Origin of the sequence: Streptomyces sp. NPDC058872 (assembly GCF_042743065.1) — a bacterium.
GTDB lineage: Bacteria > Actinomycetota > Actinomycetes > Streptomycetales > Streptomycetaceae > Streptomyces.
In genome coordinates this window covers 1-47,554 of sequence record NZ_JBHYMK010000062.1, presented here as the reverse complement: position 1 = coordinate 47,554, position 47,554 = coordinate 1, and the positions used below count along the sequence as shown (strand labels likewise).

The 47,554-nt window shown below is 73.6% G+C and carries 38 protein-coding genes; 21 read left to right on the top strand and 17 right to left on the bottom strand.

Features of this window, described 5'->3' with window-relative positions; genetic code table 11:
• Positions 1-56: 56 nt before the first annotated feature.
• The 4 genes from ACFW22_RS29845 to ACFW22_RS29830 form a co-directional block, all read right to left on the bottom strand.
• A complete protein-coding gene (locus tag ACFW22_RS29845; protein WP_015032218.1) occupies positions 57-431 on the bottom strand; it encodes an RNA polymerase-binding protein RbpA in 375 nt (124 codons plus the stop codon).
• Positions 432-686: 255 nt separating this feature from the next.
• Entirely contained in the window at positions 687-2,054 is a 1,368-nt protein-coding gene (locus ACFW22_RS29840; RefSeq protein WP_386410442.1) for an MFS transporter, read from the bottom strand.
• A 69-nt stretch (positions 2,055-2,123) separates the two neighbouring features.
• Complete coding sequence (locus ACFW22_RS29835; protein WP_386410439.1) at positions 2,124-2,888, bottom strand: glycerophosphodiester phosphodiesterase; 765 nt, start codon at positions 2,886-2,888, stop codon at positions 2,124-2,126.
• Entirely contained in the window at positions 2,885-3,553 is a 669-nt protein-coding gene (locus tag ACFW22_RS29830; protein WP_386410436.1) for a YitT family protein, read from the bottom strand. Before ACFW22_RS29830 ends, ACFW22_RS29835 begins: the two co-directional genes overlap by 4 nt.
• A 103-nt stretch (positions 3,554-3,656) precedes the next feature.
• On the opposite strand from ACFW22_RS29830, the gene ACFW22_RS29825 reads away from it, so the two are divergent.
• Positions 3,657-5,156 carry a PLP-dependent aminotransferase family protein gene (locus ACFW22_RS29825; RefSeq protein ID WP_386410434.1) on the top strand — a complete coding sequence of 500 codons (1,500 nt, stop codon included), beginning with the start codon at positions 3,657-3,659 and terminating at the stop codon, positions 5,154-5,156.
• Between the two features lie 119 nt (positions 5,157-5,275).
• On the opposite strand, the gene ACFW22_RS29820 is transcribed toward ACFW22_RS29825, so the two are convergent.
• The gene (locus ACFW22_RS29820) at positions 5,276-6,898 is read right to left on the bottom strand and encodes a hypothetical protein (RefSeq protein WP_386410432.1); all 1,623 of its coding nucleotides are present in this window, start codon (positions 6,896-6,898) and stop codon (positions 5,276-5,278) included.
• Positions 6,899-6,935: 37 nt separating this feature from the next.
• The gene (locus tag ACFW22_RS29815; RefSeq protein ID WP_030493667.1) at positions 6,936-7,130 is read right to left on the bottom strand and encodes a hypothetical protein; all 195 of its coding nucleotides are present in this window, start codon (positions 7,128-7,130) and stop codon (positions 6,936-6,938) included.
• A 307-nt stretch (positions 7,131-7,437) separates the two neighbouring features.
• On the opposite strand from ACFW22_RS29815, the gene ACFW22_RS29810 reads away from it, so the two are divergent.
• From ACFW22_RS29810 to ACFW22_RS29785, 6 genes are all read left to right on the top strand, one after another.
• Entirely contained in the window at positions 7,438-7,830 is a 393-nt protein-coding gene (locus ACFW22_RS29810; protein ID WP_386410430.1) for an ankyrin repeat domain-containing protein, read from the top strand.
• A 256-nt stretch (positions 7,831-8,086) separates the two neighbouring features.
• Complete coding sequence (locus tag ACFW22_RS29805; protein WP_386410428.1) at positions 8,087-9,502, top strand: HEAT repeat domain-containing protein; 1,416 nt, start codon at positions 8,087-8,089, stop codon at positions 9,500-9,502.
• Between the two features lie 239 nt (positions 9,503-9,741).
• Entirely contained in the window at positions 9,742-10,875 is a 1,134-nt protein-coding gene (locus ACFW22_RS29800) for a glycosyltransferase family 4 protein (protein WP_386410425.1), read from the top strand.
• Positions 10,872-12,083, top strand: coding sequence for a glycosyltransferase (locus ACFW22_RS29795; protein WP_386410422.1), 1,212 nt, complete (start codon positions 10,872-10,874; stop codon positions 12,081-12,083). Before ACFW22_RS29800 ends, ACFW22_RS29795 begins: the two co-directional genes overlap by 4 nt.
• 200 nt (positions 12,084-12,283) lie before the next feature.
• A complete protein-coding gene (locus tag ACFW22_RS29790) occupies positions 12,284-13,105 on the top strand; it encodes an SGNH/GDSL hydrolase family protein (RefSeq protein WP_386410419.1) in 822 nt (273 codons plus the stop codon).
• Positions 13,102-16,695: a hydantoinase B/oxoprolinase family protein gene (locus ACFW22_RS29785; RefSeq protein WP_386410416.1), complete on the top strand. Its 3,594-nt coding sequence runs from the start codon at positions 13,102-13,104 to the stop codon at positions 16,693-16,695. Before ACFW22_RS29790 ends, ACFW22_RS29785 begins: the two co-directional genes overlap by 4 nt.
• 4 nt (positions 16,696-16,699) lie before the next feature.
• Here ACFW22_RS29785 and ACFW22_RS29780 read toward each other — a convergent pair whose 3' ends face one another.
• Genes ACFW22_RS29780 through ACFW22_RS29770 form a run of 3 tightly spaced genes read right to left on the bottom strand, consistent with a single transcriptional unit; the run spans position 16,700 to position 19,004 of the window.
• Positions 16,700-17,563 (bottom strand): biotin-dependent carboxyltransferase family protein, encoded by an 864-nt coding sequence (locus tag ACFW22_RS29780; protein WP_386410413.1) that lies wholly within the window; start codon positions 17,561-17,563, stop codon positions 16,700-16,702.
• Complete coding sequence (locus ACFW22_RS29775; RefSeq protein WP_386410410.1) at positions 17,560-18,243, bottom strand: allophanate hydrolase subunit 1; 684 nt, start codon at positions 18,241-18,243, stop codon at positions 17,560-17,562. Before ACFW22_RS29775 ends, ACFW22_RS29780 begins: the two co-directional genes overlap by 4 nt.
• Complete coding sequence (locus ACFW22_RS29770; RefSeq protein ID WP_386410407.1) at positions 18,240-19,004, bottom strand: LamB/YcsF family protein; 765 nt, start codon at positions 19,002-19,004, stop codon at positions 18,240-18,242. The genes ACFW22_RS29775 and ACFW22_RS29770 overlap by 4 nt, the downstream gene beginning before the upstream one ends.
• Positions 19,005-19,323: 319 nt before the next feature.
• Between ACFW22_RS29770 and ACFW22_RS29765 the strand changes: the two genes are divergently transcribed.
• The 5 genes from ACFW22_RS29765 (at position 19,324) to ACFW22_RS29745 (ending at position 28,086) form a co-directional block, all read left to right on the top strand.
• Positions 19,324-20,034: a GntR family transcriptional regulator gene (locus ACFW22_RS29765; RefSeq protein WP_386410404.1), complete on the top strand. Its 711-nt coding sequence runs from the start codon at positions 19,324-19,326 to the stop codon at positions 20,032-20,034.
• A gap of 84 nt (positions 20,035-20,118) precedes the next feature.
• The gene (locus ACFW22_RS29760; RefSeq protein ID WP_384884008.1) at positions 20,119-21,663 is read left to right on the top strand and encodes a hypothetical protein; all 1,545 of its coding nucleotides are present in this window, start codon (positions 20,119-20,121) and stop codon (positions 21,661-21,663) included.
• Positions 21,664-21,920: 257 nt separating this feature from the next.
• Positions 21,921-22,454, top strand: a complete 534-nt coding sequence (locus ACFW22_RS29755) for a hypothetical protein (protein ID WP_386410400.1) — start codon at positions 21,921-21,923, stop codon at positions 22,452-22,454.
• Positions 22,451-23,353 (top strand): hypothetical protein, encoded by a 903-nt coding sequence (locus ACFW22_RS29750; protein ID WP_386410397.1) that lies wholly within the window; start codon positions 22,451-22,453, stop codon positions 23,351-23,353. Before ACFW22_RS29755 ends, ACFW22_RS29750 begins: the two co-directional genes overlap by 4 nt.
• 62 nt (positions 23,354-23,415) lie before the next feature.
• Entirely contained in the window at positions 23,416-28,086 is a 4,671-nt protein-coding gene (locus ACFW22_RS29745; RefSeq protein ID WP_386410394.1) for a hypothetical protein, read from the top strand.
• 116 nt (positions 28,087-28,202) lie between these two features.
• On the opposite strand, the gene ACFW22_RS29740 is transcribed toward ACFW22_RS29745, so the two are convergent.
• A complete protein-coding gene (locus tag ACFW22_RS29740; RefSeq protein WP_386410391.1) occupies positions 28,203-28,571 on the bottom strand; it encodes a hypothetical protein in 369 nt (122 codons plus the stop codon).
• 428 nt (positions 28,572-28,999) lie between these two features.
• Between ACFW22_RS29740 and ACFW22_RS29735 the strand changes: the two genes are divergently transcribed.
• The 4 genes from ACFW22_RS29735 to ACFW22_RS29720 are packed head-to-tail and all read left to right on the top strand — an operon-like array spanning position 29,000 to position 33,215.
• On the top strand, positions 29,000-31,750 hold the full coding sequence (locus ACFW22_RS29735; RefSeq protein ID WP_386410388.1) for a nitrate- and nitrite sensing domain-containing protein: 2,751 nt from the start codon (positions 29,000-29,002) through the stop codon (positions 31,748-31,750).
• Positions 31,747-32,190, top strand: a complete 444-nt coding sequence (locus ACFW22_RS29730; protein ID WP_386410385.1) for a roadblock/LC7 domain-containing protein — start codon at positions 31,747-31,749, stop codon at positions 32,188-32,190. The genes ACFW22_RS29735 and ACFW22_RS29730 overlap by 4 nt, the downstream gene beginning before the upstream one ends.
• Positions 32,191-32,206: 16 nt before the next feature.
• Entirely contained in the window at positions 32,207-32,632 is a 426-nt protein-coding gene (locus ACFW22_RS29725) for a DUF742 domain-containing protein (RefSeq protein WP_386410382.1), read from the top strand.
• Positions 32,613-33,215 (top strand): ATP/GTP-binding protein, encoded by a 603-nt coding sequence (locus ACFW22_RS29720; protein ID WP_386410379.1) that lies wholly within the window; start codon positions 32,613-32,615, stop codon positions 33,213-33,215. The genes ACFW22_RS29725 and ACFW22_RS29720 overlap by 20 nt, the downstream gene beginning before the upstream one ends.
• 42 nt (positions 33,216-33,257) lie before the next feature.
• Here ACFW22_RS29720 and ACFW22_RS29715 read toward each other — a convergent pair whose 3' ends face one another.
• The 3 genes from ACFW22_RS29715 to ACFW22_RS29705 all read right to left on the bottom strand — a co-directional run bounded on the left by ACFW22_RS29715 (position 33,258) and on the right by ACFW22_RS29705 (position 35,856).
• Positions 33,258-34,415, bottom strand: coding sequence for a lipid-transfer protein (locus tag ACFW22_RS29715; protein ID WP_386410445.1), 1,158 nt, complete (start codon positions 34,413-34,415; stop codon positions 33,258-33,260).
• 26 nt (positions 34,416-34,441) lie between these two features.
• A complete protein-coding gene (locus ACFW22_RS29710; RefSeq protein ID WP_386410376.1) occupies positions 34,442-34,915 on the bottom strand; it encodes a Zn-ribbon domain-containing OB-fold protein in 474 nt (157 codons plus the stop codon).
• 131 nt (positions 34,916-35,046) lie between these two features.
• Complete coding sequence (locus ACFW22_RS29705) at positions 35,047-35,856, bottom strand: M15 family metallopeptidase (RefSeq protein WP_386410373.1); 810 nt, start codon at positions 35,854-35,856, stop codon at positions 35,047-35,049.
• On the opposite strand from ACFW22_RS29705, the gene ACFW22_RS29700 reads away from it, so the two are divergent.
• Positions 35,855-36,430 carry an NUDIX domain-containing protein gene (locus tag ACFW22_RS29700; protein ID WP_386410370.1) on the top strand — a complete coding sequence of 192 codons (576 nt, stop codon included), beginning with the start codon at positions 35,855-35,857 and terminating at the stop codon, positions 36,428-36,430. The genes ACFW22_RS29705 and ACFW22_RS29700 overlap by 2 nt on opposite strands.
• A gap of 23 nt (positions 36,431-36,453) precedes the next feature.
• On the opposite strand, the gene ACFW22_RS29695 is transcribed toward ACFW22_RS29700, so the two are convergent.
• Positions 36,454-38,853, bottom strand: coding sequence for a glycoside hydrolase family 31 protein (locus tag ACFW22_RS29695; protein ID WP_386410367.1), 2,400 nt, complete (start codon positions 38,851-38,853; stop codon positions 36,454-36,456).
• Positions 38,854-39,068: 215 nt separating this feature from the next.
• On the opposite strand from ACFW22_RS29695, the gene ACFW22_RS29690 reads away from it, so the two are divergent.
• Positions 39,069-41,042 carry an acetoacetate--CoA ligase gene (locus ACFW22_RS29690; RefSeq protein ID WP_386410364.1) on the top strand — a complete coding sequence of 658 codons (1,974 nt, stop codon included), beginning with the start codon at positions 39,069-39,071 and terminating at the stop codon, positions 41,040-41,042.
• Positions 41,043-41,219: 177 nt separating this feature from the next.
• Here ACFW22_RS29690 and ACFW22_RS29685 read toward each other — a convergent pair whose 3' ends face one another.
• Positions 41,220-42,539, bottom strand: coding sequence for an aminotransferase class I/II-fold pyridoxal phosphate-dependent enzyme (locus ACFW22_RS29685; protein ID WP_386410361.1), 1,320 nt, complete (start codon positions 42,537-42,539; stop codon positions 41,220-41,222).
• 45 nt (positions 42,540-42,584) lie between these two features.
• Here ACFW22_RS29685 and ACFW22_RS29680 point away from each other — a divergent pair, with 45 nt between their 5' ends.
• Both ACFW22_RS29680 and ACFW22_RS29675 read left to right on the top strand, forming a co-directional pair.
• Entirely contained in the window at positions 42,585-43,865 is a 1,281-nt protein-coding gene (locus ACFW22_RS29680; RefSeq protein WP_386410358.1) for an MFS transporter, read from the top strand.
• A gap of 23 nt (positions 43,866-43,888) precedes the next feature.
• On the top strand, positions 43,889-44,776 hold the full coding sequence (locus ACFW22_RS29675; protein WP_386410355.1) for a hypothetical protein: 888 nt from the start codon (positions 43,889-43,891) through the stop codon (positions 44,774-44,776).
• Between the two features lie 77 nt (positions 44,777-44,853).
• Here ACFW22_RS29675 and ptsP read toward each other — a convergent pair whose 3' ends face one another.
• Together ptsP and ACFW22_RS29665 are read right to left on the bottom strand one after the other, a co-directional pair.
• Entirely contained in the window at positions 44,854-46,524 is a 1,671-nt protein-coding gene (ptsP, locus tag ACFW22_RS29670; protein WP_386410352.1) for a phosphoenolpyruvate--protein phosphotransferase, read from the bottom strand.
• Between the two features lie 80 nt (positions 46,525-46,604).
• Positions 46,605-47,054, bottom strand: coding sequence for a PTS glucose transporter subunit IIA (locus ACFW22_RS29665; protein ID WP_384887070.1), 450 nt, complete (start codon positions 47,052-47,054; stop codon positions 46,605-46,607).
• Between the two features lie 307 nt (positions 47,055-47,361).
• On the opposite strand from ACFW22_RS29665, the gene ACFW22_RS29660 reads away from it, so the two are divergent.
• On the top strand, positions 47,362-47,554 hold a 193-nt coding region (locus ACFW22_RS29660; protein ID WP_386410349.1), incomplete at its 3' end, for a hypothetical protein.

The window sequence follows — 47,554 nt, the reverse complement described above, 5'->3', positions numbered from 1 at the left end:
GGGCCCAGCACACGACGTGTGCTGGGCCCCGCGGCGTTGGTGCTCCCGATCGTCCGCTAGGCGGACTTGCGGCTGTCGCGCGGATGCACGGCGATGTTCATGGCGCCGGAGCGCAAGACGGCCAGCCGCTCGGCGAGGACCTCCTCCAACTCCTCGCGGGTGCGCCGCTCCATGAGCATGTCCCAGTGCGTGCGTGCGGGCTTGCCCTTCTTCTCCTCGGGGCCGTCCCCGTCCACCAGGAGTGCCTGGATTCCGCAGACCTTGCACTCCCACTCCGGCGGAATCTCCGCCTCAACCGAGAAGGGCATCTCAAAGCGATGTCCCTTCTCGCATGCGTACTCCACCGCCTGGCGCGGGGCCAGATCGATGCCGCGGTCGGTCTCGTAGCTCGTCACCACGAGGCGCGTGCCGCGAAGAGCTCGCTCACTCATGAATCGTGCCTCCCGGGCTTGTCGCCCACAGGACAGATGTCGCTGTCGTCGTTATCCGGTCAACGTCCGGTCGGCGGTGAAGATTCCCGTGCCGGGTCATGCGTCGCCCGTCGTGCCGCCCCTTGTTGTACCCACCAGTGACCGTTTTGTCACATCTGGCAGCAGATGTGACCAGGTGTCTTCACTAAAGCAGCACGCAGTAACGGTCCGCCCGGCAGGCCAAACGCGTACACTACCGCCCTTTCACCGTCGCGTCTAAATGCGTTCCGGCACCGGGTTCCCCGCGGCCTCCACCGCGCGCCGCACCGGGACCCGGGCGAGCAGGGCGAAACCGACGGCGAAGAAGATCACCAGCGAGATGATGGCATCCCGATAGCTTCCGGTCAGTTGGTACGCGAGCCCGAACACTAGCGGACCCAGCCAGCTGAGTCCGCGATCGCTCATCTCGTACGCCGAGAAGTACTCCGCTTCCTTGCCGCGCGGCACCAGGTGGGAGAAGAGCGAGCGCGACAGCGCCTGGCTGCCGCCCAGCACCAGGCCGATCGCGGCCGCCAGGCAGAAGAAGAACACCGGCGAGCGGGCCGGCAGGAAGTAGCCCGCCCCCAGGATCACCGTCCAGACCGCCAGGGATCCCAGAATCGTCCGCTTGGCCCCGTACTCCCGGGCGAGTCGCCCCATCCCGAGGGCGCCCGCCACCGCGAGCACCTGGACGAGCAGCACCGCCGTGATCAGTGTGGTCTGGTCCAGCTCCAGCTCCTCCGATCCGTACAGGGAGGCCTGTGAGATCACCGTCTGCACCCCGTCGTTGTAGACCAGGTACGCGAGCAGGAAGGAGAGCGTCAGCGGGTGCCGGCGCATGTCCTTCAGAGTGGCCGACAGTTGGCGCCAGCCGCTGCCGACCGCGCCCTCGCCGGTCCTTCCCCCTTCCGGCTGCACCCGCCGGTCGCGCAGCCGCCGCAGCGGCACGAGGGCGAAGGCGCCCCACCACACGCCGGCCGAGGCCAGGCAGATCCGGATCGCCTCTCCCTCCGTGAGGCCGAAGGAGGCGTGCCCCGAGTAGAGGACCAGGTTCAGGACGAGGACCAACGCACCGGAGGTGTAGCCGAAGGCCCAGCCGCGCGAGGAGACCGCATCCCGTTCGTCGGGCTCTGCGATCTGCGGCAGATAGGCGTTGTAGAGCACCATGGAGACCGACAGCGAGGCGTTCGCCACGATCAGCAGGAAGGCGCCCAGCAGATAGCGCTCGCCCGCCAGGAAGAACATCCCCGTCGTGGCTGCCGCCCCCAGGTACGCCGCCGCCGCGAGCAGCGGCTTCTTCCGACCCGTGCGGTCGGCCACCGCGCCCACCAGGGGCATCACCAGGACCGCCACCACGATCGAGGCGGACACGGTGTAGGCGAAGAGCGAGCCCGCCCGGACCGGTATGCCCAGCGGGTGCACGAAGCCCTCGGGATCCGCCGCGGCCCGCGCCACCGAGGTCAGGTACGGCCCCAGGAACACGGTCACGACGCTCGTCGAGTACACCGAGCACGCGAAGTCGTAGAAGTACCAGCCGCGCTGCTCGCGCCGCCGCTCGGCAGGACCGGCGGCGCACTCCTCCGGCTCGGTGGTGTCAGCGGTCACGGCCGCTCCCTCTCGTTCGTCCCGTGGTCCTGGTCTCCGCCCGAGCCCCCGTCACGGGGAGGTGCGGGCTCAGACCCACCCGCCGCGCCCGGCCAGCACCGAGCGCAGCGTCTCCAGATGATCGGTCATGATGCCATCGACCCCCAGGTCGAGGAGAGAGCTCATCCGGGCCGGATCGTTCACCGTCCACACGTGGACCTGGAGCCCGCGTGCGTGCGCCTCCCGCACGAACCGCCGGTCGACCACCGGGACCCCGCCCTGGCGCTCCGGGACCTGCGCCGCCACCGCCCCGGCCCGCACGGCCGCCGGGATGCCCCACGAGCGCAGCCGCAACCCCACCACCCCCCTGACCCCGTACGAGGTGGCGAGGCGGGGGCCGGCCAGGCGCTGGGCCCGCGCCACCCGTGACTCGGTGAAGGACCCGATGCAGACCCGGTCCCAGGCGTCCGTCCTGCGGATCAGGTCCACCAGCGGCACCAGGGCCGACTCCGCCTTGAGGTCCACGTTCCAGCGGGCCTCGGGAAACTCCTCCAGGAGGTCGGCGAAGAGCGGCAGCGGCTCCGTGCCGGCCACCCGGGCTTCCCGCACCGCGGCCCACGGCAGGTCCCCGATCCGGCCCGAGGCGTCCGTCACCCGGTCGAGCGTCGGGTCGTGGAAGGCGACCAGTGCCCCGTCGGACGTCGTGTGCACGTCGGTCTCGAAGTAGCGGTAGCCCGCGGCGGCGGCCCGGCGGAAGGCGGCTGCGGTGTTCTCCAGGCCGTTGGCCGTGCCGCCGCGGTGGGCGAAGGCGAGGGGGCCGGGATGGTCGAGGTAGGGGTGGAGTACACGAGTCACGGGCGCAGTATGGCGCCTTCCGGTGACGGCGCGGCGACCGAGGTGCTGCCGGAGCCCGGCTCCGGGACGGCGAACCGGCGCAGGAAGAACTGGGCGAGCGGCCCGATCGCGAGCGCGTAGAACACCGTGCCGACGCCGACCGAGCCGCCGAGCAGGAAACCGGTGGCGACCACCGCCACCTCGATCGCCGTCCGCACCAGCCGCACCGACCGTCCGGTGAGCCGGTGCAGGCCGGTCATCAGGCCGTCCCGGGGGCCGGGGCCGAACCGCGCCGCGATGTACAGGCCGGTCGCGACTCCGTTGAGGACGACGCCCAGCACCAGCAGCGGCACCTGCTCGACCAGGCCGTCGACGCCCGGCACCAGGGCCAGGGTGCCGTCCATCGCCAGGCCGACCACGAACACGTTGGAGACGGTGCCGAGCCCGGGACGCTGCCGGATCGGGATCCACAGCAGCAGCACCACCGCGCCGACGACGATCGAGACCACGCCGATGGTCAGACCGGTCTTCTCGGCCAGGCCCTGGTGGAGCACGCCCCAGGGCTCCAGGCCCAGCCCGCTGCGCACGAGCAGCGCCGAACTGATGCCGTACAGCGTCAGACCGGCGTAGAGCTGGACGAGCCGACGGGAGAGGTGCCGGCCCCGGAGGCCGGAGGTGGTGGACAAGGTGCTTCCCCCTGAGGTGGTGACAGTGGACTGACTCATGACACTCTGTGGCTGTGGTTCTGGTGTCAACCATGGCCAATCCGAGGAAGGTGGACTGATTTTCATGGCTCAGTGGACTTCGGCGGTGGGCCCGGCTCAGCTCGCCCGGCAGCTCCAGGCCCAGCAGCCCCGGCCCGCCGGCCCGGGGGCCCGCAAACCGCCCGCCTACCGAGCCCTGGCCGACGGCATCCGACTCCTCGTCCTGGAAGGTCGGGTTCCGGTCGCCGCCCGCCTGCCGGCGGAGCGGGAACTCGCCCAGGCCCTCACCGTCAGCCGCACCACGGTCGCCGCCGCCTACGAGGCCCTGCGCACCGAGGGCTTCCTGGAGTCACGGCGCGGCGCCGGCAGCTGGACCGCCGTGCCGGCGGGGAACCCGCTCCCCGCGCGCGGCCTCGAACCACTGCCGCCCGAGGCGCTGGGCTCGATGATCGACCTCGGCTGTGCGGCGCTGCCCGCGCCCGAGCCCTGGCTCACCCGGAGCGTCCAAGGGGCCCTGGAGGAACTGCCGCCCTATGCCCACACGCACGGGGACTACCCGGCCGGGCTTCCCGCGCTGCGGCAGATGCTGGCCGACCGCTACACCGCGAGCGGGATCCCCACCATGCCCGAGCAGATCATGGTCACCACCGGCGCGATGGGGGCCATCGACGCGATCTGCCACCTCTTCGCGGGGCGCGGGGAGCGGATCGCCGTGGAGTCGCCCTCGTACGCCAACATCCTCCAGTTGATGCGCTCGGCCGGTGCCCGCCTGGTGCCCGTCGCCATGGCCGAGGGCCTCGACGGCTGGGACCTGTCCCGCTGGCGGCAGGTGCTCCGGGACGCGGCGCCCCGCCTCGCGTACGTCGTGGCCGACTTCCACAACCCCACCGGCGCGCTCGCCGACGAGGACCAGCGACGGCACCTCGTGGAGGCGGCCCGTTCGGCCGGCACGGTGCTCGTCGTCGACGAGACCATGACCGAACTGCATCTGGAGCACGACCTCCAGATGCCGCGACCGGTCTGTGCCTTCGACCCGGCGGGCTCCACCGTCCTCACGGTCGGTTCCGCGAGCAAGGCGTTCTGGGCGGGCATGCGCATCGGCTGGGTCAGGGCCGCACCCGATGTGATCCGTTCCCTGGTGGCCGCGCGCGCCTACGCCGACCTCGGCACCCCGGTGCTGGAACAGCTCGGCGTCAACTGGCTGATGCGGACGGGAGGCTGGACGGAAGCCGTCGGCCTCCGTCGGGACCAGGCCAGGGAGAACCGCGACGCGCTCGTCGCCGCCGTCCGGCGGGAGCTCCCGGAGTGGGAGTTCGTGGTGCCGCGCGGCGGCCTGACCCTCTGGGTCCGCACCGGCGGCCTGTCCGGTTCGCGCCTCGCGGAGGTGGGCGAGCGGGTCGGCGTCCGCGTTCCCTCCGGTCCGCGCTTCGGCGTCGACGGCGCCTTCGAGGGTTTCGTCCGGTTGCCCTTCACGGTCGGCGGTCCGGTCGCCGACGAGGCGGCCGTCCGACTGGCCGCCGCCGCACGCCTGGTCGAGTCGGGTGCCGGTGGGGGAGCGGAGCCGCCGCGGTCGTTCGTGGCCTGACGGACCCGAGGGCGGTGGGGCCGCGCACCTGCGCCGCGGGGGGGGTGGGGGGCCGGCGCCCCGGGGGGGGGGGGGGCCGCCCCCGGGGGGGGCCCCACCGCCCTCCGGTCGCTCCGGGCTCAGCCCTCCGCCGGGACCGGCGCGAACGGGGCCGGTCCGGGGTCCGCGTCGGCGTGGGTCGCCGGGGCCGGTTCGGAGACCGCGGGAACCTTTTCGAGCACCGGGGCCGTCGTGATCGCGAGCCGCTCCGGCAGGAGCTCCAGGACCGCCCGGCGGTGCGCCTCGCCCGTCGCCTCGTCGTAGGGGTCGGGGGTGGCCGGGACCTGGAGCCGGAGCACGGGGCCGACGCCCAGACGTGCGTAGCCGCGGCCCGCCGGGACCTCGGGCGTCGGCGTGGTGTGCGGCTGTGTGCCGAGGACGGCCGTGATCTGCTCGGGCGCGGCGGGGCCGAGCACGATCCGGGCCCTCGTGTGGGTCCGCACCGCCTCGCCCAGCGTGTCCGTGCTGTCGAACTGCTCCGCCACCACCACCGTGACCTGCGCCGCGCGTCCGTGTTGCAGCGGGACCCGGAGCAGTTCCTGGGGGTCGGGGCGGCCGTCGGCGGCGGCCAGGTGACCGAGGACGCTCGGCCGGTCGAGCAGGACCCACAGCGGGCGCCGGGTGTCCTCGGGTGCGGGCAGGCCGGCCTGTCGGGCCCGGTTCGCGGCGATCAGCCGTCGTTCCGTCTCGTGCGCCGCCCATTCCAGGCTGCTGAGGGCGCCGGAGAGCCCGCACTCGACGGCGAGGACCCCGGCGCGGCCGGTCAGACATGCGTACTCGCCGGTGCCGCCGCCGTCCACGACCAGGACGTCCCCGTGCGGGAGGGCCTGGAGGGCGATCGAGCGGAGCAGGGAGGTGGTGCCGCTGCCCGGCTGTCCGACGGCCAGCAGGTGCGGTTCGGCGGAGCGGGGACCCGTCCGCCAGACGACGGCCGGCGCGTCCTCCGCGCCGTTCGTCGAGACCACGGGGACGGTCCGTTGCACGGCGTCGGCGTCGGTGAAGCCCAGGACGGTCTCTCCCGGCGCCGTGACGAAGCGCTGGGCGGCGATGGTGGTGGGCAGGGCGGGAAGCACGTTCATGACCAGGCGGTTGCCCTCCTCGTCCCAATCGAAGCGGTACTCGCGGCCGCGCCCCGACTTGGCGTGCAGCAGCTGCTCGATCCGGGCCCGGGCGGCCGGCTCGCCGTCCGTGAAATACGGGGGGTAGGCGATCCCCAGTCGGGTGAGCCGCCCGTCCTCGTCGAAGGAGTAGTCCCCGAAGGCACCGCTCCACTCGCCGCCGTGGGCGAAGAGCGGGGAAGGGTCCTCGGGGACCGAGAAGTACGGCACGAGGGCCTCGTACAGGCCCTTGAGCCGGGCGGCTTCCGCGTCGTCCGGCCCGGTCTTCACCACCGGGCGCTCGCGCCCCTGCCATGCCGCCGCGGCCATGAGCGCGACGAGGGCGAGGAGCGGCCCGTACGGCACGAGGGCGAGCGTCAGGACGCAGGCCGCGACCAGGAACAGCGTGGGACCACGCCGCTCCTTGGGGGTCGCGGCCCACTTGGCGCGCGCGGTCGCGGCCAGCTTCCGCAGACCACGGGAGACCGTGATCAGCGGATGGAGCACGTCGGTGGCGCTGTCGGCGGCCGTGCGTGCGATCTCTCGACTGCGAGCGATCTGCGCGCTGCCGCTGCTCAGAATGCGGGGGAGTGGTCGCCGGGCCACGTCGGACTCCTGAAGTGGTGGAAGGGACGGAAGGGCGTCAGAACTTGATCCCGCCCAGCAGGCCGGCGAGGCTCTGACCGCCCGCCGTGATGCTCGGGGCGATGGCGGTGCCCGCGAGGTAGAAGCCGAACAGCGCGCAGACGAGGGCGTGCGAGGCCTTGAGCCCGTCCTTCTTGAAGAACAGGAAGCAGATGATGCCGAGCAGGACCACGCCTGAGATGGACAGGATCATTGGGTGTTCTCCTGGTTGAGGGGACAGTCACCATGAGTCCTTCCAGGTTCACAGCAAGTATCTATGTGACTAAAGGTGCAAGTGGGTGAAAAAAGGGTGATTTCACTTGACCGGCCGACGGTGGGCACCGCGTCGGGTGGCGAAATGTCCGATGTCCGCTAGGGATGCCCCGGGGGTGAGATGTCGTGATCTTTGCCTCGGCCGGGCAGGGTCATGTCGCCGGGCGGGCAGTACCCTGTCGATTCACTCGTACGGCCGCGCTTGCCGTGCGCAGGTCAACATTGCAGGAGAGAGGCGGTTCCACCCGATGAGCGAGACTCCGGACCCCGAGGTCATCGAGTTGGCGTCGAAGGTCTTCGACCTCGCGCGCACCGGTGACGCCGAGGCCCTCGCCGCCTACGTCGACGCCGGCGTTCCGGTGAATCTCTCCAATGACAAGGGCGACACCCTCGTCATGCTCGCCGCCTACCACGGCCACGCCGACGCGGTGGCCGCCCTGCTGGAACGCGGGGCCGGGGCCGACCGCGCCAACGATCGCGGCCAGACCCCGCTCGCCGGCGCCGTCTTCAAGGGCGAGGGCGCCGTGATCCGCGCCCTGCTCGCCGCCGGCGCCGATCCGGAGGCTGGGACTCCGTCCGCGGTGGACACCGCTCGCATGTTCGGCAAGGCCGAGCTCCTGGAACTGTTCGGGACCAGGTGAACGGCGACTGAACCCCAGGTGGGAGCTGCGTCGTAAATGTGGTCGCGGTGGCGAAATGGGTGGGTCATCATGACGACGAGCCCGGCTGACCGGGCCACGGACGAGAGGCTGAGGAACATGGTCACTGGCAGGCGAAGGACGACGGGCGGCCCGGAATGTTGCCGCACGGCCTAGGCGTGAGGGCGACGAAACGCCCGACCGGGCTCCCCCCGGTCTTCCCTGGTCGTGTCGACAGCTTGATGTGAGGCGTCTTCCCATGTTCGATCCAGTCATAGCGCCGAGCGGCACCCTGCTCGGCCTGCTGCAGCGAGGCCGCGGCGACGGCACCCTGCACGCGCTTGCCGCGCCACGCGCCGAGGCCCTCGCGGCCCTCAACCACTGCGTTCTCGACGACCCCCGCCACGACTGGCAGGTCGAGAACCGCTCCCTCTACTACGCCCGTCTCTACCTGGACCTCCACGGGGGCCTGGAGGCGATCGAGGCGCACCTCTTCGGTGCCGAGGACCACCTCGACACCGAAGAGAACCGGACCGGGCTGGCCCTCGCCGTCCTCGGGCACCTCGCTTCCTACGGGCGGCAGGACGCCCTGCTGCTGCTCCGGCGGTACGCGGCGACCGGCACGAACTGGGCCTGGGCCCTGGACGAGCTGGCCCTCCGCGACGACGACGCGGGACTCAGGGCCCTCGCCCCGTCCGTGCTGGCCCGCTTCCCGGCCGACCCGGAGGGCGACGCCGAGCTCGCGCGCACCGTCCGCGACGCCTACGAGCCCCGCCCCTGGCGGCTCTGGGCCGAAGACCGGCGCGAAGCCATCGGCACCCGGGTCAGGGCAGCCCGGGAACAAGGCTCCTTCGACCGCTGGCAGCGCCAGATGCGCCCCTCCGGGCCCCGCCCCGGGTGGAGCGTCCGCGCCGTCCTCGACTGGGCGCAGGAAGGACACGAGCGCGGGGCCGACCTCCACGGCCCTGCCGCCCGCTGCCTGACCGCCGTTGCCGGACCCGAGGACCGGCCCGAGATCCTCGCCGCCGCCCGGCACGGTGCGACGGGGGCCCGCGGCGCGGCCCTCCACCACCTCGCCGAGCAGCGGGACCCGGCCGTCCTCGACCTCGTGGAGTTCGCGGCCGACGGCGATTCGCACGAGGTCGCCGCCGTCGCCGTCGCCGCCTACCGGAGGACGTGCGGCGAGGACGCCGTCGCCCGCGCCCGCACGTGGATACGACGCACCGACGCCCTCGGGGTCGCGGCGGCCGAGGTCCTCGCCTGCCGCGGCACCGCCCAGGACTCGGCACTCGTCCTTGGCGCCCTGCGCGGCACCGTGCGCTCCGCGGGCCCCGACGCCCCCGAGCTCGCCTGTCTCGTCGACGGCGCGGGTCGTCTCGGCGTCGCCTGTGCCGCGCCCGTGCTGCGCCACGTCTACCGCGAGACGACCTCCTCCCAGCTCCGCGGACGAACGGCCCGCGCCCTCGCCGCCACCGACCCCGCCTTCGCGACGGGCATCGCCGTCGAATGCCTGTGGGACTGCGAGGAGAGCACCCGGGAACTGGCCGCCCTGCACGCCGAAACCGGTGACGCACGCGTCGCCGAACGACTGCGCCGCCTCGCCACCGACCCGGCAGAGGAAGTCGAGGTCCAGACGGCGGTGCGCAACCGGATAGGGCCGGACCTCCAGGTCTGACCCGGCCCGGAACAGCGACGGGTCCGACCACCCCCTCCCGGCCCGACCCCACGCATCCGAGCCACCCGCGACCCGGCTCCCGGCCCGGCACGGGCCGCGGCGGCGCACCCCGCCGACCGCGGCCCCGCCGCCGGGAGCCGGTCCCGTCTCCCGGCGGCGGGGGAAACGCTCACGGGACGTTCCCTCCCCGTCCAGATCCCCGTCGGCCGGGACACTCCGAAGGCGACGACAACACCCGTATGCGTGTCGTCATCGTCACCGAATCCTTTCCCCCCGACGTCAACGGTGTGGCGCACTGCGCCCTGCAGACCGCGCGCCACCTCGTCCGGCGGGGGCACACCCCGCTGGTCATCGCCCCCGCCGTCGCCGACCAGGAGGCAGCCGCCGAGGCCGAGGCCGACGCCCCCTGCCCGGTCGTCCGGGTGCCCTCCCTCCCTCTGCCCGGCTACCCACAGGTGCGGGTCGCCCTGCCCAGCCGCCGGGTCGCCGCCGCCATCGCCGCCCACCGCGCCGACCTCGTCCACCTCGCCGGTCCCTTCGTCCTCGGCGTCCGCGGCATGACGGCCGCGGCCCGGCTCGGCATACCCGCCGTCGCCGTCTACCAGACCGACCTCGCCGGCTACGCCCGCACCTACGTCGGGACCGGCGAGGGCGCCGCCTGGCGCCGCCTCCGGGCCGTGCACGGAGCCGCCGACCGCACCCTCGCCCCCTCCTCCGCCGCCGTGCGCGACCTGGAGGCCCACGGCATCGGTCGCATCCGGCTCTGGGGGCGCGGAGTGGACACCGTCCGCTTCCACCCCGGACTGCGCGATCCCGCCCTGCGCCGCGAACTCGCCCCCGACGGAGAACTCCTCCTCGGCTACGTGGGGCGCCTCGCTCCGGAGAAGCGGGTGGACCTGCTCGCCGCGGCCTCCGCCCTGCCCGGCGTCCGGGTCGTGGTCGTCGGGGACGGACCGAGCGGACCCGCCCTGCGCACCGCCCTCCCGGGCGCCCGGTTCCTGGGCCGCCGCACCGGGACCGACCTCGCCCGGATCTTCGCCTCGCTCGACGTCTTCGCCCACACCGGCCCGCACGAGACCTTCTGCCAGACCGTCCAGGAGGCCATGGCCAGCGGGGTGCCCGTCATCGCCCCGGCCGCCGGCGGCCCCCTCGACCTGGTCGACCACGGACGCACCGGACTCCTCGTACCGCCCGGCGACCCGGACGCCCTCTGCGGAGCCGTCGCCGCGCTCGCCGCCGATCCGGACGCCCGCGCCGCGTACGCCCGCACCGCCCGCACCACCGTCGAGGGCCGCAGCTGGGAGGTGCTCGGCGACGAGCTGATCGGCCACTACCTGGAGGTGCTGCGCGAGCGGACGGCGGTGGCGGCGTGAACGACGTCCGCACCCACGACCGCCCCGTCGTCACGAGCACCGACCGCGACCGCACCGGACTCCGGATCGTGCGGCTCGCGAACTTCGTCACCCCCACCTCGGGAGGTCTCCGCACCGCCCTCGAACGACTCGGCCGCGGCTATCTGGCAGCCGGCCACCGACCCGTGCTCATCGTCCCCGGCGACGCCGAGGGCGACCGCGACACCGAGCAGGGCCGGGTCATCACCCTCCCCGGCCCGGCACTGCCCGGGACCGGCGGCTACCGGGTCCTCGCCGACCGGCGCCGGCTCCGCCGCCTCCTCGACGGGCTCGCCCCCGACCGGATCGAGGTCTCGGACCGCACCACCCTGCGGTGGACGGGGGAATGGGCGCGCCGCGCCCGCGTGCCCGCGGTGATGGTCTCCCACGAAACCGCGGACGGGGTGCTGCGCGCCTGGGGGGTGCCGCCCGCCTTCGCGGCCGGCACGGCCGACCGGCTCAACCGGCGCACGGCGTGGGCCTTCACGCGGATCGTCTGCACGACGGCGTGGGCGGAGCACGAGTTCGTGCGGATCGGGGCGCGCAACGTCGTGCGGGCGCCGCTCGGGGTGGACCTGGACCGCTGTCGGCCCGGCCGCCGCAGCACCGCACTCCGGGCCCGGTACGCCGACGGCGCACGGGTGCTGCTCCTGCTCTGCTCGCGCCTCTCGGTCGAGAAGCGACCGGTCGCGGCCCTGGACGCACTGGAGGAGCTGCGGGGCGCCGGGATCGCGGCGGCACTGGTGGTCGCGGGGGACGGGCCGCTCAGGGCCGCGCTGGAACGACGGGCGGGCGAACGACACCTCCCCGTGCGCTTCCTCGGGCACGTCGCCGATCCGGAAGCGCTCGCGGACCTCCAGGCGGCGGCCGACGTGTGCCTGGCCCCGGGGCCGGCGGAAACCTTCGGTCTCTCCGCCCTGGAGGCCCTCGCCTGCGGCACCCCCGTCGTCGTCAGCGCCTCCTCCGCCCTGCCCGAGGTCATCGGCACGGCGGGGGCCGGCGCCGTGGACCAGCCGGCCGCGTTCGCCGCTGCCGTCCGAGGGATCCTCGCGGTCCCCGAGGACGTGCGCCGTCGGACCGCACGCGCCCGCGCGGAAGGCTTCGGCTGGGACCGCTCCGTCGACGCCTTCCTGCGCGCCCACGACGCCCTCCCGGGCTCCCGACCGGCCGTTCCCGCGGAGGCCCGATGAGGACCGGGAAACCGGCCGGCGCGGCCGTGGGAACCCCGCTTCCCTCTCCGGTAAGCGGGGTCCGCGCCCCGCAACCCCTCGCCGTCCCCGTGGGCGCCCCGGCAGCACCGCGGGGAACCCCCGCCGGCGCGCCGACGGCCGTCGCGCCCCGGGCCCCGAGGGCCGGAACGCCGACGCGCGCAGCCGGGCCGGTCCGCTTCGTGGCGCTCGGGGACTCCTTCAGCGAGGGGGTCGGGGACCGCGTGGACGGGGAGTGGCGGGGATGGGCCGCACTGCTCGCCGAGGGGCTCGCGAGCGGGGGAGAACCGACGGAATTCCTCAACCTCGCCGTCAGCGGGGCCCTCAGCAGTGACGTCGCCGACCACCAGGCCCCCCGCGCCCTGGCCTTCCGGCCACACCTCGCCTCCGTGGTCGTCGGGGTCAACGACACCCTGCGCCGCACCTTCGACATCGGTCTCCTCGCCCGCCGACTGGACCGGGTCTGCGCCGACCTCCACGCCCTCGGAGCCGTACTCCTGACGGCCTGCCTCCCCGATCCCGGCAGGATGCTCGGCCTGCCCCCGCCCCTGGCCCGCCCGCTCGCCCGCCGCCAGCGCTCCGTCAACGCGGTCGTGCACGCCCTCTCCGCCCGGTACGGCGCCCTCCACCTCCACCTCGCCGAACCCGCCTGGACCGAGGACCGCACGCTGTGGAGCGCCGACCGGCTGCACCCCGGCGAACGCGGCCACCGGGCCGTCGCCGCCGACTTCCACCGGCTGCTCGCCGCCCGCGACCTCGCCTCCGGCGCGCCGCCCGAGACGGAACCCGCCCAACCCCCGCCGACCCGCACGGAAGCCCTGCTCTGGCTCGCCACGGCAGGAACCGGCTGGGTCCTGCGCCGCAGTCGGGACCTGCTTCCCCAGCTGCTGCTGCTCGCCGGCGCCGAACTGCGCCACTGGGCGACCGGCACCGGCACGGCGCCCCTCGACGCCCGCGCGGACGATGCGCTCGCGGAGGCGCTCGCGGCCACAATGAGGAGATGAACGGGCGCTGGGAGTTCTGGGTCGACCGGGGCGGCACCTTCACCGACGTCGTCGGGCGACGGCCCGACGGCCGGCTCGTCAGTCGCAAGGTGCTCTCCCACGACCCCTCCCGCCGGCACGACGCCGCCGTGGCCGGCATCCGCCTCCTCCTCGGGCTGGGCCCCGACGAGCCCGTCCCCGCCGACCGGGTCGCCGTGGTCAGGATGGGCACCACGGTGGCCACGAACGCCCTGCTGGAGCGGCGCGGGGAGCCGACCGTGCTCCTGATCACCGAGGGGTTCCGCGATGCCCTGCGCATCGCCTACCAGAACCGGCCCCGGCTCTTCGACCGCCACATCGTGCTGCCGGAGGCGGTGTACGAGCGGGTGATCGAGGTGCCCGAGCGGATGGACGCCCACGGCCGCGTCCTCCGCCCGCTGGACGGGGCGGCCGTCGCCGGGGCACTCGCCTGCGCCCACCGGGACGGCCTTCGCTCCGCCGCCGTCGTCCTGCTGCACGGCTACCGGAACCCCGAGCACGAGACCGGGGTCGCGGCGGCGGCCCGCGCCGCCGGATTCACCCAGATCAGCTGCTCGCACGAGGTCAGCCCGCTCATCAAACTCGTCCCGCGCGGGGACACCACCGTCGTCGACGCCTACCTCTCACCGATCCTGCGCCGCTACGTCGACGAGGTCGCCCGCGAACTCGCCGGGATCCGCCTGATGTTCATGCAGTCCAACGGCGGACTGCGGGAGGCCGCCCACTTCCGCGGGAAGGACGCCGTCCTGTCGGGGCCGGCGGGCGGCGTCGTCGGCATGGCCCGCACCTCGGTCCGGGCCGGGCACGACCGGGTCATCGGATTCGACATGGGCGGCACCTCCACCGACGTGTCGCACTACGCGGGTGCCTTCGAGCGGGAACTCGGCACCCAGGTCGCCGGGGTCCGGATGCGGGCGCCCATGATGAGCATCCACACCGTCGCGGCGGGCGGCGGTTCGGTGCTCCACTACGACGGACGCCGCTACCGCGTCGGCCCCGATTCGGCCGGTGCCGTCCCGGGCCCCGCCTGCTACCGCCGCGGCGGACCGCTGACCGTGACCGACGCCAACGTCATGCTCGGACGCATCCAACCCGACCACTTCCCCGCCGTCTTCGGGGCCGGCGGGGACCAACCCCTCGACACCGAGGTCGTGCGGGAACGGTTCACGGCCCTCGCCGCGGAGGTCGGCGGCGGCCGCACCCCCGAGGAGGTGGCCGCCGGCTTCCTGGAGATCGCCGTCCTCAACATGGCCAACGCCGTCAAGAAGATCTCCGTCGAACGCGGCCACGACGTCACCCGGTACGCCCTCACCAGTTTCGGCGGCGCCGGGGGCCAGCACGCCTGCGCCGTTGCCGACGCCCTGGGCATCGACACCGTCCTCGTCCCCCCGCTGGCCGGGGTGCTCTCCGCCTACGGCATCGGACTCGCCGACGCCACCGCGATGCGCGAACGGTCCGTCGAGGCGGAACTCGACGCCGACGGGACCCCCGCACGGTTGACGGCCCTCTGCGCCGAACTCGCCGACCGCACCCGGGCGGAGCTGCGCGCCGACGGATTGCCGGACGAGGCGATCACCACCCGTGCGCGCGTGCTCCTGCGCTATGCCGGCACGGACTCCGGACTTCCGGTCGACCTGGCTCCTCCCGACGGACTGAGAGCCGCGTTCACGGCCGCCCACCGTGCGCGATACGGCTTCACCCTGGACCGGCCGCTCGTCGTCGAGACCGTCGTGGTCGAAGCCGTGGGCGCCGCCGGACCGCACGCCCCCCTCCACGTGGACACCGCGGAACGGGCCGGTCCCCTCACCCCCCTCGCCACCGTACGGATGCACAGCGCCGGCGCACCCCGCACCGCCCCGCTCCACCGGCGCACGGACGTGAGGCCGGGCGACGACATCGACGGGCCCGCGATCCTCGCCGAGGAAGACGCGACGACCGTCGTCGACACCGGCTGGCGGGCCACCGCGACCGACGGGGGACACCTCGTGCTGCACCGCGTCGTCCCCCGTCCCCCGCGTGCGGCCGCGGGCACGGACGTGGACCCCGTCCTCTTGGAGGTTTTCAACAACCTCTTCATGTCCATCGCCGAGCAGATGGGCGTCCGACTAGAGAACACCGCACAGTCCGTCAACATCAAGGAACGCCTCGACTTCTCCTGCGCCCTCTTCGACGCGGAGGGGAACCTGATCGCCAACGCGCCCCACATCCCGGTCCACCTCGGCTCCATGGGGGAGTCCATCAAGGAGGTGCTGCGCCGCCGCGGGGACGACCTCCGCCCCGGCGACGCGTACGCCGTCAACGACCCCTACCACGGCGGCACCCACCTCCCCGACGTCACCGTCGTGACCCCGGTCTTCAGCGACGCGGGGGACGAGCTGCGCTTCCTCGTCGCCTCCCGCGGCCACCACGCCGAGATCGGCGGCATCACCCCCGGCTCCATGCCCGCCTCCAGCCGGACCGTCGACGAGGAGGGCGTCCTCTTCGACGACTGGCTGCTCGTCCGCGGCGGACGGCTGCGCGAGGCCGAGACCCGCGCCCTGCTCACCGGTGCCCTCCACCCCTCCCGGGATCCCGACACCAACCTCGCCGACCTGCGCGCCCAGATCGCCGCCAACGAGAAGGGGATCGAGGAACTGCGCCGCGCCGTGCAGGAGTTCGGGCTCGACGTCGTGCAGGCCTACATGCGGCACGTCCGTGCCAACGCCGAGGAGTCCGTGCGCCGCATCGTCGGGCGCCTCGACGACGGCGCCCATCGCTACGAGACCGACGGCGGCGCGGTCATCCGGGTCGCCGTCCGCATCGACCGCGAACGACGTTCCGCCGTGCTCGACTTCACCGGCACCTCCCCCCAACTCCCGGGGAACGCCAACGCGCCCACCGCCGTCGTCACGGCGGCCGTGCTGTACGTCTTCCGCACCCTCGTCGACGAGGACATCCCCCTCAACAGCGGCTGTCTGGAACCCCTGGAGATCAGGGTCCCGTCCGGATCCATGCTCGCCCCCGTGTTTCCGGCGGCCACCGTGGCGGGGAACGTCGAGACCTCCCAGGCCGTGACCGGGGCGCTCTACGCGGCCCTCGGGGTCCAGGCCGAGGGGTCCGGCACCATGAACAACGTCACCTTCGGCAATGCCCGCGTCCAGTACTACGAGACCGTCGCGAGCGGCTCCGGCGCAGGGAAGGGCTTCGACGGTGCCGACGCCGTCCAGACCCACATGACCAACTCCCGCCTCACGGACCCCGAGGTCCTGGAAGTGCGCCACCCGGTCCGGGTCGACGCCTTCGCGGTGCGGGAGGGCAGCGGCGGGGCCGGCCGCTGGCACGGGGGCTGCGGGGTGGAGCGGCGGCTGCGCTTCCTGGAGCCGATGACGGTGACCCTCCTCACCGGCCACCGCAGGGTTCCGCCGTACGGGATGGCCGGCGGCCTGCCCGGCGCACTCGGCGAGAACCTGGTGGAACGCGCCGACGGCACCGTCGAGCGCCTCGGAGGCACCGCCACCACCGAGGTGGGACCCGGCGACGTCCTGGTGCTCCGCACCCCGGGCGGCGGCGGATACGGGCCGCCGTCCCCCTGAACCCTCAGCGCGCCGGAACGAACCGCACGGGCGTCCCCGGCGACGCCTGGGCCGCCGCACCCAGGTCGGCCTCCCGCACGACCGCGACCACCGGATAGCCCCCGGTCGTCGGATGGTCCGCGAGGAACACCACCGGGCGCCCGTCCGGCGGCACCTGCACCGCGCCCAGGACCATGCCCTCGCTGGCCAGCTCGCCCGACACGGCCCGCTCCAGGACCGGTCCGTCGAGCCGGAGGCCGATGCGGTTGCTCGCCGGGGACACCCGGTACGCACGCGTCGTGAAGGCGCGGAGCGCCGCACCGGTGAACCAGTCGTCCCGGGGGCCCGGCCGGACCCGCAGGACGAGTTCGTCCGGTGGACCCGGCCAGGGCGCGGCGTCGGCGTGCCCCCGCCCGGTCGTGCCCGGGCCCAGCGGCAGCACCGCCCCCTGTGCGAGGGGGGCCGGACCGAGCCCCGACAGCAGGTCGGTGGACCGGCTTCCGAGCACCGGTTCGACGGCGATCCCGCCACCGAGCCCCACGTACGACCGCACCCCGCGGACGGCCGCGCCGACCTCCAGGACGGATCCGGCGGCCATCCGGACCGCAACGCCCCAGGCGACCGGCCTCCCGTCCACCCGCACCGGGCAGGGAGCGCCGCCCACCGCGACGGTCACGTCGCACCCGGACCGCAGCGCACACCCGTCGACGGTGGTCTCCAGGGCCGCCGCGCCCTCCGCATTGCCGACGAGCCGGTTGACGAGCCGTAGGGCCGCCGGATCGAGGGCGCCGGAGCGGGGCACGCCGAGGTGTGCGTACCCCGTGCGCCCCGAGTCCTGGACGGTGGTCAGGGCCCCGGCCCGGACGACGGACACGACGCGGTCGCTCACCGCCCGCCCTCCGCCGTGAACCGCACCCGGGTGCCGGGGCCGAGCAGTGCGGCGGGCTCCCGACCGGCGTCCCACAGCACCGTGTCGGTGGTGCCGATCAGCTGCCACCCACCGGGGGAGGAGCGCGGGTAGACGCCCGTGTACGGTCCGGCCAGGGCGACCGAACCGGCCGGAACGGCCGTGCGGGGAGTGGTCCGCCGGGGCACCCCGTACCGCTGGTGGAGTCCCGTGAGATAGCCGAAGCCCGGTGCGAAGCCGCAGAAGGCGACCCGGAACTCGGTCGCCGTGTGGATCCGCACGGCCGCTTCCACCGACACCCCCCACAGCGCGGCCACCTCCGCCAGGTCGGGCCCGTCGTAGCGCACCGGCACCTCGACGGCCCCGCCCTCCAACGCCTCCCGTCGTGCCGGCTCCCAGCCGGTCAGCTCGCCGGCCAGCCGCTCCGGATCGTCCAGCCCGTCGAGCAGCACGGTCCGCGCCGCAGGCACGATCTCCCGTACGGCGGGGAGCACACCCGCCGCGCGGCGGCGCAGCAGTTCCGCGTGGAACGCCTCCGTCTCGGCCCCGTCGCCCAGTTCCACCAGGAGCGCCCGATCCCCCACGCGCAGCACGCGCGGAGGACGTGCGTCCCCGGATCCGGGGTCGGTCCCGACCGGGTCCGTCCCGGTGCGCGCGGTCATGCGAAGGCCTCCACGCGCAGGCCGGAGGCCTCCAGCCGGTCCCGTACCCTCCGCGCCAGGTCCACCGCGCCGGGGGTGTCCCCGTGCAGGCAGAGGGAGCGGGCCCGGACGGCGACGGTCCGTCCGCAGTGGGACGTCACCGCCCCGGTCCCGGCCAGGTCCACCGCCCGTTGCACGACCTCCTCCGGATCGGTGACGACGGCCCCCTCCTGGCCCCGCGGCACCAGGGAGCCGTCCGCCCGGTAGGCCCGGTCGCCGAATGCCTCCGCGACCACCGTCAGCCCCGCTTCCGCGGCGACCCCGTGCAGCCGGGATCCCGGCAGCCCGAGCACCGGCAGGGTCCGGTCGGCGAGCAGCACGCCCTCGACGACCGCCGCCGCCTGCTCGGCGTCCCGCACCACCCGGTTGTAGAGCGCCCCGTGCGGCTTCACGTACGAGACCCGAGAGCCGGCGGCACGGGCGAAGACCTCCAGCGCGCCGATCTGATAGGCCACCTCGGCGGCCAGCTCCGCCGGCGGGACGTCCATCGACCGCCGCCCGAACCCCGCGAGGTCCCGGTAGGACACCTGGGCCCCGATGCGCACGCCCCGTGCCGCGGCGAGTTCGCAGACCCGCCGCATGGTGACCGCGTCCCCGGCGTGGAAGCCGCAGGCCACGTTGGCGCTGGTGACGACCGACAGGAGCTCCTCGTCGTCGGTCAGCCGCCAACGGCCGAAACCCTCACCGAGATCTGCGTTGAGGTCGATCGTCGCCCGGGGCATGCGGTGCTTCCTCTCTCGCCGGGTGGTGCGGGACGCGTTCCCCACCGGGCGCCCCGGCAGCACTGCCGACGGACGTCCAGTCGGGTGGACGCACCGTGACGTCGGGCGGGTCGTGCGGCGGGGAACGCGTCCGGAGGGCCCGGATAGGGGGGCGTCAGAGGGGAACCGTCGCCCGAGGGCTCCGGGCCCGGAGGCACTCGAACGCTCCGCGGTCCGGTCACCGTAGAGGATTGTTCAACGATCCGACAAGAAGGGTGTTGTCCGTTGCCTCCTTCTAGGGTTGACTCGACCGCCGGACGACGGGAAGGGGCGGAGCGCGGTGGACCTGAGCGGCACCGGGGGACTGGTGGGCGACCGTGCACTGCTCGGACGCACGAGCACGGCGGAGCGGGTCGCGGACGTCCTGCGCACCCGGATCGCCGAGGGCTTCTTCACGCCGGGCGTCCGGCTCTCCGAGGAGAGCGTCGGCGGCGCCCTCGGCGTGTCCCGCAACACCCTCCGCGAAGCCTTCCGACTCCTCACCCACGAGCGCCTGCTCGTCCACGAACTCAACCGCGGGGTGTTCGTCCGCGTCCTCACCACCGCTGACGTGGACGACATCTACCGCACCCGGCGACTCGTCGAGTGCGCCGCCGTGCGGGGCCTGGCGCGGGCACCGTTCGCCGTCGACGCCCCCGCCGCCGCCGTCGCCGAGGGCGAGGCAGCGGCCCGCGCCGGCGACTGGACGGGCGTCTCCACGGCGAACATCCACTTCCACCGCGCCCTCGTCGCCCTCGCCGGCAGCACGCGCACCGACGAACTCATGCGCGGCGTCCTCGCCGAACTCCGCCTCGCCCTCCACGCCGTCGACGACCCGCGAGCCCTCCACGAGCCCTACCTCCGCAGGAACGGGGAGATCCTCGATGCGCTGCGCACGGGGGACCTGGCCTCGGCGGAGCAACTCCTGGCCGACTACCTCGACGACTCCCGCACCCGGCTCACCGCCGCCTACGCCCGATCGGTCGACGGGACGGCGGGGGCCACCGACTGACCCGGGGCCCGACACGCGCCCCGGTCACCGCTCTCATCTGCGTCGTTTCGACCGTTGTCATGGTGAGGACCTAATCTGTGCACCGTGACTTCGCCTGCCTCGACGGACCTTGCTCCGCCCCAGCTCAGTACGGGGCCGCGCCCCGCGCAGGGCCCGGCCGCCGACGAAGGGCTCGCGCGGCGGCTCCGCGCGCTCGCGTGCACCGCCCCGCTGCACGACCTCGACGCGCGCAAGGCGAACCTGGCCGGTGAGTACACGGTCTACGCGATGGCCGAAGTGGCCCTCGCGGCGATCGACCTCATCACGTTGAACATGGACTTCGACACCGGTGCCGACCACGAACAGATCGTCGCCCGGCTGCTGCCCCGCGTCGCCGCCCAGGCTCCCGACCGCCCCGCCGCCGAGCACGAGCGCGTGGCCCGCTGGGTCCTGGAGAACCTGATCAACGTCGGCAGCGTGGACCGCGGTTTCCGGGCCGTCTACGGGACCTTCGGCACCGACGGGGCCTACGTCCGCAGGGACTACGACTTCAAGCTCATCGAGGAGGTCCCCGGCTACGGCGGGGGCGTCTACCTGCGCACCACCGACGAAGCGGTCAACGTCCTCGTCGGCGCCCTCGACACCGACGTCACCAGCGCCCAGATCGCCGCCGAGGTGAAGCTGGAGGTGCTCATCAACCGCGGTCGGCTCGCCGATGCCCAGCTCGCCGCGGAGCAGGCGCGCTACCGGACCGTGCAGTACGCCGAGACCCTCCGCAAGACGCTGGAGGCCACCCGGCGCAACGTCCGCGCCGTCGACTGGCTCCAGACCGTCCCCGACATGATCGCGGAGGCGCTCGACCACGTGGCCGACCGCTACCGCCACGAGAACGCGATCCTCACCAACATCCGCAGGGCCCGCGACGAGGCCGAGGCCGCGTCCGACGCCAAGACGGCCGAGCACAAACGGCGCGCCGCCGAGCTCGTCGACATAGTCAAGGACTGCATCCGGCGCCACACCCAGCTCCAGTCCCGACTGCTGGAGGCCGGACCGCTCTTCCGCGCCGAGCAGGACCGGCAGGCCTTCGCCACCCCCACCGCGTACACCGGACTCGACCTGTACGGGCAGTTGGTCGCCCCCGTCCTCCCGCTCCCCGTCGAACGGGCCACCCGCGTCACCGATGCCTTCTTCGCTCGCGGCACCGGACTGCGCACCCCCACCTCCGTCCGCCTCGGCGACCTCGTGGACCTGCTCCTCACCCCGCCCGTCGAGCGGGAGCACCTCGGCGCCGAGATGCCCGAGCCCGACCTCATCGCCACCCCCGACGACTCGCGCTTCAGCGAGGAGCAACTGGCGAGCGCCATGCGCCTGCTCGACCTGGAGCACGACGCCCCCCGTCGACTCTCCGGACTGCTCGGCGAGGCGCGCCGCCTCGACCCCGACCTGCCGTACCTCGTCGCCCTCCTCGCCGTCCACGCGGCGAGCCCCCCGGTCGGCACCGCCTACCGCCAGGGCGAGGAGCGGCTCCTGTTCGCCGTGGACGACGGCACCCCCCTCGACGACCCCGAGTTCGGCGGCGCCGACCTCATCGTCGGCACGGCCCTGCTCGATGCGGCGGGCATGGCCGCCGACCGTACGGAGGCCACGTGAACCTCGTCCCCCCTGCCCCGCCGAGCCCCTCCGACCCCCCGTCCGCCACCGAACCGGTGGCCCCGCCCGTGCCGGACCGAATCGTTCCGGAGCCCCGGGAGGAAGCCGCACCGGAGCGGGTCGCCACATTCCGTGCCGGGCCCGGGCCCGGTGGCCTGCCGGCTTCCGGGGACGCGTTCGCCCCGGCACGGGAGGCGGCCCCCGAAACCGCCCTCCGGCCGGAAACCGAGGTCCTGCCGGAGCCGGAGCCGGAGCCTGTGTCGGACTCGGAGCCCGAGTCCGAGCCGGAGCCCGAGCCCGAGTCCGAGCCGGAGCCCGAGCCGGAGCCCGAGCCCGAGTCCGAGCCGGAGCCCGAGCCCGAGGCCCTGTCCGGGACCGGGGGCGAGTCCGCGAACGACGCGGAGCGCGAGTCGGCTGCCCGGCTGGTCCGGGCGGACCAGCCGCACGGTCCGCTGCTGCCCGCCGTGGCCGTGGAGTCGCCGGCCGGCAGCCGGAGCGAGGACCAGAGCCCGTCCCGGCAGGTTCCCGGGACCTCCGGCGCACCCGCTCCGGAGGCCGCCGGCCGGCCGCGGTTCGGGACCGTTTCGGTGCCGGAGCCGTCCCGCACCCCACCCGCACGCCGCCGGGACGTTCCGTCCGTGCGCGCCGTCCGCCTCACGGACGGGCCGCCCGCCGACCGGCCCGTCCCGACGGGCACCCCCGCCGCCGTCACCCCCGTACCCCTGCCCGTTCCCCGACCCGCCCCCCGCGCCGTACCGACCGAGAGCCGCACCGAGGAGCCCCAGCCGTGAGCGAAACCCACGCCGAGCACGCCGACGCGTGGAGCGAGCAGGAGCCCCAGCAGCCCCCGACCGCCCCCCATTCCTCAGCCGTCACCCCCGCGGACGCCGCCGACGCGGCCCGACTCGTCTCGTTCGGACTCCAGCCCAAGCTGCTCCCCGCCCGGGACGCCGAGTACACGGAACTCCTCCGCCGCTACCGCGAGGACCCGGCCTTCGCCCGCCTCGCCGATGCCGTCGCCACCGGCCTCGGACTCGTCGTCCTGGAGGTCTCCCCGCGCGCGGGGATGGCGGTCACCGCCGGCGAGGACTCCGTCTTCGCCGTCCGCATGGGCGATTACGCCCGTCGCGCCAACACGGACTCCGCCGACCGGTTCCTGCACGGCCTGGCCCACCTCGCGGTCGCCGCCATGGCCTTCCCCCGCCCCGAGGACCTCGCCGACGACGCGTACATCGGCCGGCTCACGGTCAACGGCGTCGACGCCTTCGTCCGCCAGGCGTGTCTGCGGCTGGAGCGGCGCGCCGAGGAACAGGGCGAGAACACCGACCCGGCCTCTGACGCCCCCGGCCTCGAAGCCGCCTGGCGGACCTACGCGCGCCGCAGCTCCACCGGCGCCACCAAGGACGCCCGCCGCCTCGCCGGGTCCACCACCGGCATCGTCGGCAAGGCCGCCGCCTTCCTCACCGACTCCGGCTTCCTCCAGCGCACCGGCGACGAGGGGGGCGGCTCCTACCGCACCACCGCCCGCTACCAGCTCCAGGTCCGCGACATGGCCGGATCCGCCGCCATGGCCGAGCTCCTCGAACTCGGCATCGTCCCCGTCAGCGACGGTTCCGCGACGCTCCTCCCGCCGCCCGAGGGCGACGACCTGGAGCTCGCCGCCGACGCGGGCCTGCCCTTCCACGGGTAACGGCCCCGCCGCCGCCCGCGCAACCGAACTCCCCGAGCACGAGAGCACGAGAGTCCCTCGCCATGTACGAGCTGTCCCGGGTCCGCCTCTACTCCATCGGCCCCGCCGGCGCGCGCTACGCCGACACCGTCCTGGACCTTCGCGGGGTGGGCGCACCGGTGCCCCACCCCGCCCCCACCCAGGCGGAGTTCTTCGAGGAGGAGCCGGTCGGCCCACCGCGCCGCCCGGCCCCCGCGGGCGTGCTCTTCCTGGAGAACGGCGGCGGCAAGTCCGTCCTCCTCAAGCTGATCTTCTCGGTCATGCTCCCCGGCCACCGCAACACCCTCGGCGGTGCCAGCTCCGGCGTGCTGCGCAAGTTCCTCCTCGCCGACGACTGCGGTCACGTGGCCCTGGAATGGCAACACACCCTCACCGGTGAGCTCGTCGTCGTCGGCAAGGCCAGCGAGTGGCGCGGCCGGCAGGTCTCGAACGACCCGAGGAAGTTCGCCGAGGCCTGGTACTCCTTCCGCCCGGGCCCCGGACTCAGTCTGGACAACCTGCCGGTCGCCGAGGCCACCTCCGTCCGCCCGCCCGTCGAGGGCGCTTCCGGCGCGACCGGCCGCCGGCGCACCATGAAGGGCTTCCGCGACGCGCTCACCGAGGCGGGAAAGGCGTACCCGCACCTGGAGGTGGTCTGGGAAGAGATCCACGACCGTTGGAACGAACACCTCGGCGAGCTCGGCCTCGACCCCGAACTCTTCCGCTACCAGCGCGAGATGAACGCCGACGAGGGAGAGGCGGCCGGCCTCTTCGCGGTCAAGAAGGACTCCGACTTCACCGACCTGCTGCTGCGGGCGGTCACCGACACCCGGGACACCGACGGCCTCGCCGACCTCGTCGGAGGATTCGGCAACAAGCTGGGCCGCCGCGCCGAACTGACCGCCGAGCGCGACTTCACCGCCGGTTCCGTCGACCTGCTCGGCCGGATCGTGGAAGCCGCAGGAACCCGTGCCCGTGCGCGCGAGGTCCATGCGGGCGCCGAGCGCCGCACCCGCACCCTCGCCCGCCGGCTCTCCGCCCGTGCCGCCGAGGAACGCGGCCGGGCCGCGGAACTCGCCCAGCAGGTCACCTCGGCCGGCCACGCCGTCGCCGAGGCCGAGACCGCCCGCAGCCGCAGCTCCCTCATCGCCGCCGAACTCGCCTACCGGCACGCCTCCCTGGCGCTGACCGCAGCGGAGAAGGGCGCCGCCGCCCAGCGCCGCGAGCTCACCGACGCCCGCACCCTGCACTCCGCGTGGCAGGCCGCCGAGGCGGTGCTCCGCCATCGCGCCGCGGGCGACCGCTCCGCGCGCGTGGCCGCCGCCATCCGCGAGGCCGAGCGCGACGCAGCTCCCGCCCTGGCCGCCCGCGCCGAGGCCGCCGCCGATCTCGTACGCGCCCTCGCCGCCGCTGCCGAGGAGGGCGAGCGCCACGCCGCGGAGGAAGAGGAACGCTCCACCGCCCTCCAGGACGCGAGCGAGACCGCGCACCGCGACGCCACCGTCGCCGCCACCGAAGCCCAGCGGGCCCGCAGCGAAGCCGGCCACCTGCGTCAGCGACTCGCCGAGGTCGAACAGGAGACCGCCGAGGCCGTGCGCGCCGGCTGGTTGGACGACACCGCGCCCGATGCCGACCCGGCCCGCGCCGCGCTCGCTGCGAGCGACGCCGAGAAGACCACCGTGGCCGCCTGGGACGTGGCGCGCGAGGCCGCCCGTGCGGCTGCCGACCGCGCGCGCGAGGCCGCCGCCGCGGAGTCCCGTGCCGAACTCGCCGCGGCCCGCGCGGCGGACGCCGCCGAGGCCGCCGGGAACGCCTACGACGCGGAGCGCCGTGCCGCCGAGGCCCTTGCCGTCGAGGAACGCCTCGCCGCACTCCTGAGCCTTCCCGCAGCGGGCTCCTCGCTCCCGGGCCAGCACGCTTCGATGGCCGCCGACGCCGGTGCGGAGGACGCGGCCGACCCCGAGGGCGCGCCCCAGGACCCGCTCACCGCCGCCGAGTTCGACCGCTGCGCCGACGAGTTGCGCGGCCTGCTCGACCAGGCCGTCGCCGCTGCCGAGCGACAGCTGTTCGAACTGCGCACCGCAGCCGCCGACGACTCCCGCATCCTCGGCGCCCTCGGCGACGGCGGCCTGTTGCCACCCGGCCCCGACGTCCTCGCCACCGTCGAGTACCTGGGCGAGCACGGCATCCCCGCGCTTCCCGGCTGGCGCTACCTCGCCCAGGCGGTGGCCCCCGCCGACCACGCCAGGGTCCTGGCCACCCGCCCCGAGCTGGTCGACGGCGTGGTGATCACCGACCCCGTCTCGTACGGACGGGCCCGGGAGGTCCTCGCCGCCGCTGCCCTGCTGCCCCGCTCCGCCGTGGCCGTCGGCACCGCCGCCGCCCTGCTCGCCCCCGCACCCGCACGGGAAGGAGCGACGGAAGACGGCGGGGTCTTCCTCGTCCCGCCGAACCCGGCCATGCACGACGAGCACGCGGCCGACGAGGAGCGACACGCACTGCGCGCCCGCGCCGCCGCCCGCGACGAGGAGATCCGTGTCCTTGCCGGTCGCCTCGCCGGGGACCGCGCCCTCGCCTCCCGGATCGCCGCCTGGCGCGCCGACTGCCCGCACGGGATGCTCGCCGAGCTCGCCTCCGCCACCTCGACCGCCCGCGAGGCCGCCGAGGCCGCGGTCGCCACGCTCGACGAGGCCCGTGCGGCCCGTACGGAGGCCGACGAGGCCGCCGCCGAAGCCGCCCACCTCAGGGACGAGCGCCAAGAGGCCGCACAGCGGGCCCGCCGGGTCGCCGACGCCCTCGCCGGCCTTGCGTTCCGGCTCCGCGAGCGTGCTGCCTGGCAGGCCAAGCTCCGCGAACTCGCCGATGACACGGCCGAGGCGGAGGCCCGTGCCCAGAGTTGCCTGGAGCGCGCCCGCGCCGCCGACGAGGACCGGCGCGCCGCCCAGCGCGCCGCCGACGACGCCCACCGCACCGCGCGCGCCCTGCGGGCCGAGCGGGCCGAGATCGCCGGTGCGCCCGACAACCTGCCGGAGGAGGAGCCGGACGCACCCCGCACGGCGCTCCCGACCCTTCGCGAGGCGTACCGGGCCGCCTCCCAGGTGTACGAGAAGGTCGGGGTCGGCGCCGACCTGCGGGCCGAGCAGGCCCGGGCCGAGGGCGACGAGTCCGCGGCCCTCGCCGAGCTCAACCGTCTGACCAACAAGGTCCGCACCCGGGCCGAGCAACTCCTGGAGTCCACCGACGGCGCCGACGGCCCGTCCCGGCAGGCGGCTGCCGCCCGCGCCGAGGCACTCGTCCAGATGCTGGAGACGCGTGCCTCCGAGGCCAGCGAGAAGCTCGGCCGACTGCGCGGCGAGGCCGAGCGCCTCGCCCCCGGCGACGGCGAGGCGCACACCGAGCTCCCCGAGGACCTCGTGCCCTCCGACGCGGAGCGGGCACAGACCCTGCTGCGTACCGCGACGGCCGAACTGGCCGCCCGCACCGACGCCCTGGACGCGGCCCGGGCCGCCCATGCCGGTCTCCTCCGGGACCACCGCGCCGCCGAGGACGCGGCCGGGGGCTTCGACGAGACGGCCGCCCTGCTGCGCGATCAGCTCCGCGACCACCCGGACGAGGACGGGGAGGCGATCGAGTCGTACCCGGGGAGCCTGGAGGAGGCCCGTACGACCGCAGCCGAGGCGCGGCGCGCACTGCGCGGCTGCACCGCCGAACTGTCCTCTGCCGAGGCCGCCGTCCGCGAGGCGAGCGACATCCTCGTCCGACACGCCAACTCCACCCGTTACGAGCAGGTCCGCACCCCGGCCCGCCAGCAGATCCGAGAGCTGCCGGCCTCCGCACTGCCCGAGCACGCCGCCAAGTGGGCCGAGGCCTTTGCGCCCCGACTGCGCGTGCTCACCGACGAGCTGGAGCAGTTGGAGCGGAACCGCGACTCGATCGTCGACCGACTGCGCGGGCTGGTCGAGTCCTCGCTCGCGACCCTCCGCTCGGCCCAGCGGCTCTCCCGCCTCCCCGAAGGCCTCGGCGAGTGGTCGGGGCAGGAGTTCCTGCGGATCCGCTTCGAAGAGCCCGACCAGGCCACGCTCTCGGAGCGGCTCGGCGAGGTCGTCGACGAGGCGACCCGCGCGGCCGTCAAGAAGAACTCGGACCTGCGGCGCGACGGGATGTCCCTGCTGCTCCGCGGTGTCCAGGCGGCGCTCGAACCCAAGGGCGTCTCGGTCGAGATCCTCAAGCCGGACGCGGTGCTGCGCGCCGAGCGGGTCCCCGTCGGACAGATGGGAGACGTCTTCTCCGGCGGCCAGCTGCTCACCGCGGCCATCGCCCTCTACTGCACGATGGCGGCACTCCGCTCCAACGACCGGGGGCGCGACAAGCACCGGCACGCGGGCACGCTCTTCCTCGACAACCCGATCGGCCGGGCCAACGCCACGTACCTGCTGGAGCTCCAGCGGGCCGTGTCGGACGCCTTGGGCGTCCAGCTCCTCTACACGACCGGCCTGTTCGACACGACGGCGCTCGCCGAGTTCCCGTTGGTGATCCGGCTGCGCAACGACGCCGACCTGAGGGCCGGGCTGAAGTACATCAGCGTGGAGGAGCACCTGAGGCCGGGCCTGCCCCAGCCGGGCGCGGAGGGCGAGACGATCCACGGAGAGATCACGGCGACGAGGATGTTCCGCCGGCACCGGGCGGACGAGCCGGTCCCGGCAGAGGCGCCGTAGTCCCGCGCCACGCGGCGTCGTGGTCCCGCGCCGCACTGCGCCGGGGGTCCGGCGAGCGGCCGGGCACAGGCGAGCGGCCCGGGTCCCCTTCGGGATCCGGGCCGCTCGTGGTTGGTTCAGACCGCTTCGGACAGCGGTGCCGCGTCTCCCCGGCTCCGGTCGTGCCGGTTCCGGAGCGACGGGCGGGCCGTACTGCTCGGCTCCGACACCACGCCGTTGCGCTGGCGCCACACCTGGCGCGTGATCCAGACGTCCACCACGCTCCAGGTGGCCACCACGGTGGAGACCACCGCGGTGATGGTCACCGGGAAGGCCAGCCACGCGCCCGCAACCGTGCAGAGGAAAGCCACCACGGCCTGGATGAGCGTCACCGAGGTGAGCATCACGGCCCGTACCGCTGCGTTGCGCACCGGATCCGGCATCCGCCGTCGCCCCCGCTCCTCCTCCACCCACAACTGACGCGCCGACCGCGCCTCGTGTTCCATTGTTCCGTCACTCCCCACCACTGACCGACTTCAGGAGTCACTGCCCGTCTTGAGCGTCTTTACGCGGGCAGACCCCTCCCCGTACCCATTGACGCATGCGGGGGCGAAAAGGTTTCATCCGGCCCCGGTCATGGGGCCCACCGCTTTGCGGAACGAATAGTTCCAGCCATCTGGGCAGGTCGGACAAACGGTGCACCATCAAGTGTCCTGCGCCACAGTGGCCGATCTCAACTCCCGCAATACCAGGACATCTCATGATCAACACTCACTCGACAGGCTGAAAATCGCCCGGATGTGCCTTAGAGATGGTCGTGATGCAGTAGTAGGCTCACGCCGCCATTTGTTCAAATTCGAGGTTGACGCCGCGTGTTGACGCCGGACGTCGTGAACGTCCTCCGTGGCGCACGGAGGCCGAGCTGGGGGAGGCCATGCGCTTTCGCGGGAAGTCCATCCGCAGGAAGATCGTGGCGTTGCTGCTCGTACCGCTCGTCTCCCTCACCGGGCTGTGGGGCTTCGCCACGGTCCTGACGGGCCGTGAGGCCGACCAGCTCCTCGGCGTCGGCTACATCGTGGAGAAGGTCGGCTACCCCCTGGAGGACACCGCCCGGGTCATCCAGCTCGAACGCCGCCAGTCCCTGATCTACCTCGCCGACCCGCGGGGCTCCGACGCCCTCGCTTCCCTCCGCGAGACCCGCCGCGCGACCGACCGGCAGATCGCCCGCATCCGCGCCAACGCCGCCGACCTCGGCGTTCGCGACGAGATGCCGCCCGTCACCGCCCAGCGCCTCTCCTCCCTCCTCGAAGCACTGGACGGCCTCGCCTCGCTGCGCCGCTCCGTCGAGAACCGAGGAATCGGCCGCATACAGGCCCTGGAGTTCTACAACCGGCTCGTCGACCCCTGCTACAGCTTCCTCATCACCCTCCACGCCCTCGAAAACGTGGAGATGGACAAGCAGGGGCGCGCCCTCGTCGGCATCACCCGCGCGCGCGAGCTGCTCTCCCGCGAGGACGCCCTCGTGCTCTCCGCGCTCGTCGCCGACCGCATCACCGCCCAGGAGATCCGCGCGATATCGAACCTCGTCGCCCAGCGCGAGCAGTTCTACGAGGTCAACCTCGAACTCTTGCCGGCCGCCGAGCGCGAGCGCTTCGAGCAGTACTGGCGCAGCCCCGACACCGAGCCCCTGCGCACCGCCGAGAACGCGATCGTCGAGGCCGGCGCCACCGACAGCCCGGGGGTCATCACCGCCGCGCGTTGGCAGGACGAGGCGAGCCCCGTGCTCGACGACCTGGCGCGCGAGAACACCGCCGCCGGCGACCGGTACCAGGACCGCGTCCAACCCGCGGCCTACAGCGTCCTCCTCAAGGCCGGCATCGCCGGTGTCCTCGGCTTCCTCGCGCTGCTCGCCTCGATCGTCATCTCCGTCCGCATCGGCCGCTCCCTCATCCGCGACCTGCGCCGCCTCCAGAAGGAGGCCCAGGAGGTCTCCGGCGTCCGCCTCCCGAGCGTCATGCGGAGGCTGGCCGCGGGAGAGCAGGTGGACGTCGTGACCGAGGTGCCGCACCTCGCCTACGGAGAGGACGAGGTGGGCCGGGTGGGCCAGGCCCTCAACACCCTCCAGCGCGCCGCCGTCGAGGCCGCCGTCAAGCAGGCGGAGCTGCGGCGCGGCGTCTCCGAGGTGTTCGTCAACCTGGCCCGCCGCAACCAGGTCCTGCTCCACCGCCAGCTCACCCTCCTGGACACCATGGAGCGGCGCACGGAGGACACCGACGAACTGGCCGACCTCTTCCGGCTCGACCACCTCACCACCCGCATGCGCCGGCACGCCGAAGGCCTCGTCATCCTGTCCGGCGCCGCCCCCTCCCGCCAGTGGCGCAAGCCCGTCCAGCTCATGGACGTGGTCCGCGCCGCCGTCGCCGAGGTCGAGGACTACGAGCGAATCGAGGTGCGCCGGCTGCCCCGCCTCGGCGTGGGCGGTCCCGCCGTCGCCGACCTCACCCACCTCATCGCCGAACTGTTGGAGAACGCCACGGTCTACTCGCCGCCGCACACCGCCGTGCAGGTGCTCGGCGAGCGCGTCGCCAACGGCTTCACCCTGGAGATCCACGACCGCGGCCTCGGCATGACCCCCGACGCCCTGCTCGACGCCAACCTCCGGCTCGCCGAAACGCCCGAGTTCGAGCTCTCGGACACCGACCGGCTCGGTCTCTTCGTGGTCAGCCGCCTCGCCCAGCGCCAGAACGTCCGGGTCTCGCTCCAGACCTCCCCGTACGGAGGAACCACCGCGGTCGTCTTCATCCCGGCCGCGCTCCTCACGGATGCGCCCGAGACCCAGGGCGCCGGGTTCCGCCTCGACCGCAAGCCCCTGGAGCACACGGGCCGTGACGCGGACGCGCCGTCCGGCGGCGACGCCCTGCCCCTGCGTCGACCGACCCTCACCAAGGTCCCCGACGCGGCCGGGGCGTCCGGCCCGTTCGGCGGCCCCGTGGAACTCGAAGCGCCGGTGGGCTCCGACGACTTCGACGCGCTCCTCGACCGCTCGGCCGACCTCCTCGACTCCGACAGCGAGCGCGGCGGCCTCTTCCGACCCCGGGACACGCGCCGTACCGGCCTCGCACCCGCCGGGGAGCAGCACGACCAGGCCTCGGACCGCACGGCGGACCGCGACGAACCGGAGGCGCCCGGGGGCGGCATGCTGCTCGGTCCGGTACCGCTGCCGCGCCGCCGCACCCCGACGCTCGTCGTGGACCACGGCCGGCGTCTCGACGGGCCGGACCGTGTGCAGCCGCAGCACGACCGGCCCGGTCTTGCCCACGGCGACCGGCGCGGTTCCCCGTCGGGCGGCGGCCCCACCCTCGTCCCCGTACCGGCGGAGCGCACCGTACCGGCCGATGGGCCCGATCCGTCGGAGGACACGGATCCGTTCGGCGGTCTCCCGCGTCGCGTTCGCCAAGCCAGCCTCGCGCCCCAGTTGCGCGAGACCGGGAGCCCGGCCGGTCCCCGCACCGGCTCCGGCACCGGTGAACCGTCCGACGGGGCCGGCTCCTTCGAACGCGACGCCGAGGAGGTCCGCGCCCGCATGGCCGCCATGCAGCGCGGCTGGCAGCGCGGTCGACGGGACACCGTCGACCCGTACGAACCGACAGCACCAGGAACGACACCCGAGGGGGACGGTCGATGACCGCACCGAACGCCGCAGCGCACAGCACGACTTCCGGGCACGGCACCGGCAACGGAGAGCTGAACTGGCTTCTCGACGAGCTGGTGCAGCGCGTCGGGTCCATCCGGAAGGCCCTGGTGCTCTCCAGCGACGGGCTCCCCACCGGTTCCTCCCAGCAGCTGACCCGGGAGGACGGCGAACACCTGGCGGCCGTTGCCTCCGGGTTCCACAGCCTGGCCAAGGGGGTGGGCCGCCACTTCGAGGCGGGCAAGGTCCGTCAGACGGTCGTCGAGCTGGAGGACGCCTTCCTCTTCGTCACGGCCGCCGGCGACGGCAGCTGTCTGGCGGTGCTCGCGGACGCCGACTCCGACGTCGGTCAGGTCGCCTACGAGATGACGCTGATGGTGAAGCGGGTCGGGGCCCACCTCGCGACGGCCCCCCGGACCGGTCTGCCCTCGTGAGGATGAGTGGGACGGCATGAGTGACGACGCCGAGCTGAACCGGTCGATGCGGCACCGCAGCGCTGCCCACCACCACTGGTTCGACGACGAAGCCGGACCGGTGGTGCGTCCGTACGCGATGACCCGCGGCCGGACGAGCGCCGCCGGCCGTCACCGGCTCGACCTGATCGCGCTGGTCGTCCCCGAGCCCGCCGCCGATGACCCCGGCCGGGACCAGACGCTCTCCCCGGAACACGTGGAGATCGTCGAGCGCTGCTCCGAGCAGCCCCAGTCGGTCGCCGAGCTCGCTGCCGGACTCGATCTTCCCGTCGGGGTGGTCCGGGTCCTGATCGGCGATCTCGTCGAGGACGAACTCGTTCATGTGACCCGCCCCGTTCCGCCGGCCGAGCTGCCGGACGTGAGCATCCTTCGCGAGGTGATCAATGGCCTTCGGGCGCTCTAGCCGCACCAAGCCGTACGTCGAGCCGGTGACCCTGAAGATCCTGGTCGCGGGTGGATTCGGGGTGGGCAAGACGACTTTGGTGGGTGCGGTCAGCGAGATCAGGCCGCTCCGGACCGAGGAGATCCTCAGCGAGGCGGGCCGTCCCGTCGACGATCTGCACGGGGTCGAGGCCAAGACGACCACCACGGTCGCCATGGACTTCGGCAGGATCACGCTCCGCGAGGACCTGGTGCTGTACCTCTTCGGCACTCCGGGGCAAGACAGGTTCTGGTTCCTGTGGGACGAGCTGGCCCAGGGAGCCCTGGGCGCGATCGTCCTCGCGGACACCCGCCGCCTGGAGGACAGCTTCGCGGCCATCGACTACTTCGAGCAGCGCGGCATCCCGTTCACGGTGGCCGTGAACTGCTTCGAGGGCGCCAGGCGCTTCCCGGCCGAGAGCGTGCGGGGCGCCCTCGACCTGGACCCCGAGGTGGAGCTGCTGATGTGCGACGCCCGGGACCGCGAGTCCGTGAAGAACGTCCTGGTCGCGGTCGTGCAGCACGCCCTCGTCCTCGCGGACCGGGACCCGGCCGTCACGACGTGACGGCCGGTGCGCGCCGGGGCCGCGGGCGTCGGTGCGCACCGGTCAGCGCACCACCACCACCGCCGAACCGTGTCCGAACAGGCCCTGGTTCGCGGTGACGCCGACGCGCGCCCCCGGCACCTGTCGGTCGCCGGCGGCACCGCGCAACTGCCGGGTCAGCTCGCAGACCTGGGCGATGGCCTGGGCGGGGACCGCCTCCCCGAAGGAACCGAGGCCCCCGCTGGTGTTGACCGGCAGCCGCCCGCCGAGGGCGGTGGAGCCGTCCCGCAGCAGCTTCGCGCCCTCGCCCGGTGCGCACAGTCCGATGTCCTCGTACCACTCCAGCTCCAGGGCGGTGGACAGGTCGTACACCTCTGCCACGGACAGGTCCTCGGGGCCGATGCCGGCCTCCTCGTAGGCGGCGCGGGCGATCGAGGCGCGGAAGGCGTGCGGGGAGGGGAGGACGGTCGCGGCCGAGTCGGTCGCGATGTCCGGGAGGTCGAGCACCGCCTTGGGGTACGTGGGGGAGACCGTGGACACCGCCCGCACCCGGACCGGGTCCCGGTGCCCGTGCCGCCGGGCGAATTCCATGCTGGACAGCACGAGGGCGGCACCGCCGTCCGAAGTGGCGCAGATGTCGAGGAGCCGCAGCGGATCGGCGACGACGGGGGACGCGGCGACCTCCTCCACGGTGACCCGGGCGCGGTAGCGGGCCAGCGGATTGAGTGCGCCTGCCGCTGCGTTCTTGACCTTCACCCGGGCGAAGTCCTCGACCGTGTCGCCGTACAGCGCCATCCGGCGGCGCGCGTACAGCGCGAAGTAGGCCGGGTTGGTGGCCCCGAGCACCCGGAACCGCAGCCAGTCCGGATCCTCGTGACGTTCGCCGCCGGCCGGGGCGAGGAAGCCCTTCGGAGTGGCGTCCGCGCCGACGACGAGGACCACGTCGGCGAGGCCCGCCAGGATCTGGGCACGGGCCGTCCCGATGGCCTGGGCGCCCGAGGCGCAGGCGGCGTACACGCTGGTGACCCGGGCCCCCTGCCACCCGAGCGCCTGGGCGAAGGTCGCGCCCGCCACGTATCCCGGGTATCCGCACCGCACGGTGTCGGCGCCGACGACCGACCTCACCCGGCTCCACTCCAGGCCGGCGTCGGAGAGTGCGGCACGGGCGGCGGCGGTCCCGTACGAGACGAAGCTCCGGCCCCACTTCCCCCAGGGGTGCATCCCGACCCCGAGCACGGCGACGTCGTTCACGACCGTCCCTCCCGCTCCCGCCGGGCGACCGGCCGCCAGTTCCAGGTGGTCCACACGTGGTGGTCGTCCTCGTTCAGGACGCCGGGCACCACCTCGACCTCCGCTCCGACGGAGAGGTCGGCCGTCGACACGCCCGGTGCCGCCTGACCGAGGACGACCATGGCCTCGGCCGCCAGCTCGACCGCGACGAGGACGTACGGCTTCCAGGGCGCGTCCGGGTCGGAGACGTACGGGGCGGGCGGGCGGTACCGGCCGTCGGTGTACGACCAGATCCGGCCGCGGGGCGAGAGCGGGACCTCGACCAGTTCGCCGCCGCCCGGGCAGCCGGGGTTGCGACAGTCGTCGTCCACACGGGGGAAGAAGACCGAGGTGCAGGCCGTGCACCGGGTGCCGAGCAGTCGGAACTCCGCCCCCGGTGCGGTGTCTTCGGTGAACCAGCCGGCCACCACCGGTCTGCGCGTCCGTGTCATCGAGCCCTCCCGTGCCACCGAGCACCACGCTTCTGACGATCCGTCAGAAGTGTGGCACGGTAGCAGCGGACGGGGGAAGGGGAGGCGCCGGCCGCCCCGCGGCCCGAGCCCCGCGCATCAGTGCCCCGAAGTCAGTGTCCGGCCACCGACCTCCGCGCCACCGGGAAGTCGAAGAAGGTGTCCGGGTACGGCTCGGGCCCGAACGTGAAGTGCCACCACTCCTCGGGCAGGTTCACGAAGCCCTGCTCGGCGAGCACGCCCTCGAGCAGTTCCCGGTTGGCCCGCTGCGCGCCCCGGATCCGGGGATCGCCGGTGTGCGCGCGGGGGTCGAAGCAGTCGTATCCGGTCCCCATGTCCACGGAGTTGTCCGGGAACCGTTCGGCCCGGGGCGCCCAGCACTCCACCAGTTCCTCTCCCGGCACGTACGCGCGGGTACGTGCCGCCGGCAGCCGCACGACCGTCAGGTCGACCGTGGAGCCCCGACTGTGTCCCGACCTCTCCGCGAGGTAACCGTCCGTGAACAAGCTCGACTTGGCGACGGCCGGATAGAACTCCTTCTTCATCCGCTCGTCCCGCAGGTCCCTCGCCCACCGCACGAAGTGGTCCACGGCCCGCTGCGGCCGGTAGCAGTCGTACACCTTCAGCGCGTATCCCCGTGCCCGCAGTCGGACCTGCGCGCGGTGCAGCGCTTCGGCCGCCGGACGGGTCAGGAGGCACAGCGGCTGCGCATAGCCGTCGACCGGCACCCCGACGAAGTTGTGCTCCGTCGCGTACCGGACCTCCCGGAGGATCGTCCGGTCCACGGAGCCCAGGTCCACGAATCCCCGGGGCGCCTTCGGCTCCGGGACGGCCGACGCAGGGGCGAGCGCGCCCGTGACGGCGAGGAGCCCGGCGGCCGTGGTCGTGGCGAGGGCGCGAAGGGGAGAAGCGGGTCCGGTCATGCGGGTTCCCTACCCGTTCCGGCAGCGCAGCGGAACGACGATCGCATACGGTCGGGCCGTGAAGGACTCCCACTGCTCCGCCTGCGGCGCGGCGCACCCGGCCGACGCCGGCTGGCCCCGCACCTGTCCGGCCTGCGGACACACCGCCTACCGCAACCCGTTGCCCGTCGCCGTCGCCCTGGTGCCCGTCACCGGCGGACCGAGCACCGGCCTCGTGGTCATCACCCGCACCATCGAACCCGCGCGGGGAGGCGTCGCCCTGCCCGGTGGCTTCATCGACCACGGCGAGGACTGGCGGGCCGCCGTGGCCCGCGAGCTCCGCGAGGAAACCGGCATCGGCGCCACCGCCGATCAGGTCCGCCTCGCCGACGCGATGAGCTCCCCGGCCGGCCACCTGCTCCTCTTCGGTCTCCTGCCGCCCCGTCCGGCCGCCGAACTGCCCCCCTCCTCAGCGACGGACGAGACCAGCGGCCACCACCTGATCACGGGCCCCGAACGGCTGGCCTTCCCGCTCCACACCGAGGCGGTCCGGAAGTGGTTCGCGGGGGAGTACGACCGGGAGGTGCCGGGCTGAGGGGCGCCGCCCACCCGGAGGTCTCAGCCGCACCGCACCCGGACCGGCAGCCCGACCTCCTCCACCCCCTCGTCCCCGACGCGCTCGACCACCACCCGGCCGTCCACCAGTCGCGACTGGTAGCGCTCGATCTCGGCCGGCTCCCAACCGTCCCCACTGTCCCGCACGACGAGCCCTCCGCCCGTCCGCCCCGCGGCGGGCGCCCACACCTCCAGGACCAGTTCGCCGTCCTCGCCCCGTACGGGAAGCACCGCCCCCGCCCGGGCCAGGACGGGCACCCTGGACGGCGGCGCGTCGAGCAGGACCTGCCCCGGCCCCTCGTGCGCGCGCCCGGTCGCCGTGTCGTACCAGCGTCCGCGCGGCAACCGCACCGCCCGCCGGTCCGCCCCCGGCGTCAGCACCGGCGCCACGAGCAGCGCGTCACCCAGCAGGAACGCGTCCTCGCAGTCGCGCAGCAGCCGGTCCTCGGGCGCCCCCCACCACAACGGACGGACGTACGGCGCGCCCGTCATCCGGGCCAGTCGGGCCAGGGTCGTGAAGTACGGGTGCAGCCGTTCGCGTTCCAGCAGGGCCGCACGCGCGTGCTCCAGGACCTCGGGGCCGAACTCCCACGGTTCGCGCCGCCCCGCGTCGATCGCGGCGTGCGTACGGAACAGGGGCAGCCACGCCCCCAGCTGGTACCAGCGGAGGAACAGCTCCGGCGACGGGCTGCCGTCGAACCCGCCCACGTCCGGCCCCGAGTAGGGGACCCCGCACAGGCCGAGTCCCAGCACCAGGGAGAGGGAGGCCCGCAGCCCCGGCCACCCCGTCGACACGTCGCCGGACCAGGTGCCGCCGAACCGCTGCATCCCGACCCAACCGGAACGCGAGAAGAGGAACGGCCGCTCGTCCGGCCGCAACCTGCGCAACCCCTCGTACCCGGCCCGGGCCATCCCGAGCCCGTAGACGTTGTGCGCCTCCCCGTGGTCGCCACCCCGTCCCTCCAGGGCGTGCCGTGCCGAACGGGGCAGCGTCGGATCCCCGAAGGGCACGAAGGACACCGGCTCGTTCATGTCGTGCCACACCCCCGAGAAGCCCTGGCGCAACCGCTCCTCGTACAGACCGCCCCACCACTCCCGCACCGCCGGATCCGTGAAGTCCGGATAGGCGCACTCACCGGGCCACACCACCCCGTGCACCTCCTGGCCCCGTGCGTCCTTGACGAAGGCACCGGCCGCCACCCCGCCGTCGTACACCGGGTCGCCGGGTGCCGCCCTGACCGCCGGGTCCACGATCGACACCAGGCGCACGCCCTGCTCCCGCAGTTCCTCGGCGAGCCCCGGCAGATCGGGAAACCGCTCCCGGTCGACCGTGAACACCCGGTGTCCGTCGTAGTGGTCGATGTCCAGGTGCACCGCCGACAGCGGCAGTCCCCGCTCCCGGTACCCGGCGACCACGCGCCGCACTTCCCCGGCGCTGCCGAAGCCCCAGCGGGCGTGCTGCGGCCCGAGCGCCCACGACGGCGGCAGCGCGGGAGCACCCGTCAGCGCCGCCCAGCCGTGCAGCACGCGTGCGGGGGAGCCGACGACCACCCAGCAGCGCAGCGGCCCGCCCGTCATCCGGACCTCGCTGGTTCCCGGCCGGTCGTGCCCCGACCCCGCTCCCTCCTCGCCCTCGGCCAGGGTCACCCGGCCGTCCCAGGTGTTGTCGTGGAAGGCCAGGTGCGTACCGGCGTCCGACACCACGAACTGCACGGGCATGGTCAGGTAGAGCGGATCGTCCCCCGGTCCGAAGCCCCCCTGCGGATCGGTGTTCCACAGCCGGTACGAGCCGTCCCGCAGGCGCGGCCCCGCCGACCGTCCGCCGAGGCCGAAGAACCGGGCGTCGGCCGGCACCTCGCTGCGCTGCACCCAGCGTGCGGCTCCGCCCCCCGCCGGAGCCCCCGCACCGCCACCGCCACCGGCTCCCGCTTCCCCGCCGCCCGCCGGCTCCCACCAGCGCGGCGGCAGGTCACGGCGCAACAGCACCCCGCCCGGAGTCCGCAGCTCGACCGCCCCGTGCCGGGAAACCGTCACCGTCACCCGCTCCGACACGATCCGCCACCCCCCGTCGGTGTCCGGTTCGAGGGACGCCCGGGGATCGGGTTCGGGCGCCTCGCCCGCCAGGGCGTACGAGGGCAGCGGCGCGGCCCCGTCCCACCCCCAGAACACGGTGCCCCCCGCCGACACGCAGATCTGCAGCGCGGACCGGGCGAAGCGGACGGTCCCCCCGCCGGGTGCCGCCTCCGCCTCCAGCGCCACCCCCGGCACCCTGGCCCGCTCGACCCCCCTCGGCGGGAGCCCCCACGCGTCCGTGCGCCGCTGTCGCCATGCCGCCCGCGCCGCCCGCAACCCCTGCACCGAACCGAACACCTTCATCGAACGCACCAGTCCCCGACCGTCCATGCAGCTCACCCTGCCATCCGCCGGGGGCCGAACCGGCTCCGTTCAGCTGTCGTTCACCCGTGGCGGGAGCACATGTTCAACTACCCGACCATGGGGCGGCAGACCTGGTGCGAAAGAGGATCACATGGCATCGTCCTGTCAGCCGCGTCACGCGCACACCCCAGCACGTGCGCGCGACACACGCAGACCCGCGTACAGCCAGGGAGCCGCCCCAAATGACATCAGCAGCGCCGTCCGAGCCGCTTTGGCAGCCGGACGAGGAACGCATCGCCACGGCCGCCGTCACCCGCTTCCAGGCCTGGGCCGCTGAGCACCACGGCGCCCCGGCCGAGGGCGGGTACCCGGCGCTTCACCGCTGGTCGGTCGAGGAACTCGAAACCTTCTGGGAGGCGGTCGTCGAGTGGTTCGACGTCCGCTTCTCCACCCCGTACGAGCAGGTCCTCGGAGACCGCTCCATGCCCGGTGCCGAATGGTTCCCCGGAGCCACCCTCAACTACGCCGAGCACGCCCTGCGCGCTGCCCACGAGCGTCCTCACGACACCGCCCTGCTGCACGTCGACGAGACGCAGGAGCCCACGCCGATCACCTGGGGCGAGCTCCGCCGCCAGGTCGGCTCCCTCGCCGCCGAACTGCGCGCCCTCGGCGTGCGCCCCGGTGACCGGGTCAGCGGCTACCTGCCCAACGTCCCGCAGTCCGTCGTGGCGCTCCTCGCCACCGCGGCCGTCGGCGGCGTGTGGACCTCCTGCGCCCCGGACTTCGGCGCCCGCAGCGTCCTCGACCGCTTCCAGCAGGTCGAACCGGTCGTCCTCTTCACCGTCGACGGCTACCGCTACGGCGGCAAGGAGCACGACCGGCGCGACACCGTGGCGGAGCTGCGCGCCGAGCTCCCCACGCTCCGTGCCGTGGTCCACATCCCGCTCCTCGGCACCCCGGCCCCCGAGGGCACCCTGGCCTGGTCCGACCTCGTGGCCGCCGACGTCGAGCCGGTCTACGAGCAGGTCCCCTTCGCGCACCCGCTGTGGGTCCTGTACTCGTCCGGGACGACCGGCCTGCCGAAGGCGATCGTGCAGTCCCAGGGCGGCATCCTCGTCGAGCACGTCAAGCAGCTGGGCCTGCACTGCGACCTCGGTCCCGAGGACGTGTTCTTCTGGTACACCTCCACCGGCTGGATGATGTGGAACTTCCTCGTCTCCGGCCTCCTCACCGGCACGACCGTGGTCCTGTACGACGGCAGCCCCGGCTATCCGGACACCGCGGCCCAGTGGCGCGTAGCCGAGCGCACCCGCGCCACCCTGTACGGCACTTCGGCGGCATACGTGATGGCCTGCGCCAAGGCCGACGTCCACCCCGGACGTGACTTCGACCTGTCCGCGGTGAAGTGCGTCGCCACCACCGGCTCCCCGCTGCCCCCCGACGGGTTCCGCTGGCTCCACGACGAGGTCCGGGAGGACCTGTGGATCGCCTCCGTCAGCGGCGGCACCGACGTCTGCTCCTGCTTCGCCGGTGCCGTGCCCACGCTGCCCGTCCACATCGGCGAGCTTCAGGCGGCCGGCCTCGGCACCGATCTCCAGTCCTGGGACCCTTCGGGGAAGCCCCTGGTCGGCGAGGTCGGCGAACTCGTCGTCACCAACCCCATGCCGTCCATGCCGATCCACTTCTGGAACGACCCCGACGGCAGCCGCTACCGCGACAGCTACTTCGAGATGTTCCCCGGCGTCTGGCGTCACGGGGACTGGATCACGATCACCGACCACGGCTCGGTCGTCATCCACGGCCGCTCCGACTCGACCCTGAACCGCCAGGGCGTCCGGATGGGGAGCGCCGACATCTACGAGGCGGTCGAACGCCTCCCCGAGATCCGGGAGTCCCTGGTCATCGGCCTGGAGGAGCCGGACGGCGGCTACTGGATGCCGCTCTTCGTGCACCTCGTGGAGGGCGCCACCCTGGACGAGGAACTGATCGCCCGCATCAAGCGGACGATCCGCTCCGAACTCTCCCCGAGGCACGTGCCCGACGAGATCATCGAGGTCCCGGGCGTCCCGCACACCCTCACGGGCAAGCGCATCGAGGTCCCGGTCAAGCGCCTCCTCCAGGGCACCCCGCTGGCCAAGGCCGTCAACGCGGGTTCGGTCGACGACCTCGGCCTCCTGCACTTCTACGAGAACCTGGCGGCCAACCGCCGGAGCTAGACCACGTCGTGCCGCGGGGCCGTCGGTCCGCCCGGACCGACGGCCCCGCCCCGTACACCGGGCCTCCGGCAGCGCCCCGGACGCCGCGCTCGCCGGGGGCTTTCCGCACCCCGCCGGGGCCGGGCGGTTCGACTCCGTGACGCACCCGTGCACCGTGCCGCCAACGGGTCCGGTCCGTCACCCCCCGTACGTGGCCTGTCCGTCCCCGAGCACCTCGGCGAAGTCCGTCGCGAGCCGCATCGCGTCCTCCGGCACGAGCGCCGCCGTGGTGATGCGCACGGCCGGCGGGGCGTCGATCCGGAACCTGGCTCCCGCGGCCACCCACCACCCTTGTGTCCGCAGCCCGTTCACCACGGCCGATTCGTCCCGCACCGGTACCCACACGTTGAGCCCGCTCGCCCCGACCGCCCGGATCCCGTGCGCCCCCAGTGCGCCGATCAGCGCGGCGCGGCGCTCCCCGTAGGCCCGCTGGCCCGTCGCCACCAGTTCCCGCACCGCTTCGTCGGCGAGCAGTCCGGCCACCGCCCCCTGCAGGACGTGACTGATCCAGCCCGAGGTCATCAGCATCCGGCCGTCGTGCCGCGCCAGCGTCACCGCATCGCAGGCCACACCGGCCCAGCGCAGGTCGATGCCGAGGTGCTTCGACACGGTCCGCACCTGGGCCCACCGGTCGAGCCCCGCTGCTGCGAGCGTGTGCGAGGCGGCCCCGCCGGCCTCCGCGTGGTGGTCGTCCTCGACGACGAGCACCTCGGGGAAACCTCCCAGCAGCGCGGCCAGTTCGTCCCTGCGGGCCCGGGTGAAGAACGCCCCGGTCGGGCACTGGCCCCGTGGACTGCACACCACTGCGCGCACCCCGCTCCGCAACGCGCTCCGCAGCGCGTCCGGGACGAGCCCCTCGCCGTCCACCGCCACCGGCACCATCCGCAACCCCAATGCGGGAACCAGGTCCAGCAGGTGGTGGAATCCGGGGTCCTCCACCGCGACGGCATCGCCGGGCCGCAGTTCCGTCGACAGCAGGCGCGCGATGCAGTCGAGCACGCCGTGCGCGAAGGTGACGTGTTTGATCGGAACCCCGTCCCGCTCGAACCACGCCCGGGTCAGTGCCTCCAGACCGGCGAGCCGCGGGGCGGCGCGATGGGAGCCGTAGACGGGGGCCACGGTCGCCGGAAAGCGGAGCACGGGCAGGAAGGCCGGGTCCGGATGCCCGCCGGCCAGGTCCACCAGGCCGACCGGCACGCGCGGAGGCCGTCGGGAAGCCACCGCCGGTGCCTCCGCCACCACGGTCCCGCCGCGGCCCCGCGTGACGACCAGCCCGCGCCGCCGCAACTCCTTGTAGGCCGTCGCGACGGTGCCCGGACTCACCTCCAAGTCCTCGGCGAGCCGCCGCACCGGCGGCAGGGCGTCGCCCGGGGCGAGCCCGCCCTCGGACACGCCCCGTTCCACGGACGCGGCAATCCCCTTGGCCGTCGTCCCTTCGATCGAATATTGTGCTGCCACGTAGTCAATTATGTATCAATACAAAAGAATCGGCAAGGGGGATCCATGAGCCGCACTGTCCCGTCCATCCGCACGTCCCTCAAGGACCGCATCCCCGGAGGCACCGACGGCCGCCGCATGCTCCTCGTCGGCTTCATCGACAAGTGCGGCACCGGGCTCTGGTCCACGGCCATGGCCCTCTACTTCACCTATGTGACCGGTCTCGGCCTCGGTCAGGTCGGCCTCCTGATCGCCCTCTCCGGCGCGGCGGGCATCGCCGGCGCCCCCCTCGGAGGCCGCCTCGCCGACCGCTTCCCCCTCGTGCGCGTCATCATCTGCAGCCAACTCCTCCGTGCCGCGGCCCTCTTCGCCCTCCTCACCACCGACCACTACCCGCTGCTCGTCCTTTTCGCTGCCGTCGGCGCCCTCCCCGACCGCGCCACCAACGTCCTCACCAAGCTCTACGCGGCCCGCGTCGCCGGCTCCGAACGCATCCGCTACCAGGCCATCAACCGCACCACCTCCAACTTCGGCTGGACCCTCGGAGGCCTCGGTGCCGCCGCGGCGCTCGCGGTCGGCTCCAGCACCGCCTTCCACGTCCTGCTGCTCGGCAACGCCTTCTCCTACCTCGTGATGGCCGCCCTCACCTCCCGCTGCGCCGAACCCCCCGCCCCCGCCCGCGCCGCCTCTGCCTCCGCCGACGAGGCCCGCACGACCAAGCCCTCCAACCCGTGGTGCGACCGGGGTTTCCTCGCCTTCACCGCCGGAGAGTCCGTCTTCTTCCTCCACGACTCGATCCTCCAGGTGGCCCTGCCGCTCTGGATCGTCCACGCCACCGAGGCCCCCGTCGGCCTCGCGCCGCTCCTGCTCGTCATCAACAGCGTCCTCGTCGTGCTCTTCCAGGTCCCCCTCTCCCGCTTCGGCGCCACCACCGACGCCGCCCGTCGACTGCTCGCACCCCTTGCGGGCCTCTTCGCCGTCGGCACCCTCGCCCTCGGCGCGTCTCCCCTCGGCGGACCCGCCCTCGCCGTCACGGCCCTGGTGGTCGCAGCCGTCGCCCTCACCTTCGCCGAGATGATCCACACCATCGCGTCCTGGGAGATCTCCGTCGCCCTGGCACCCGACGACGCCCAGGGCGCCTACCTCGGAGTCCACGGCCTCGCCCAGTCCACCCAGCGCTTCGTCGGCCCCCTGCTCGTGACCGGCATCGTCTCCGTCGGCCCCTTCGCCTGGCCCGCCCTCGGAGCCGTCCTCGTCGCGACCACCGCGGCCCAGCACCGCCTCGTCCGCCGCCGCCTCTCCCGCCGGTCACTGTCAGTCCCGAAGGTTACTGTGAGTGAGCATTGACCGGACCGTCACCAGGGGGAGACATGAACCGGACCGGCACCACTGCCGCAGACCTCCGCCGCGCCCTGCGCCGCGAGGTTTCCAGCACCATCGGCCTCCTTGCCGACGAGCGGGACTTCGCAGCCATGCGCAGGTACCGCACCTTCGCCTTCGACGACCACACCACCTATCTGCACCAGGTCGAGGCCCTCCTCAGGACCCTCACGGCCCGGGGCGGCCACATCACCGTCATCCTCTTCGACCCCGAGGAGTACGCGACCTGGTGCACCGAAACGGGCACCGACCCCGACCGGCCCACCAGCCGCAGCCGCTTCACCGCCCAACTGGCCACCACGGCCGCCCGCGTCACCTACACCGGCCAACCCCTCACCGTCCTCCTCCCCGAACTGGTCGACGCCGCAACCCGCCGGGCCACCTGGGAATACGCCACCACCGTCCTCGCCACTGCCGGCGACTGCGCGGGGTGCGGGGAGGACATCGGCGAAGCCGCGTACGAACGGGCTGCCCTGCTGCTCGCCCGCCTCCTGGACGCCGCGGGCCAGGGCACCCACCACCTCGTCTGCAGCATCCCGGTCGCCGGCGACCAACTCCTCGCCGCCCTCCACGCCCACGACACCGCACTTCCCCGTGACGACACCGCCACCGAATTCACCGCGGTCCTCGCCACCGGCATCGCCCTGGCCGCACCCGGCGGAGTCGTCCTGCGCACCAGCAACCCCGACGGCCCCGACCGCCTCCACGGCTGGCGTCTCTCGGGCGACGCCCTGACCCCGCTCACCGAGGCCGAGGTCTTCGCCGCCTACTGCACCGACGCCCGCACCGGCGAACCGATCCCCCCGGAAAGGGGAGTGGAGTACCACGCCGGCCTCCCCCTCGCCCCCAACCCCGGCGACGGAACCGCCCACCACTGACCCCGCCCATGGCGGAGGGGCTCCCCGTCACCCAGTGACGGGAAGCCCCTCCTCACACCATCGGCACCGCTAGGAGATCACTCCCCGGAGAGCACCGCCTGCGCGGCCAACCGCGCCTCGTGCGCCGTGTCCGCGGCCCGCGCCGCAGACGCGGCACGCTCGCACTGCGCCAGCGTGTACTTCGCGAGCGTCGCCCGCACGTAGGGGATCGACGCCGCCCCCATGGACAGGGAGGTGACCCCCAGACCCGTCAGTACGCACGCGAGCAGCGGATCCGAGGCCGCCTCGCCACAGACACCGCAGCTCTTGCCCTCGGCCTTGGCCGCCTCGGCGGACAGCGCCACCAGGTCGAGCAACGCCGGCTGCCACGGGTCCTGAAGCCGGGACACCGCACCGACCTGACGGTCGGCCGCGAAGGTGTACTGGGCCAGGTCATTGGTGCCCAGCGACAGGAACTCGACCTCCTGGAGGATCGAGCGCGCCCGCAGCGCAGCCGACGGGATCTCGACCATCGCACCGAACTTCGCCCGCAGCCCCGCCTCACGGCACGCGTCCGCAAACGCCTTGGCATCCGTGCGGTCGGCCACCATCGGAGCCATGACCTCGAGGTACACCGGCAGCCCCTCGGCCGCCTTCGCCAGCGCGGCGAGCTGGGTCCGCAGCACCTCCGGGTGGTCGAGCAGCGACCGCAGGCCCCGCACCCCGAGCGCAGGATTGGGCTCGTCCGCCGGCGTCAGGAAGTCCAGCGGCTTGTCGGCCCCCGCATCGAGCACCCGCACGACCACACGACCCTCGGGGAACGCCTCGAGGACCTTGCGGTAGGCATCGACCTGCTTCTCTTCGGACGGAGCGTTCTTGCTGTCGTCGAGGAACAGGAACTCCGTGCGGAACAGTCCGACGCCTTCGGCACCCGCCTCCACCGCAGCCGGCACGTCCGCCGGGCCACCCACGTTGGCGAGCAGCGGCACCTTGTGGCCGTCGGAGGTGGCCCCCGGACCACTGGACGTGGCCAGCGCGGCCTTGCGCTCCGCCGCGGCCTTCGTCAGCTGCTCCTTCTTCTCTTCGCTCGGGTCCACGAAGAGCTCGCCGGTGGAGCCGTCGACCGCGATGAGCGTGCCCTCGGCCAACTCACCCGCGCCGGGCAGCGCCACGATCGCCGGCACGCCCAGGGCCCGCGCGAGGATCGCGCTGTGGCTGGTCGGTCCGCCCTCCTCCGTCACGAAGCCAAGCACCAACGCAGGATCGAGCAGCGCCGTGTCCGCAGGCGCCAGGTCCCGCGCGATCAGCACGTACGGCTCGTCGCTGTCCGGCACGCCGGGCATCGGCACCCCGAGCAGACGGGCGACGATCCGGTTCCGCACGTCGTCCAGGTCGGCGACCCGGCCCGCCATGTACTCGCCGGCGCCCGCGAGCAACTCGCGATAGTGCGAGAACGCGTCGTAGATGCCCCGTTCCGCCGTGCTGCCGACCGCGATCCTGCGGTCCACATCGGCGATGAGCTCCGGGTCCTGGGCGATCATCGCCTGTGCCTCGAGCACCGCCTGGGCCTCACCGCCGGCCAGATTGCCCCGGGCGATCAGATCCGCGGCGACTGCCTCCACGGCCTGACGGGCGCGCCCCTGTTCGCGCTCCGCCTCGTCCGCGGGAATCTGCTTGGCCGGCGGCTCCAGAACCGCAGTGCCCATGTGCCGGACCTCGCCGATCGCCACTCCGTGGCTGACGCCGACGCCTTGCAGCGTTGTCTCCATCTCACCTGTCTCCGATTGAGCGACGGTCCCGGCCGCCGCATTGAATGTCGAACTCGCGGTCGTCACGGGGACGGCCCGGCTCAGCTCCAGCCGAAGAGCTGGTCGCCGGCCTTCACGTCGCCGTTCTCGACGACATCGGAGAGCGAGTCCGCAGTGGCCTCCAGGGCCACGATGGGACAGATGGGGGACTTGCCGGCCGCCTCGACCTCGGAAGGGTTCCACCGCACGACGGCCTGCCCGCGCGTCACGGTGTCGCCCTTGCTGACGAGGAGTTCGAAGCCCTGCCCATTGAGCTGGACGGTGTCGATGCCGAGATGGGTGAGCACGCCGTGCCCTTCACCGTCGACCACGACGAAGGCGTGGGGGTGCATGGAGACGACGACCCCATCGATGGGGGAGACGGCCTCCGAAGGCTCACGTACGGGATCGATGGCGGTACCGGGACCGACCATCGCACCGGAGAAGACGGGGTCGGGAACTGCGGCGAGACCGATGGCGCGTCCAACGAGCGGCGACGTCACGGTTGTCATGGGAAGCCTCCCAGGGGCGGAGATTGTGTGGCGCCGTCACTACCTGTCCTGGACGGCGTACTGCTCTGAAGCGTATGTCATAGGAAGTCCCGGTTCCGCACGAGATGTACCAGTTGGGCGGAGCTAGGGACTACCAGAAACGGTTTGCCTCTACTGACGGTGGGATGTACTGTCGTACTCCTGCTTGACCCCAACGCGGCTTTGGGTCGCGGGTCGGCAGCACCTATCAAGCCAGATCCTAACCCCAGTGGTCTACACCTCTGCATGCTCGCAGTGATGTGGTCAGCGGGACCGAGAAAGCCTGGTAGTGTTCAACCCCGCCGGGAAGGGAAAAGCGAAAGCGAATTCCAATCCCAGCGAACCGCTCCGGCGGGTGGCAGAAACAGAAATTGAATCTGCTAAGCTGGAAACGAAGGAAGCGCCCGGAGGGCCTGGGAACAGGAACGATGGAAGCGTCCGTATCTTGAGAACTCAACAGCGTGCCAAAAATCAACGCCAGA

Coding starts and splice junctions, on each gene's coding strand:
- ACFW22_RS29725 (WP_386410382.1), top strand. CDS start 32,207: ATGAGTGACGACGCCGAGCTGAACCGGTCGATGCGGCACCGCAGCGCT.
- ACFW22_RS29735 (WP_386410388.1), top strand. CDS start 29,000: ATGCGCTTTCGCGGGAAGTCCATCCGCAGGAAGATCGTGGCGTTGCTG.
- ACFW22_RS29810 (WP_386410430.1), top strand. CDS start 7,438: ATGAGCGAGACTCCGGACCCCGAGGTCATCGAGTTGGCGTCGAAGGTC.
- ACFW22_RS29825 (WP_386410434.1), top strand. CDS start 3,657: ATGGCTCAGTGGACTTCGGCGGTGGGCCCGGCTCAGCTCGCCCGGCAG.
- ACFW22_RS29695 (WP_386410367.1), bottom strand. CDS start 38,853: ATGGACGGTCGGGGACTGGTGCGTTCGATGAAGGTGTTCGGTTCGGTG.
- ACFW22_RS29665 (WP_384887070.1), bottom strand. CDS start 47,054: ATGACAACCGTGACGTCGCCGCTCGTTGGACGCGCCATCGGTCTCGCC.
- ACFW22_RS29705 (WP_386410373.1), bottom strand. CDS start 35,856: ATGACCGGACCCGCTTCTCCCCTTCGCGCCCTCGCCACGACCACGGCC.
- ACFW22_RS29710 (WP_386410376.1), bottom strand. CDS start 34,915: ATGACACGGACGCGCAGACCGGTGGTGGCCGGCTGGTTCACCGAAGAC.
- ACFW22_RS29770 (WP_386410407.1), bottom strand. CDS start 19,004: ATGCCCCGGGCGACGATCGACCTCAACGCAGATCTCGGTGAGGGTTTC.
- ACFW22_RS29680 (WP_386410358.1), top strand. CDS start 42,585: ATGAGCCGCACTGTCCCGTCCATCCGCACGTCCCTCAAGGACCGCATC.
- ACFW22_RS29740 (WP_386410391.1), bottom strand. CDS start 28,571: ATGGAACACGAGGCGCGGTCGGCGCGTCAGTTGTGGGTGGAGGAGGAG.
- ACFW22_RS29675 (WP_386410355.1), top strand. CDS start 43,889: ATGAACCGGACCGGCACCACTGCCGCAGACCTCCGCCGCGCCCTGCGC.
- ACFW22_RS29845 (WP_015032218.1), bottom strand. CDS start 431: ATGAGTGAGCGAGCTCTTCGCGGCACGCGCCTCGTGGTGACGAGCTAC.
- ACFW22_RS29720 (WP_386410379.1), top strand. CDS start 32,613: ATGGCCTTCGGGCGCTCTAGCCGCACCAAGCCGTACGTCGAGCCGGTG.
- ACFW22_RS29815 (WP_030493667.1), bottom strand. CDS start 7,130: ATGATCCTGTCCATCTCAGGCGTGGTCCTGCTCGGCATCATCTGCTTC.
- ACFW22_RS29800 (WP_386410425.1), top strand. CDS start 9,742: ATGCGTGTCGTCATCGTCACCGAATCCTTTCCCCCCGACGTCAACGGT.
- ACFW22_RS29785 (WP_386410416.1), top strand. CDS start 13,102: ATGAACGGGCGCTGGGAGTTCTGGGTCGACCGGGGCGGCACCTTCACC.
- ACFW22_RS29700 (WP_386410370.1), top strand. CDS start 35,855: ATGCGGGTTCCCTACCCGTTCCGGCAGCGCAGCGGAACGACGATCGCA.
- ACFW22_RS29775 (WP_386410410.1), bottom strand. CDS start 18,243: ATGACCGCGCGCACCGGGACGGACCCGGTCGGGACCGACCCCGGATCC.
- ptsP (WP_386410352.1), bottom strand. CDS start 46,524: ATGGAGACAACGCTGCAAGGCGTCGGCGTCAGCCACGGAGTGGCGATC.
- ACFW22_RS29730 (WP_386410385.1), top strand. CDS start 31,747: ATGACCGCACCGAACGCCGCAGCGCACAGCACGACTTCCGGGCACGGC.
- ACFW22_RS29745 (WP_386410394.1), top strand. CDS start 23,416: ATGTACGAGCTGTCCCGGGTCCGCCTCTACTCCATCGGCCCCGCCGGC.
- ACFW22_RS29690 (WP_386410364.1), top strand. CDS start 39,069: ATGACATCAGCAGCGCCGTCCGAGCCGCTTTGGCAGCCGGACGAGGAA.
- ACFW22_RS29715 (WP_386410445.1), bottom strand. CDS start 34,415: ATGCACCCCTGGGGGAAGTGGGGCCGGAGCTTCGTCTCGTACGGGACC.
- ACFW22_RS29805 (WP_386410428.1), top strand. CDS start 8,087: ATGTTCGATCCAGTCATAGCGCCGAGCGGCACCCTGCTCGGCCTGCTG.